The following is a 55,301-nucleotide window of genomic DNA, read 5'->3' on the forward strand; positions in this document are numbered from 1 at the left end:
CCTGGTTACCACACCAGGGCGGGAGGTCACCGCCACTCCCCCTTGATCCCGGTTCCAGACCCGGTCCCGCAGGAGCGATGGGGGGATTATGCGGGAAGTGTCTTGGGGTGTGGAAAGATTGGGCGAGAAAAAATGTGTGGGGTGAATGGAAACAATGGGTTGAGGGGAAATTTGCGGTGAATCTTTCCTCCACAGTTTCCGCTGGTTTCAGCTTCGGCAGTTCTGCACCGTGGCAGCCTTCACAGATGGTCCGGCATGGATCTGTCGCAAGAGCGACCCCCGCATGCGCTTCGCTCATGCTGCGCCCGGGATGACGAACTGCATGTTAGGTCTTCGCTAATCGTCAACGCTGGCGCGGCAGTTACGTCTCCGGCGCGGTAGCCGCGCCTGCTGTGCGGCAGTCAACAACGTTTGCGATTAGCGGCACCACCCCCTCTCTTCGTCATCCCGGGCGGAGCGAAGCGGAGACCCGGGATCCATGCCGGAATGCAAAAGAGCTTCAGCGGCGCAGAACGCGTCGACATCAGAACCGGGCCGTGCTTGACGACGATCAGGCCAATGGGTCCCGGATAACCTCCGCTTCGCTGCGGTTTCCGGGATGACGACTTCATGGCTGTCGCTGCTAATCGCCAAGGTTCCCGCTAAAGGCGCCGCCGTCTCTTCGTCATCCCGGGCGGAGCATGAGCGAAGCGATGCGCAGACCCGGGATCCATGCCGGAACGGAGAAGAGCCTCAACGGCGCAGAACGCGCGTCAACATCAGGACCGGCCACATAATGCTTTGGACGGTTGTGGCGTCCTCGCCTACCTTGCACCAGGAACCTTGGCAGCGTGGAATGCACACCCATGACGACACCCGACCTCTCCGATATCTACCGCGGCTACATTGCCTGCCTGAACAAGCAGGACTGGGCGAATCTGGGGCAGTTCGTTCACGAGGAGGCTCATTACAACGGCGAGCGGATCGGGCTGGCGGGTTATCGCGAGATGCTGGAGGGCGATTTTCGGGCGATTCCGGATCTCTATTTCGACATCAAGATGCTGATTGCGCAGCCGCCGCGTATAGCCAGCCGCCTGCAGTTCGACTGCACGCCGAAAGGCATCCTGTTCGGCCTCCCCGTAAACGGCAAGAAGGTCTCGTTTGCCGAGAACGTATTCTATGAGTTTCGGGAAAACCGCATCGAGAACGTATGGTCGATCATCGACAAGGCCGCCATCGAAGCGCAGCTTTCGGGTTCACAGTAAGGTGCGCGCCTAGTAGCCCGCTTCGCGGTTCACCACGTTCTGCAACGCCTCGCCGCGCTCGAAGGCGTCCATCTGCGCCAGCATGGGGGCTGCGAGATGGGCAGGGTCGGAGGTGGCGCCGGAATGCGGGGTCACGAACACCTTGGGATGCGACCACAGCGGGCTGGTCTTGGGCAGCGGTTCGACCTCGAACACGTCGAGGCTCGCTTCCTTCAGCGTTCCGTCTTCCAGCGCGCGGACGATATCCACGTCCTTTTGCAGCCGCCCGCGCCCGGCATTGATCAGCACAGTGCCGCCGAGCCCGTTGCGGCGGCGCAGCTGGCGCAGCACGCCGTAGTCGATGATGCCCTTGGTGGCCGGCGTCAGCGGCAGCAGCACGACGAGGATATCGGTGGCGTTGAGGAAGGGCACCAGGCCGGCATCGCCGTGATAGGTCTCCACGCCGGCCATCGGCCGATCGGTGCGGCCCCAGCCATTGACGCGGAAGCCGAGCCCGAGCAACACGCTCGCGGCCGCGCGCCCGAGTTCGCCGAGCCCCATGATGCCGACCGAAATGTCGCCGGCCAGCCGCTGTGGCGGCTCGCGCCAGATCTTCTTCTGCTGCTGGTTGCGGAAAAGCGCGCCCTGGCGGTGATGATCCATCACCCGCCACACGATGTATTCGACCATATGCTGGGTGAGATTGTCGGCCACCACGCGCACGATCGGCACATCGGGCAGGCCGGGATCGTTGAAGAGGTGATCGACGCCGGCGCCGATCGAGAAGACCGCGCGCAGATTGGGCAGTTTCGCCAGGATGTTGGCCGGCTGCTTCCACACCACCGCATAGGTGATGGAGGGATCTTCCGGCCCATCCGGTTTCAGCACCACCTCGCGGCTCGCTGATAAAAGCTCGTGCCATCGTTGCGGATTGAACCCGGTAACCGAAAGCAGGATGCGGCCCTTCTGCATGCCAGACGTTTCCCCGTTCTGTTGCTTTTCTTGTGTGTCTACTCGCTGACGATGCCGACCGGCGCGGTCTCGATCTTGAACGCGGCCGACATCAGGGCGCGAGTATAGTCCGACTGCGGCTGTTCGAAAATCTGGCGCGAAGGGCCGGATTCCACGATCTGGCCGTTGCGCATGACGATGACGTCGTTGGCGAGCGCCCGAATGACCTTCAGGTCGTGGCTGATGAAGAGGTAGGCGAGGTCGTGCTTGGCCTGCAATTCGCGCAACAGGTCGACCACCTGCGCCTGCACGCTCATGTCGAGCGCCGATGTCGGCTCGTCCAGCATGACGAAGCGCGGCTTCAGCACCATGGCCCGCGCAATGGCGATGCGCTGGCGCTGGCCGCCGGAAAATTCGTGCGGGTAGCGGAAGCGCGTTTCGGGATCGAGGCCGACTTCGTTGAGAACGTCGACCACGCGCTTGTCGCGCTCGGCGTCGGAGAGCTTCGGCTCATGGATTTTCAGCCCTTCCTCGATGATGTCGGAGACCGACATGCGCGGGCTGAGCGAGCCGAACGGGTCCTGGAAGACGATCTGCAATTCGCGCCGCAGCGGGCGCATGTCGTTGAAGGAGAGCTGGTTGATGTCGCGGCCGTTGAAATTGATCTTGCCGCTGGACGAGATCATGCGGGCCAGCGCCAAGCCGAGCGTTGTCTTGCCCGAACCGGATTCGCCGACGACGCCGAGCGTCTGGCCGGCGCGCACGGTGACGTCGATGCCATCGACCGCCTTCACATGATCGACCGTCTTGCGGAAGAAGCCTTCCTTGATCGGAAACCACACCTTGATGTCGCGGCCCGACATCACGGTCTTTGCCGTATCGTCGGCCAGCGGTGGCTTGCCCTTCGGCTCAGCCGCCAGAAGATGGCGGGTATATTCGTGCTGCGGGTTGGCGAAGATGTCCTTGGTCGGGCCCGTCTCGACGATCTTGCCCTTGGTCATGACGCAGACGCGGTCGGCGACCTTGCGCACGATGCCGAGATCATGGGTGATGAACAGCATCGACATGCCGTTCTTTTTCTTGAGGCCGTCGAGAAGCTCGAGGATCTGCGCCTGCACGGTGACATCGAGCGCGGTGGTCGGCTCGTCGGCGATCAGCAGTTGCGGCTCGTTGGCGAGCGCCATGGCGATCATGACGCGCTGGCGCTGGCCGCCGGAGAGCTGGTGCGGATAGGCGTCGAGGCGCTTCTGAGGGTCGCGGATGCCAACCTCGTTGAGCAGTTCCAGCGTTCGCACACGCGCCGGCTTGTCGGCCATGCCGCGATGCAGCTTGAGGATCTCGACGATCTGCTGCGAAATCGTGTGCAGCGGATTGAGCGAGGTCATCGGCTCCTGGAAGATCATGGTGATCTTGTTGCCGCGCACACGCCGCAAATCCTTCTCGCCGAGCGCCAGCAGGTCGGCGCCGTCGAACATTATCTGCCCGGACGGGTGGCTGGCGGCCGGGTAGGGCAGCAACTTCAGCACCGACAGCGCCGAGACCGACTTGCCCGAGCCCGACTCGCCGACAAGCGCCACGGTCTCGCCCTTGGCGATATCGAAGGAAATGCGGTCGACCGCGGTCTGCGTCTTGCCGCCTTGCGTGAAGGCGACGGAAAGATCGCGTACGGAGAGGAGGGGGGAGGTCAAATGGCGGCCTCGATGTCGGTGTTCCTGAAATCGTCGCCCTTGAACAGGAGCGGTTCGTTTCGCGCCTTGGCCAGCGCATAGGCGAAGCAATCGCCGAGATTGAGCTTGGCGGGGTGATTGCCCTTGCCGAACTTCTGGTAGGCTTCGCGGGCAAGATAAGCCTGTTCGGGCGTAACTGTCGTGATCTCGATGGCCAGGGCCTTGAAGAGCTCGTCCAGCTTCCGCGATTTCGCCTCTGATTTCATCTGATCGACGCGAACCGTTGCTTCGAGAAAATTGACCGGCGACATCACCGGACGCTGCTGCGATTCGATGAGCATGTTCTCCATGCGCTCGCCGTCAGGTTCGTCGAAAATGATCGCAAGAAGTGCCGACGCATCTACGATCACGTTGGCAGCCCCCATTCGTCATAGAGGTCGGAGTGATCGCTGGTTACGCCTTCGGGAACCGGTCCGAAGCTCTTGACGATCTCGCGAACGCGCCGTTTGCGCTCTGCAGTATCCCGTTGCAGATGCAGCCGCGCGATCTCAGCCTCCAGCGCCTGTTCGACGGCGGCCGTCATGCTCTGTCCGGTCTCGTCGGCCAACTGCCGTGCTAGGCGTTGTGCCTTTTCGCTCTTGATGTTCATGCCCATGATCGTCTCCATGGTAGAAAACTGGCGAAATTATACCATGAAAGAGAAATCATTTGAACGTCTTCCTCGGGTCGAAGGCGTCGCGGGTGGCTTCGCCGATGAAGATCAGCAGCGACAGCATCAGCGAAATCACGACGAAGCCCGACAGGGCCAGCCAGGGCGCATTGAGGTTGCGCTGGCCTTGTTTCAGCAGTTCGCCGAGCGAGGCCGAGCCGGGTGGCAGGCCGAAACCGAGGAAGTCGAGCGAGGTCAGCGTCGAGATCGAGCCGTTGAGGATGAAGGGCAGGAAGGTCAGCGTCGCCACCATGGCGTTGGGCAGCAGGTGGCGGAACATGATGGTGCGGTTGGGCACGCCGAGCGCGCGGGCCGCGTTCACATATTCGAAGTTGCGGGCGCGCAGGAACTCGGCCCGCACCACGCCGACGAAGGCGACCCATGAGAACAGTAGCATGATGCCGAGCAGGATGAAGAAACCGGGCGGCAGGATCGCCGAGATGATCAGCAGGAGGTAGAGCACCGGAATGGCCGACCAGATTTCGATGAAGCGCTGGAACAGAAGGTCGGTCCAGCCGCCGAAATAGCCCTGCATGGCGCCGGCCGAGACGCCGATGAGGGCGGAGCCGGCGGTGAGGATCAGGCCGAACAGCACCGAAATGCGGAAGCCGTAGATGGAGCGCGAAAGCACGTCGCGGGCCTGGTCGTCGGTGCCGAGCCAGTTCCAGTTGCCGATGTTGCAGTTCTCGTCATCGACCCCTTTCGGGTAGCGCTGGCAGCGCGTCTGCTTGTCGTACATCCAGGAAGGTTTTGCCGGTGCAGCTTCCGGGACTTCGTTGTTGACGGTCCGGTAGTGGTAGCGGATCGGCGGCCAGATCAGCCAGCCGTTCGAGGTGATCTCGTCGCTGATCACCGGGTCGCGATAGTCGGTGACGGCGTAGAAGCCACCGAATTTTTCTTCCGGGTAGTCGATCACTGCCGGAAACAGGATTTCGCCCTTGTAGGAGGCCAGAATCGGCCGGTCGTTGGCGATGAATTCGGCAAACAGCGACAGCACGAACAGGACCAGGAAAATCCACAGCGACCAGTAGCCCCGGCGGTTGGCCTTGAAGTTGGCCCAGCGCCGCTGGTTGAGCGGCGACAGCCACTGCTTTGAAACCGGGCGGGTGGTGACGTCCTCCACGGCGGCCATCAGACGTCCCTCCGCTCGAAATCGATGCGCGGGTCGATCCATGTATAGGTGAGATCGGAAAGCAGGCTGACGAACAGGCCGATCAGCGAGAAGATGTAGAGATTGGCGAAGACAACCGGGTAGTCGCGGTCGAGGATCGACTTATAGCCGAGCAGGCCGAGCCCATCGAGCGAGAAGATGTTTTCGATCAAAAGCGAGCCGGTGAAGAAGGCCGAGATGAAGGCGCCGGGGAAGCCGGCGACGACGATCAGCATGGCGTTGCGGAAGACGTGGCCGTAAAGCACGCTGCGCTCCGTCAGCCCCTTGGCGCGGGCGGTGACGACATATTGCTTGCGGATTTCATCGAGGAAAGAGTTCTTGGTGAGCAGCGTCAGCACCGCGAACTGCGACAGCACCATGGCCGTCATCGGCAGGGCCAGGTGCCAGAAATAGTCGACGATCTTGCCGCCCCAGGAGAGCTGGTCCCAATTGTCCGAGGTCAGGCCGCGCAGCGGGAACCAGTCGAAGAAGGAACCGCCGGCAAAGAGAACCATCAGCAGGATGGCGAACAGGAAGGCAGGGATCGCGTAGCCGATGATGATGATGCCGCTGGTCCAGGTGTCGAAGGTCGAGCCGTCCTTCACCGCCTTGCGGATGCCGAGCGGGATCGAGATCAGGTAGGAGATGAGCGTCAGCCATATCCCCAGCGAGATCGACACAGGCATTTTCTCGATGATGAGGTCGAGCACGCCGATATCACGGAAATAGCTCTGGCCGAAATCGAAGCGGGCGTAGTTCCACAGCATCAGGCCGAAGCGTTCGAGCGGCGGCTTGTCGAAGCCGAACTGCTTTTCGAGCTTGGCGATGAATTCGGGATCGAGCCCCTGCGCGCCGCGATATTTCGAGGAGGTCACTCCACTGGCGTCGAAATTGGTGACGCCGGCATCGGCACCGCTGCCGCCGGAGATGCGGTCGCTTGAATCGCCGCCCTGTCCGGTCAGCTTGGCAATCACCTGCTCGACCGGGCCGCCCGGCGCGAACTGCACCACCGCAAAGGAAATCGCCATGATGCCGAGCAGCGTCGGGATCATCAGCAGAATGCGCCGGAGGATATAGGCGCCCATCAGGCAAGCCCCATCGACGAGCTAGAAGGGATGCAGTCTATTCCCAAAACTATAAACCTAGGCCTTGCCAATCGCTGCCGCCTTGTCCTTGTCAAACCACCACATTGCTTCCACCGGAAAGCCGAAGTCGGGTTTTGGCTCCTTGTAGCCGAACATGTCCCAGAAGGCTGCCCGGTGATTCGCCAGGTACCAACTTGGAATCCAGTCTTGCCGCGCGCGCAAGACCCGGTCGAGTGCGCGCAGTGCAGTCGTCAGCGTTTCGCGGTCTGTCGCGGTGCCGGCAGCCTCGACCAAGGCATCGATGCCGGGGTCGGCCGTTCCAGGCAGATTGCGCGAGCCGGGAAGGGTGGCTGAGCGCGAATGGAAAATGCCTTCCAGGCTTTCACGCGTCGGCGTTGCATCGAAGGACAGCGCCATCACGATCAGGTCGAAATCGAATTCCGCCTGCCGCGCGCCATATTGCGCCGAATCGACGCTGCGGATCGAGGCATCGATGCCGATCGCCTTCATGTTCTCGATCCAGGGTGAAGCGATCCTGATCCAGCCTTCGTCATCGACGAGGAGTTCCACGCTGAGGCTCTCGCCCTTGTCGTTGGCGAGGAACTGCCCGGAGCGTTTCCAGCCGGCTTCAGTCAGAAGCTTCGAGGCCGCACCGAGCAGCTTGCGGTCGCGGCCTGAGCCGTCGGACACCGGCAGCACGACGGCCTCGCCGAAGGCCTCGTCCGGTATCTTCCCGCGCAGCGGCTCCAGCAGCGCCAGTTCCGCCGCCGAAGGCATGCCTTCGGCGCGATAGTCGGACTTCTCGAAACAGGACTGCGAACGGTCGTAGGAACCGTAGAACAGGTTGCGCTTCGTCCATTCGAAGTCGAAGCACATGTTGATCGCCAGCCGCACGCGCCTGTCGCGGAAGCGCTCGCGGCGCAGATTGATGGCGGTGGCCTGCATGGAAGGACGCTTCTCGGCCGGGAATTCGCGCTTGACCACCTTGCCCTGGTTGAGGGCGGGAAAATCATAGCCTGTCGCCCAGACGCGGGCGGTGAATTCCTGCCGATAGAGCACGTCGCCCTTCTTGAAGGCTTCGAAGCCGGCCTGCCGGTCCTGATAGAACTCGATGCGGATGCGGTCGAAATTGTAGAGGCCGCGATTGACCGGAAGGTCACGGCCCCAATAGTCGGCAACGCGCTCATATTCGATGGTTTGGCCGGGGGAGACACGGCCAACCTTGTAAGGCCCGGAGCCGAGCGGCGGCTTCATATTGGCGCTGTCGAAGGAATTGGCCTCGAAATAGGCCTTCGACACGATCGGGAAGCCGGCGACGTTGAGGATCGTGCGGGCGGATTGCTTGCCGTTAAAGCTGAGCCTCAAGGTGCGGGCATCGACGGCCACGGCTTGCGTCATCTGGGCCAGCGGCAGCAGCAGGTCGGGGTGGCCCTTGTCCTTGTAGAGGTTGAAGGTAAAGACGACGTCCTCGGCCGTCAGCGGCGTTCCGTCGTGGAATTTCGCCTCGGGGCGCAGCGCGAATTCGAATGTGTTGCGGTCGTCCGAAAGGGTCACGCTCTCGGCGAGCAGCCCGTAAACGGCGTCGGGCTCATCAAGCGCGCCTGTCATGCCGCCGGTCATGAGTGAATCGAAGCACATTTCCATGCGCGGCGGCGCATCGCCCTTGGCGGTGAACGAATTCAGCGTGTTGAAGGTTAGCGGGCTCTGATTGTAGAACCAGTTGGGCGGCGAGAAATTGAAGATGCCGCCCTTTGGCGCGTCGGCGTTGACGTAGTCGAAATGGGCGAAGTCGGCCGGATATTTCAGGTCGCCGAAGGCTGATAGCCCGTGCAGCCTGGTGCCGGTGGGCGTTTCAGCGAAGGCAAGGCCGGGCAGCAGGGGCGCTGCGACGGCCGAAGCGCCGAGGGCGAGGATTTGTCGTCGAGTGAGATTTGATGTTGTCACGTGTGCAGAGCCCTTTGTCTGCACTCGCATAGGGGAACCGTGATGAATGGCGCTCTATGAGAACCCCCACCCCTAACCCCTCCCCACAAGGGGGAGGGAAATTTTTGAACCGTCATGCCACACGAAACCTGCAATGATTGGCGCTGTGTCTGAATGCCATCGGAATCCCCCTCCCCCTTGTGGGGAGGGGTTAGGGGTGGGGGTGCTTCACAGGCAATTGCCCAGCCGTTTACTGGTAGAAGGTCATGGCGGCGGTGGGTTCGCAGCGTCATGCCGAGCCGTCCATCAATTGCCGCTCTTGTATTTTGCGGCCAGCGCCTTTTCCTTCTCGGGGTCGATCCACCAGGAATCGATGTCGGGACCGATATAGTCAGGCTGCTTGTCGGGGACGCCGAACTTGTTCCAGTAGGCCAGCCAGACGTCCGGCCGGCTGAACTGCGGCATGTAGTAATAGTTCCACAACAGCACCCGGTCGAGCGCATGGGTGGCGGCGACGAGGTCTTCGCGGTCGGTGGCGAAGATGACCCGGTCGACCAGCGCATCCACGGTTGGGTCCTTGATGCCGGAGTAGTTTCGCGAACCGGGAGAATCGGCTGCCTTGGTGCTCCAGTAATCGCGCTGTTCGTTGCCCGGCGAACTCGACTGCGGAAGAACCGTGGTTATCATGTCGAAATCGAAATCGTTGACGCGGTTTATGTACTGGCTGGTGTCGACGATGCGAAGCGAGGCGGTCACGCCGATCTTGCGCAGCATGGCGATGTAGGGGTTGATCGTCGGCTCGACGCCCTGCCGGCTGTCCATGATCTCGAAGGTAAACGGCTCGCCCTTCTCGTTGGTCATCTTGCCGTTCTGGATCTTCCACCCGGCTTCGGCAAACAGCGCGATCGCCTTGCGCAGGTTCTCGCGCTCGGACTGCGGCGTTTCATAGACCGGCAGCTTGAACTCCTGCGTGAACAGTTCGGGCGGCAGCTTGTCCTTGTACTGGTTGAGGATTTCCAGCTCCTTGCCCTGCGGCAGGCCGCTCGAGGCAAGCTCGCTGCCGATGAAGTAGCTGTTGGTGCGAACGTTCAGGCCAAAGGACTGGGTGCGGTTCATGGTCTCGAAATCGAAGGCGTAGGTAAGCGCCTCGCGCACGCGCTTGTCCTGGAACAGCGGCCGGCGCAGGTTCATCGCAAAAGCCTGCATGTTCTGCAGGCCGGTCGCCTTGAATTCCCGCTTGATGACATCGCCGGCGTTGAGCGCCGGGAAGTTGTAGACGGTCATCCAGCGGCGCGCGCTGGCTTCGCGCTCGATGTCCTCGATGCCGCCCTTGGTAAAGGCCTGCCATGCGGCGGTATCGTCAAGGAAGTAGACGTAGCGGCGGCGGTCGAAATTGTTGCGGCCGACATTGACGCCGACATTGGCCGACCAGTGGTCGGGCACGCGGCTCCAGATGATTTCGGAGCCCGGCTTGAAGCTCTCGATCTTGTAGGCGCCCGAACCGAGCGGTGCTTCCAGCGTCGGCTTGGTGATGTCGCGCTTCTTGCCGTTCTTGTCGGTGCCTTCCCACCAATGCTTGGGCAGAATGGCGAGGTCGCCCATGATCTTGGGCAGTTCGCGGTTGCCCTTCTGGTCGAAGCGGAATTCCACCTCGCGATCCGAGATAGCGACCGCCTCCTTCACATTGACGTAATAGCGGCTGTATTGCGGGCTGTTGGCCTTCAGCGTGTTGAACGACCAGACGACATCGTCGACTGTGATGGGCGTGCCATCGTGCCATTTGGCGCGCGGATCGAGCCGGTAGGTCGCCGAGGAATAGTCCTCCGGGTATTTGTAGGCGTCGGCGATCATCGGATGGCTGACGCCGGGCTCGTCAATCGACTGCTCCATCAGCATTTCATAGAGCAGGCCGCCGCCGAAGCCGGCAAAGCCGGCCGCAGGCGAACCTTGCACGATATAGGGGTTGAAGCTGTCGAACGTGCCCGTCGCGATGCTGTTCAGCGTGCCGCCCTTGGGGGCGTTCGGGTTGACGTAGTCGTACTGCTTGAATTCGCTGCCGTATTTGGTGTCGTCGCCGAGCGTCGACGATGTCCGCCATTCGTCGGCCGATGCCGAAAGAAGACTTGCCGCGAGCAGGGCCGGTAGAAGCCCGAGTTTGCCGATCGTTCGCGTCAATCCTGCCTTCATCGTCATCCTTTCTGTCAGGTCTTCAGTGTAGGGCGTCGCGCCGCAATGGAAACCATGTTTGTCCAGTATTCGCGACCATATGCGAAAACGCTAACAAAAAAGCCGGGCTGAACCCGGCTTTTTCATGATTGTGCGATGATTATTTCGTTACTGCGCGGGCGCTGGTGCCGGAGCAGCCGGTGCCGGTGCGGCGGGAGCAGCACCCTCAGCCGGGGCTGCAGGAGCCGCACCTTCCGCAGGCGCCGCACCTTCCGCAGGCGCCGCACCTTCGGCCGGAGCCGCACCCGCTTCAGGCAGCGGCTTCGGGCTGTCCGACAGCGTGCGCAGATAGGCGATCAGGTTGGCGCGCTCGTCATCCTTCTTGATACCGGCGAAACCCATGGCCGTTCCCTTCACGAAGCCCTTGGGCGAGGTGAGGAAGTGGTTGAGGTTGTCGTAGGTCCAGTGCGTGCCGCCGTTCTTCGAAAAATCCTTCATGCCGGCCGAGTAGGCAAAGCCTTCATGCTCGCCGACGGGGCGGTCGATGACATCCCAGAGATCGGGGCCGACCTTGTTGGGGCCGCCCTTTTCGCCGGAATGGCAGGCCTGGCACTTCTTGAAGACGGCCGCGCCGGCTTCGGCATTGGCGGTTGCAAGCAGCTCGGCGATCGGCTTGGCAGCCGGAGCGGCAGCGCCACCCTCGGCAGGCGCTTCCTCGGCCGCCTCGACGATGAAGCCGGGCTTTTCAGGAGCGGGCGAAGCGAAGATCGCATCGGACGCGAGGGCGATCGAAAAGACGACGAAAACGGTAGCCAAGAGGCCGCCGATCAATTTGTTGAATTCGAATGAGTCCATTCGCCCCAGTCTCCCTTGGCCGGCTTGCCAGCGGAAGTGTCGCTTCCGGTGCCGACGGCATTGCGTCCCCACCGGTCGGGACCGGCAGAATTGGGCGGAAACTAGGTCTTTTGCTCGACCGTTGCAACACCTATAAGGGCGGTTCCAGTGAGACCTTTTGCCACTTTAACCACTGCCCTTTCGGATCGATTTGTAGCTTCCATGTCACCACTCATCCTGATTCCCGCGCGAATGCGCGCCACGCGCCTGCCGGGCAAGCCTCTCGCCGACATCTGCGGCCGCCCGATGATCGTCCATGTCGCCGAGCGCGCCAGGGAAAGCGGACTGGGTCGCGTCGTGGTGGCGACGGATACGCCGGAGGTGGCGGATGCGGTCCGCGCCCATGGTTTCGAGGCCGTCATGACCCGCGTCGAGCACGAATCGGGCTCCGACCGGATTTTTGAGGCGCTGACGACTGTCGATCCCGACGGCGCGGTTGAGACCATCATCAATGTCCAGGGCGATCTTCCGACGATCGACCCGCAAACGATCCGGGCAGCCCTTGCCCCGTTCGAGAACCCGGCGGTCGATATCGCGACGCTGGGCGTCGAAATCACCCGCGACGACGAGAAGACCAATCCGAACGTGGTCAAGATCGTCGGTTCGCCGCTTTCGGAAAATCGCCTGCGCGCGCTCTATTTCACCCGCGCCACCGCGCCCTGGGGCGAGGGGCCGCTTTTTCATCACATCGGGCTCTATGCCTATCGCCGCTCGGCACTGGAGCGTTTCGTCAAGCTCAGGCCGTCGCCGCTGGAAAAGCGCGAAAAGCTGGAACAGCTGCGCGCGCTGGAAGCCGGCATGCGCATCGATGCCGAGATCGTGGCGACCGTGCCGCTGGGTGTCGATACGCCGGAAGACCTCGAACGTGCCCGCGAAATTCTGTCCAGATAAAGACAAGGCCTGACCATGCCCGACAAGACCAACCGCATTTCATTCCAGGGCGAGCCGGGCGCGAATTCCGACACGGCCTGCCGCAACGTCTATCCGGATATGGAGCCGTTGCCGTGCCCGACCTTCGAGGATGCGTTCAACGCGGTCGAAACCGGCAAGGCCGATCTCGCCATGATCCCGATCGAGAACACGATCGCCGGCCGCGTCGCCGACATCCACCATTTGCTGCCCGAATCGAAGCTGCACATCGTCGGCGAATATTTTCTGCCGATCCATTTCCAGCTGATGGTGCTGCCGGGCGTGAAGCGGCAGGAGATCAAGACGATCCACAGCCACATCCATGCGCTCGGCCAGTGCCGCAAATACATCCGCAAGAACGGCTGGAAGCCGGTGGTCGCCGGCGACACGGCGGGTGCCGCCAGGCTGGTGGCCGAGGTGAAGGACCGGACGATGGGCGCATTGGCGCCGCGGCTGGCCTCCAGCCTCTACGGCCTTGATATACTGGAAGAAAACGTCGAGGACACCGACAGCAACGTCACCCGCTTCGTCGTCCTGACCAAGAACAAGCAGTGGGTGGAGCGTCCTCGCCCCGACGCCAAGATGATGACGACCTTCGTCTTCCGCGTCCGCAACGTGCCGGCCGCTCTCTACAAGGCGATGGGCGGCTTCGCCACCAACGGCATCAACATGACCAAGCTGGAAAGCTACCAGCTCGGCGCCTTCACCGCGACGCAGTTCTACGCCGACGTCGAAGGCCACCCGGAAGACCAGGGTCTCAAGAACGCGCTGGAGGAACTGCGGTTCTTCTCGAAGGAAGTCCGCATTCTCGGCGTCTATCCGGCGAATGACGAGCGCCAGAGCTGGAATATGAGCGACTGAGCTTAAGGCGGGCTTGGGCTATCGTATAAGAATTCGACCCCCACTCCGTCTCGGCTTCGCCGAGCCACCTCTCCCCCGATCGACGGGGGAGAGGAAACGCACGGCCGCAAGGCTGGCTCCCTTCCTCTCCCCTTTTGAGGGGGAGAGGTGGCTCGGCGAAGCCGAGACGGAGTGGGGGTCTGTTGTGCCGTATGCGATTGCCCCGCCGAAGCGATGATCTACAGCCGCTTCGCGAACCAGTGATCGGCGTAGGGATTGTCGTTGTAGGGCTTGATTTCCGCATAGCCGTCGCGCCTGTACAGCGACTGCGCTTCCCTAAGCGCGCGGTTGGTGTCGAGATAGACCGTTTGCGCGCCCAGTTCGCGGGCTATCGCCTCCAGCCTGTGTAGCATGCGGCCGGCAACGCCGAGCCCGCGCGCGGAGGGCGCTACCCACATCCGCTTGATCTCCGCCGTCGTGGCATCAAGCATGCGCACCGCGCCGCAGCCGGCAGGGTTTCCGTCGAGCCGGGCGATCAGGAAGCTGCCGTGCGGGCGGATGAACTCGTCGCCGCTCACGCTGTTTCCCTTGCTGGTGTCGAAACCTTCTTCGAAGCGCGTTGCCAGCTCCTCGACATAGAGCGCCATGCATTGCTGGGCATCAGTGCTGTTGGCGTCTTCCTCGCCGATGGTGACGGCAGCGGCGGTGAGCAGGCGCTCGACCTCGGCCATCGCGGCCACGAGTCGGTCCTGCGCTGCCGGCGAAAGCGGCTCGAGGATGGAATTGGCCAGATCGTCCGACAGGGCGTCGTAAGCCGCGTGCTCGGCGCGGCCTTTTTCGGTCAAGGTCGCGTGGCGGCTGCGGGCGTCTCCGTCCAGTTTGTCGACGGAAACCAGGCCATGCGTCTCGAGCGAACGCAGCATGCGGCTGAGATAGCCGGAATCAAGCCCCAGCTGGGAGCGGAGCGCGCCCAGCCCCGCGCCTTCCGGTCCGATCTCGAAAAGCAGCCGCGCCTCGCCGAGCGGGCGACCGCGGCGCAGATAGCTGTCTTCCAGCGCGCCGATGCGGCGGGTCACCGTGCGGTTGAAGCTGCGGATCTGGTCGACTTGCGATTTGCTCATTACCTGACTTTAGTCAGGCAATGTATGGAGATCAAGATTTATCTGACATTGGTCAGGCAATCTGCCGGGCGCAAATTCCTGTTCGACGTTTGCAAAAACCGGTTGCATTTCACTATCAGTTTGCTACAAAGAAAACCGATTTGGTTTTGCAACCGGTTTTGGAGGAATAGAAAAATGGCAAAGCTTATCGTTTGGAACCTCGTCACGCTGGACGGCTATTTCGAGGGCGACAAGAAGTGGGATCTCGATTTCCACAACACGGCCTGGGGACCGGAACTTGAGAAGATGTCCTTGGAATTCGGAAGCAATGCCGAGGCCCTGATATTCGGCCGCGTGACCTATGAAGGCATGCGCGATTACTGGACGACCACGACGGACGAAGGGCCCGTCAAGGACTTCATGAACGCCCTGCCGAAGCTGGTGGCTTCGCGCACGCTCACATCGTCGAACTGGAACAACACGCGGGTGACCGCCGACATTGGCGGCGAGATCGCCAGGCTCAAGGCGGACGCCGAGCGTGATCTCTACGTCTTCGGCAGCGCCGACCTCATCCATTCGCTGCTGGAGCAGGGGCTGGTCGACGAGATCCTGTTGTGCGTGGTGCCGCGGCTTCTTGGATCAGGCACGCTTTTGTTCAAGAAGGGGGCTCGCCACGAGCTTACTCTCGCCGAATCGCGGCCACTTTCGAACGGCAGCCTCATCGTCCGGTATTCCGTGACGAAATAGGCCGGGGCGGCTCAGCTCTCGGCCCACGCCCTGATCAGGTGATGCGCGATGGCGGATTTCGGCGGCACGAGAATGCCGCCGGCATGGTTGCCGGCCAGCATGTCGCGGACCTCGTCGCGGGAAAACCAGCGGCAGTCCTCGAGCTCGGCATCGATGCGGATATCCTCGTTCAGCGCCTCGCCGAAGCACCCGATCATCAGCGAATAGGGAAACGGCCAGGGCTGGCTGGCGTGATAGATGACGCGGCCGAGGCTGATGCCGGCTTCCTCCAGCGTCTCGCGCCGCACCGCCGCCTCGATCGTCTCGCCGGGCTCGATGAAGCCGGCGAGAGCCGAATACATGCCGGGCGCAAAATGCTTGCTGCGCCCGAGCAGGCATTTGTCCGGCATCACCGTCAGCATGATGGCGACCGGGTCGGTGCGTGGAAAATGCTCGGCACTGCAGTTCGGGCAATGGCGCTTGTAGCCGCCGGCGCGCATTTCGGTCTCGTGGCCACAGCGCCCGCAGAACCGGTGCGTCGAATGCCAGGCAAGCAGGGCGGCAGCCTGCGCCATGGCGCCCACCGCCGACTGGTCGATGAGGCCTTGCATGTTGACCGAGCGGTAGTCGATCGCCTTGACCGTTTCGGGAAGCTGTTCGATGTCGAGCCCGGCGGGAGCCGCCAGCACCGGCCCGGCTTCCGAAAAGCCGAGCAGGATCGCCTGATCCAGCACCGGCTGAAAGGCGGGGATTTCGTCGGTGCTGAAATAACCGTCGAAGGCGCCCTCGGTCAGTTTCAGGAAAAGCCGCCCATCGCGCACCAGCATCAGCCGCGCGGCCGGATCGGCCAGCGCCTTGCTGGCCGAATCGTCGCTGCGGTTTTCCGACTGGCGATCTATGAGGTTGCCGGCAAAGCCGACGAATTGGCTCGCTTCGCGCTCAGGCGCGTCGAATAGACGAAAAGTCATGCAGGGTCCGATGATGGCTCAAAAGATTACTGTAGTGCCGACCGTATCTTCTCGCAAAAACCATGCAGGTCAGACCGTTTATAGGGTTCGCGCATGCCGTGGCCCCAGACAGGGCCGGGCCAGCCGGCGTCACCTTCGAATCGCGCGATGACGTGGATATGAAGCTGACGCACGATATTGCCCAAGGCGCCGGTGTTGATCTTGGTGCAGTCGGTGCTCTTCTTGAGGGCCTGCGCCACCGTGTTGCACTCGAAGGTCAGCATCGCCTGGTCGAGCGGCGTCAGGTCATGCACTTCTTCGATGCCGGGTCGTTGCGGCACGAGGATGAGCCAGGGCCAGCGGCTGTCATTCATGATGCGCAGCTCGCACAGACCGAGCCACATCAGGGGCTCGCTGTCCGCCTCCAGTCGGGCGTTCAGCTCAAATCCGGCCTTCAGGCCAGGCATCATTGGCGTTTCCTCGAATTTTGCGTGGAGGCTAGAGTGCTGGCCTGCGACCTGCAAGCGATTCATTGGCCGGGAAAGCTTTTGACGCATGCTTTTGCCTTCGCTCTTGCAATTAATTGCGCAATTGCCGATATGAGAGCCGGGAGGTTGGTGGTGGACGATCCACTCGCCAACCGGGTCAGGTCCGGAAGGAAGCAGCCCTAACGAGCCCGGAACGGGTCATGTTCCAGCCTCCCACCTTCTTCGCCCTTCTTCCGCGACATTGACGGCGTCAAGCCGTGCGGGCGAAACTCTGTCCGAGGAATCGGTCGCACCCGAGCGGCCAAGGGAGCAAGCCAGGCGGATGAGCGAAGCCGGAAACCAACCATCAGGCAAGACCGCCGCCTATCGCGTGCTCGCGCGCAAATACCGTCCTTCCGATTTTTCGAGCCTGATCGGCCAGGAGCCGATGGTCCGCACGCTGACCAACGCGTTTTCCTCCGGCCGCATCGCACAGGCCTGGATGCTGACCGGCGTTCGCGGCGTCGGCAAGACGACGACGGCGCGCATTCTGGCGCGCGCGCTCAACTACAAGACCGCCGAGGTGAACCAGCCTTCGGTCGATCTCACCATTCCCGGCGAACACTGCCAGGCGATCATGGAAGGCCGCCATGTCGACGTGATCGAGATGGACGCCGCCTCGCATACCGGCATCGACGACATCCGCGACATCATCGAACAGGTGCGCTACGCCCCGGTCTCGGCGCGCTACAAGGTCTACATCATCGACGAAGTGCACATGCTCTCCACGCAGGCCTTCAACGGCCTGCTGAAGACGCTTGAAGAGCCGCCGCCGCATGTGAAATTCATCTTCGCCACCACCGAAATCCGCAAAGTTCCGATTACGGTGCTGTCGCGCTGCCAGCGTTTTGACCTGCGCCGCATCGATGCGTCGATGATCAAGGCCGATCTCGCACGCATCGCCGGGCTGGAAAGCGTCGAGGTCGAAGACGACGCGCTTTCTATGATCGCCCGCGCTGCCGAGGGCTCGATGCGCGACGCCCAGTCGATCTTCGATCAGGCAATCGCCCATGGCGCCGGCAAAGTCACCGCCGAAGCGGTGCGCGCGATGCTTGGTTTGGCTGATCGGGCGCGCATCGTCGATCTGTTCGAGCATGTGATGAAGGGTGACGCGGCCTCTGCATTGCAGGCTCTGCGGGCGCAGTATGATGTCGGCGCCGATCCCGTCGCCGTGCTCAACGACCTTGCCGAATTCAACCATCTGGTCACACGGCTGCGCTTTGTGCCGTCTGCCGGCGACGATGCCGCCCTTTCCGAAGACGAGCGCGTGCGCGGTCGCGAATTTTCGCAGACGCTGTCGATACGGGTGCTTTCGCGCACCTGGCAGATGCTGCTCAAGGGCATTCCCGAGGTGCAGTCGTCCAACCGGCCGATCAGTGCCGCCGAAATGGTGCTGATCAGGCTCGCCCATGCCGCCGACCTGCCGACGCTGGACGAGGCGATCAAATCGCTCGGCGACGGCACAGCTTCCAATGGCGCCGCGCCGCGGCCCTCCACGTCTTCGGCACCTTCCGGCTCCGGCAATGGCGCAAGTGCCGTCTCGCAGGCGCGGATGCCGTCGAGCAATGGCGGCGGCCAGACCATGCGGCTGGTGGCGAGCGAGCCGGAAGCGGCCCCGGCCGCCTTCGTGCCTTCGCCGGTGGTCGAGGAAACGCCGAGCGTTCCGATCAAATCGCTGGCCGACGTCGCAAACCTTTGCGACGCCAACCGCGACATGGCGCTAAAAGTGCAGGTCAAGCGCTGCGTGCGGCTGGTCAAGGTCGAGCCGGGCCGGCTCGATGTCAGCCTGACGCCGGATGCGCCCAAGACGCTGCTGAACGACCTGACCGTGAAGCTGAAGGCCTGGACCGGCCGGCACTGGATGGTGTCGCTGTCGCGCGAGGAGGGTGGGCAGACTCTTTCCGAGATGGAAACGGAAAAGCGCGATAACGCCTTCTCGGATGCCAAGGCCGACCCGACGGTCGCCGCCATCCTCGCCCGTTTCCCGGGCGCAAAAATCATCGACGTGCGCATCCCCGATGCGCCGGATACGGAAGCCGATGCCGACATGCCGGCCGAGCCGCCGATCGAAGACGACGACGAGAACTGACGAACAAAGGATTGAGATCATGAAGGATCTTCTCGGCCTTATGGGCAAGGCGAAGGAAATGCAGGCCAAGTTCCAGGCCATGCAGGAGGAAATCGCCACGCTGGAGGCAACCGGCCAGGCCGGCGGCGGTCTGGTGCAGGTGACGATTTCGGGCAAGTTCGAGATGAAGTCGCTGAAGATCGACCCGTCGCTGTTCAAGGAGGACGATGTCGAGATCCTCGAAGACCTGATCCTCGCCGCGCACAACGACGCCAAGGTCAAGGTCGAGACGGTGATGCAGGAAAAGACCAAGGCGCTGACGGCGGGATTGCCGATACCGCCCGGCATGAAGCTGCCCTTTTAGTGAGTAGGGAATAGTGAATTAGTGAGTGGCGGATTCTCTTCGATCACTACTCACTCTATAACCCCCTCATGTCCAAGCGAATCGCCGGCCCTGAAATCGAACGCCTGATCCAGCTCCTGGCCAAGGTGCCGGGGCTTGGGCCGCGTTCGGCACGGCGGGCGGCACTCCATCTCATCAAGAAGAAGGAGCAGTTGCTGGTGCCGCTGGCCGACGCCATGGGCGAGGCGGTCGACAAGGTCCGCATCTGCTCCAATTGCGGCAATGTCGATACCGTCGATCCCTGCACCATCTGCACCGACCCGCGCCGCGACGGCGCGACGCTGATCGTGGTCGAGGATGTCGCCGACCTCTGGGCTCTGGAGCGCGCCGGCGCCATGAACGCGCTCTATCATGTGCTTGGCGGCACGCTGTCGCCGCTCGACGGCATCGGCCCGGACCAGCTCAACATCAAGCAGCTCGTCAGCCGTGTTTCCGAGGGCGAGATCAAGGAAATCATCATCGCCGTCAACGCCACCGTCGAAGGCCAGACGACGGCGCATTACCTGACCGACCAGCTCGCCGATTTCGGCGTCAAGATCACCCGGCTGGCGCATGGCGTGCCGGTGGGCGGCGAACTCGATTATCTCGACGAGGGCACGCTTGCGGCGGCGCTGAAATCGCGGACGGTGTTTTGACAAGATTTGGGGGCAGGAACCAATGATGAGATATCTCACCGCGATCTTGTTCTCCCTTGCCGTAGCCTTTGCTGCCTTTCCTGCCTCCGCCGCAAAAATCGACGACCAGTTCCAGGCATGGCTCAAAACCGACCTCTGGCCCGAAGCCAAGAGTCGCGGCATCTCGCAAAAGACCTTCGACGCCGCCTTTGCCGGCGTTTCGCCGAACCTGAAACTGCCCGATCTGGTCATGCCGGGCACCAAGCCGAAGACGCCGCAGAAGCAGCATCAGGCCGAGTTCGGCTCGCCGGGCAGCTATTTCGCGCCGATCGGCAATGTCACCGCCGGCGGGCGCTCGCGCGCCGGGCAATATGCCAAGACGCTTGGCGCGATCGAGAAGCGCTACGGCGTGCCGGGCGAGGTGGTGTTGGCGATATGGGGCCGCGAGTCGGGCTTCGGCACGGCGAAAATCCCCTACAACGCCTTCGAGGTGCTGGGCACCAAGGCGTTCATGGCGACCCGCAAGGACATGTTCCGCAAGGAGGTTCTGGCCGCCCTCGAGATCGTTCAGCGCGGGCTTGCCGATCCCGGCCAGATGAAATCGTCATGGGCCGGCGCGCTCGGCCAGCCGCAATTCCTGCCAACGTCTTTCCTTAAGCACGCGGTCGATTTCGACGGCGACGGCCATCCCGACATCTGGAACTCCGCGCCCGACACGCTGGCCTCCATCGCCAATTACCTCGTCCATTACGGCTGGGTGAAAGGCCGCGACTGGGGGTTCGAAGTCACCGTGCCGGACAGCGTCTCTTGCTCGCTCGAAGGGCCCGATCAGGGCAAGAAAATATCGCAATGGGCGGCGATGGGCATTGCCCGCATCGGCGGCAAGCCGTTTCCGGCCAGTGAGTTGAAGGCCGAAGGTTTCCTGCTGATGCCGGCGGGACGCAGCGGCCCGGCCTTCATCGTCACGCCGAATTTCTACGTGCTCAAGGAATACAATATGAGCGATCTCTATGCGCTGTTCATCGGCCATGGTGCTGATCGCATCGCGCATGGCGACAAGGGTTTTTCCGGTGCCTGGGGCAAGGTCGGTGGGCTTTACCGGTCGGATGTGGCGGCCATGCAGCGCGGGCTCGAAAAGGCCGGCTACGATGTCGGCAGCGCCGACGGCCTGCCCGGCTTCAAGACGCGCCGCTCGATCGGCGTCTGGCAGGCCAAGAACGGCCGCGCGGCGACGTGTTATCCGGACAAGGGGTTGGTTGAAGCGATGCGCTGAGTTCCCTCCCCCTTGGGGGGAGGGTGGCCCGAAGGGCCGGGTGGGGTCGTCGCGGCAGTGCTCGGCGCATAGGAACGTAGAGCACTGCCGCGACGACCCCACCCGCTTCCTTCGCTTCGCTCAGTCAGCGACCTCCCCTCAAGGGGGAGGTGAGCGCCGACCCTCAAGCCGCCTGCGACAGCTCCTTATGCGCTTCCGCAAGGATCTCGAACGACCTGATCCGCGCGGCATGGTCGAACATCTGCGCCGTCACCATCAGCTCGTCAGCGCCGGTGCGGCGGATGAAGGCATCCAGACCGGCTCTCACGGTCTGCGGGGAACCGACGATGGCGCAGGAAAGCGCCTGTGCCAGCATGGCCTTGGCCATCGGGTCGAGGTCGGCGTCGTAGTTCTCGACAGGCGCCGGCAGCGGGCCGGGGTGGCCGGTGCGCAGATTGACGAAGGCCTGCTGCAGCGAGGTGAACAGGAACTTTGCTTCCGCGTCAGTCTCGGCGGCAAACACGTTCAGCCCGAGCATGACGTAGGGCTTGTCCAGGAATTGCGACGGCTGGAAGCGCGAACGGTAGATGTCGATGGCATGTTCCAGTTCGGCCGGCGCGAAATGCGAGGCAAACGCATAGGGCAGGCCGAGCATGGCGGCGAGCTGCGCGCCATAGGTGGAGGAGCCGAGTATCCACACCGGCACGTTCTGGCCTTCTCCGGGCACGGCGCGCACGCGCTGGCCGGGTTCGGCAGGCGCGAAATAATTGATGAGCTCGACCACGTCCTGCGGGAAATTGTCGACGCCGGCCTCGAGATTGCGGCGCAGCGCGCGGGCCGTGTTCATGTCGGTGCCCGGCGCGCGGCCAAGGCCGAGATCGATGCGGCCGGGATGGAGGGCGGCAAGCGTGCCGAACTGCTCGGCAATCACCAGCGGGGCGTGGTTGGGCAGCATGATGCCGCCCGCACCGACGCGGATCGTCTTGGTGCCGCCGGCGACATGGGCAATCACCACGGAGGTTGCGGCACTGGCGATGCCCGCCATGTTGTGATGCTCGGCCAGCCAGTAGCGGTTATAGCCGAGCCGCTCGGCGTGGCGGGCCAGGTCGAGCGTGTTGGCGAGCGATTGCGAGGCGGTGCTGCCCTCGGTGATCGGCGACAGGTCTAGAACGGAAAGTGGAATCACGGGCAGGTCTCCGGGCGGCAGGAAGCTCGGATATAGGAACGCCCGGCCTGCTTCGCAAAGGGCATCAGGCCGCTTTTGCCGGTTCCTCTGCCTCTTCTTCCTCCGGCTCGGCGGTTTGCTGGGCGGCCAGAAAATTGCCGACGTGATGCAGGCTCTCGAAATGATCGCAGAAGACCTTGACGATGACGAGCAGCGGCACCGCGATAAGCGCGCCGACGAAGCCCCAGAGCCATGACCAGAAGGCCACCGCGACGAAGATCGCCACCGCGTTGATCTCCAGCCTTCGGCCGACCACGAGCGGGGTTATGAACTGGCCTTCGATGATGTTGCAACAGACCACGAAGAGCGGTGCGACCATCGCATAGGACAGGCTGTCGAAGCTGACGATGGCGATCACCGCGACAAGCAGGATGGTGATCAATGCGCCGATATAGGGCAGGAAATTCAGCAGCGTGGCGGCGACGCCCCAGACGAACGGGTTCGGCATGCCGATAGCCCACAGGCCAAGCCCGATAGCGACGCCGAGACCAAGATTGATGAGCGCGACGGTGAGCAGGTAGCGCGAAATCTCGCGCTCGACATCGTAGACCACGCGCAGCGCCCGCTTCTTCTCGCTGAGGCGGGTGAAGGACTGGATGATCTTCTCATAAAACATCGTGCCCGAGGCGAGCAGGAACAGCGACAGCACGAATGTGATCGCCGTCGTCGTGCCGGCGGACAGCAGGTTGCCGGCTGCCTGCGATATGATGCCGGGCTGCGCGACGACGACCTTCTGCACGCCCGGCTCCTGTGCGGTTTCGGTGACGCGTTCGACCTGATGGGAAATGCTTATCATCTGTTCGAAGGGATGGCGCAGATGAGCTAGGCGTTCGGTCAGCTGGCGTCCGATCGCCGGCGCATCATTGACCAGCGCGATCACCGGACCGCTGAGCAGATAGCCCGCCAGGCCGATGCCGAGCACGGAAACGACGACCAGTATGGTGGCAGACACGGCTTCGGGAATGCCACGCTTGCGCAGGAAGCGCACGATCGGCGTCAGCATCAGCGCCAGCAGGCAGGCCAGAATGACCGGCATGAAAAAATCGCGCCCGAAATAGAGCGCGTAGATTGCCATGAACATGAAGATGCCGATGAGCAGCGAGCGCATGAGCCTTGTGTCCGACGCTGTTCGTGCCGCAGCCGACGGATCGGCGGCAGGGCTGGCCGTTTCAGTTTTCATTGTCGATCCCCGATCTTCGCGGACGCCAGAACGATCTGCCGACGCGAAAATCCCTTCAGGCGCAACAATGCGCCTGAAGTCGGAAAGTTCCGCAGCCTCTAATATAGGCGGCTCAGCCTTCGGCCAGCGAAAGCTCCTTCACCGCCGTCTCGCGCCGCACGATAGGGGCGACCTTGGTGCCGAACAGTTCGATCGCCTTCATGATCTTGGCATGCGGCATGATGCCGATGGCCATCTGCAGCAAGAAGCGGTCGTTCTTGAACAGCTTGTGATTGGCGACGATCTTCTCGGCGACCTGCTCGGGATTGCCGACGAACAACGCGCCGCTCGGCGACCGCGACTGGTCGTAATGCGCCCGCGACGTCGGACCCCAGCCGCGCTCGCGGCCGATGCGGTTCATCACCTCGGCCTGCGGCTCGTAGAAGTCGTCTGCCGCCTGCGCGGTCGTCTCGCCGACGAAGCCGTGGACATTGATGCTGGTGGCAAGGGTCGCCGGATCGTGACCGGCACGCGATGCCGCCTGACGGTAGAGGTCGAACAAAGGTGCGAACCGCGCCGGCTCGCCGCCGATGATGGCAAGAGCCAGCGGCAGGCCGAGCGCACCGGCCCGCGCTACGGAGGTCGGCGTGCCGCCGACAGCGATCCAGATCGGCAGCTTGTCCTGGAAGGGGCGGGGGTAGACGCCGCGATCGTTGATCGGCGCGCGCATCTCGCCCGTCCAGGTCACGCGCTCGCTGTCGCGCAACGCCAGCAGCAGGTCGAGCTTCTCAGTGAAGAGCTGGTCGTAGTCTTCCAGATTGTAGCCGAACAGCGGGAAGGATTCGATGAAGGAGCCGCGTCCGGCCATGATTTCGGCGCGCCCGCCCGAAAGCAGGTCGAGCGTCGAGAATTGCTGGAAGACGCGCACCGGGTCGTCCGACGACAGCACCGTGACCGCACTTGTGAGCTTTATGCGCTTGGTGCGCTCGGCAGCGGCTGCCAGCGCCACGACGGGTGCGGAAGCCGCGTAGTCCGGGCGGTGATGCTCGCCCAGGCCGAACACGTCGAGACCGACCTGGTCGGCAAGTTCTATTTCCTCGATGAGGTTGCGCAGGCGCTGATGCGGTGAGATGGCGTCAGGGCCGGGTTTCAGGCTGACATCCGCGAAGGTATAGAGGCCGAGTTCCATGATCTGTCCTCGAAAATAGGGTTTGTTGGCCTACAGGTAGCGACGCCCCGGCTCGCTCGCCAGTGGCCGGGTTGTGAACAGTGAATATCGGAATTGGCGCCGTAAACCGTTCCCTCAGGGCAACATCTGGCGATTACATGGCAGACATGCCGAATTGGCGCTTGAACTCTTGGCTCTCGTGCGTATGTAAGCGGCGCGTACTGATAAGAAAAAATTGAAGGCGAAAATTGGCTATCTACAAGGAACAAGATTTCTCCGAGCGGCGCAATGCCGCAAACGAAGCAAGAAAAGCCCTGCTGGAACGCTTCAAGTCACGTCCGGCTGAAGACGATCCGGAGGTTCAGGCTCGCAAGGCCGAGCGTCAGGCGATCCTCGAGGCGCGCGAAAAGCGCAATGCCGAAAAGGAAAAGCTGAAGCAGGAGCGGCTGGCTCGCGAGGCGATCGAAAAGGCCGAGCGCGAAGCGGCGGCTGAAGCTGCCCGCATCGCAGCAGAGGAAGCTGCGGCTGCGGAAGCGAAAATCCGCGAAGCGGAAGAGACCGACCGCATCACGCGGTTGCTCGCCGACGAAGCCGAACGCAAGGCCAAGCGCGACGCGCGCTATGCCGCGCGCAAAGCACGCGGCGGCCGTATGCCGCTGCCGCCCAGGCCGTAAGGCTAAACTGATCCAGCCTTGACGTCATGTCGGGCAACAGCGCGACGGCCCGGGCCGCCGCGCTGCTTTCGTGCGCGTATTCCTTACTTCTTTTCTTTCAGCCGTATCGCCTGAACCGGTGCTGCCTTCAGCGCCGGCTCGGCTACGGGCTTTTTCGCATCCTTTTTCGGTTTGCGAGCTTCCTTGTTGCTGCGCATTTGACCCTTGGCCATGATTCGCTCCTCCTGTTGTCGGGTGACAGAGTGAAACAACAGATCGTGGCGAGGGCAAGGGGTTCTGATGCCCGCGTCTTGAGCAAAGCTGTGCATGCGCTACTCTCTCGTTAAACGAGGGACAGGCCATGGCTGCGCATTCCGGCTCCAAGAAGGTGATCTACGCGGCACTTGCCGGCAATCTCGCCATCGCGGTCACCAAATTCATAGCCGCTTTCTTCACCGGCAGTTCGGCCATGTTGTCGGAAGGCGTGCATTCGCTGGTCGATACCGGCAATGGCGGGTTGCTGCTTTATGGGCTGAGGCGTGCCAACAGGCCGCCGGATGCGACCCACCCCCTCGGCCACGGCCGGGAGCTCTATTTCTGGAGCTTCATCGTCGCCCTGCTGGTCTTCGCGCTCGGCGCCGGCGTCTCCTTCTACGAGGGCGTCATCCACATCCTCGACCCGGAGCCGGTGCGCAACCCGACCGTCAACTATGTCGTGCTCGGCCTGTCCTTCCTGTTCGAAAGCGCGTCGTGGTGGGTGGCGCTGAAGGAGTTCCGGCAGGCAAAGGGCCGGCTCGGCTATCTCGACGCGGTGCGCCAGAGCAAGGATCCGAGCGTGTTCACGGTGCTGTTCGAGGATAGCGCTGCCTTGCTCGGGCTGATCATCGCCTTTGTCGGCATTTTCTGCGCGCAGATATTCGCCATGCCGGAACTCGACGGCGTCGCCTCCATCGGCATCAGCATCATCCTCGCATCGACGGCGATCTTCCTCGCCCGCGAAAGCAAGGGCCTGCTGATGGGCGAGGCGGCCTTGCCGGAGGTCCAGAAGGCGGTGCTGGCGCTGGCTCAGGCCGACCCCGCCGTGCAGCGCGCCAACGGCATCCTGACCGTGCACCTCGGGCCGGAAGAGATCGTCGCCGCACTCAGCCTCGAATTCGAGGATCATATGACGGCGCCGGAGATCGAAACCTGCGTCGAGCGCCTCGAGGCGAAACTGCGCAAGGAGATGCCTCAGATCACCGCCCTGTTCGTCAAGCCGCAGACCACGGGAACCTGGGAGCGACGGCGCAAGGCGATTGTCGACGAAGCGAAGGAATAGCGGCGCGAGCGACTATCAAGGAGGAGCGACGATGCGAATAGACGGCGGATGCCATTGCGGCGCCATCACCTACCGGGCCGAGGTCGATCCCGAAAAGACGACGATCTGCCACTGCACGGATTGCCAGCAGCTCACCGGCACGGCCTTCCGGGTCAGCGTGCGGGCGCCGGAAGACAAATACGAGATCACCAAGGGAATGCCGAAGATATACGTCAAGATCGGCGCCAACGGCGCCCGGCGCGCTCAGGGTTTTTGCGAGAACTGCGGCTCGCATCTCTTCGCCACCTCTGCCGACGAGGGGCCGAAGGTCTACGGAATAAGGGTGGGCACGGTGAGGCAGCGTGAGGAGCTGGTGCCAAGAAGGCAGTTCTGGCACCGCTCGGCTCTGCACTGGCTGCCGGAATTCGAGGCCATGGAGACCGTGGAGACGCAGTAGGTTTCCCGGGGCCTGCCCTCTGCGCTTCGTTGGCGATGCCTTAGGGCAGCAGGCAGTTGTGGATGTCGGCGATGCGCGGGTCCATCGTGTCCTTGACCTTGCGGGCAGCGCATTTGTCGGCCGTCATGGCAATGGCATCGTCCTTCGCGCCGAAGAACCGGTCGGTGATGTGGAAGCCGAGCGCGCGGTAGACCTCGAACTGCTCTTCGGTGAAGAACTGGTCGCCGGTCGATTCATGCGGGAAGGTCGGGTTGCGCCGCGCATAGTCCAGCAGATAGTCATTCTCGTCGCCGGTCAGCGATGCCTTGATGTAGACGAGCGTGCCGGACTGGTTCTTGCCGTAATGAATCTGGCCGATCGCGATATGCGGCATCAATGGTTTGGCATGCCCGTTTTCTGCGGCCTTTTCCGGCGTCAGGGGTGCGGGAGCGGTGCCCGCGGCGTCGGCGGAGATAGTCTTCTGCGTGTCCAGCGTCGCCTTGCGGATCGCTTCCATGGGCAGGTCGATGCGTACGCCAAGATCGATCCGTGAATGAATTTGCAAGGCGATGAAGGAACCGAAGCGCATCTGCGGATCGGTCTCGGCGTCGACGACGACGATGACCTTGCAGCGCCGGCGCAGGAGTTCATAGATGCCGAGATTCTCGATATGGCCGCCATCGGTGAGGTAGACGTAGCTGCTCTCCTCGTCGAGGAAGCCGAACATTTCGAAGAACAGGAAGAAATGGCCGTTGGTGCCAAGGATTTCCTTGAGCTTTCGCAGGAAGGACCGGCTTTTGCGGGCCATGTCCGACATCGGCACCGTCTCTTCCAGCGGCTCGCCGCCGATAAGCTTCAGCACGCTGCTCGGATTGCGCAGCCAGTAGCCGAGCCGTACATTGAGCATGGCAAGCGTTGGCGACAGCGCCCTTATCGTCTGCGATCCCATGTTGGACGATGCCGATGCACCCGAAATCGCGACGGCGGTTGCCACGTCGAGCGGATTGTCGATCTTCTTGTGGGCATAGGCCCGCGTCGGGATATAGCCGGTGACGCGGCTGCCGACGAACAGCGGCGAGAACAGGAAGAAATCGGCATTGCGCCCGCGCCGGTTGGCCTCCGCCGACGACTGCACGTTTATGGCGGTGTTTATGAGGTGATAGGGCGTGTCTTCCGATGCCAGTTCCGTCAGTTGCGGAATATAGCCGTCGGGGTCCGGCTTGCCGGGACGAAACGACTGCGGGTCGAAATGGAAGGCGCGCGACAGCCGGTCGCGGTAGAGGTGGTGCAAGGAATTGGCATTCGATTTCAGCCAGAAAGAAAAGAAGAACAACAGCAGGCCGAGCACGAGATAGGGTACCCAGGCAATCCCGCCGAGATACTCCTTGAGCCACAGGAACCAGTTGGGACTGTGCGCGAAGCGTGTGGCCGGGTCGTCGCCGTCGGCGATCGCCCAGTAGCTGAGATGCAGGTAGAAGATCCAGATCAGCAGGGGCAGCGCCAGCGCACCGATCCACAGGATCAGGGTTGCCGTTCCGCGCGCCAGCAAGGCGGCGTAGGTCTTGCTGTAGTAGGTATCTGCCAGATAGGACTTCAGCGTCTGGCGAAAGAAGGTGATGACGGCCGTTATCGGCGCAAGCATCAGCCCAAGCCAGGTGAGAAAGCTCCTTCCGCCTTCGGCTACGGGCGCGCCGGGCATGGGTTTGGGCGGCGCCATGGCGTCGAACAGCACATTGACCGCCAGCGGCTGGAATTCGATGAAAGCCACCAGCGCCACCGCGATCAGAACCAGCGCGCCATAAAACGGCGCGCGCCCCACCGCGTCGGCGAGCATCTGCGCGCGCACTGCCGAGCGCAGCAGCGCCCAGACGAAGAAATAGATGAATGCGCTGGCGAGGAAGACCAGCGTGACCGCGAAATGCTGGACGGGAGGCCAGTAGAGCGTGAAGCCGAACAGGTCGGACTTGACGAGATCGGCGCGTGTCGGATTGGAAAAGACGGTCAGGGCCGCAAGCAAAAGCGGAATCCACAGGATCAGCGCTGCATTGGCGGTAAGGCCGCGCACCACGACTGCCGCCGCCGTCAGCACGTCGCCCAGGCCTTTCGGAATGAGGAAGTTCGAATAATTGCGCAGATGCCCGACGGCGTCGCTGTCGGCAAGCTCGGAGGCGCTGAGCATCTTGGAGGGCTTGGCGCCGAGCGAGGTGCCTTGCGGTGAAGAGCCGAAGGCGAACTCGCCGTTTCCCTTGACCAGCGTCGCGCTGAGCGAACTGCCGATATAGCCGCCGCCCGAGACGGTCGACAGATAATCGAGCCGGTTGATGATGCCATAGCGGTCCAGCGCCTGGAGGACGCCGAGCGAAAAGGTCGCCGCCCGGATGCCGCCGCCCGACAGCGCGAGGCCGGTGAGATCGTCGAGCAATTTGCGCTCGTCGCCCGGCTGGTCCTCTGCCGGCTTGCCGCCCACGGGGCTCTGGACCACGGGTTTGGGTTGGGATCCTTCGGCCGGGGCAGCGGAAGAACTGCCATTTTTATGCTTGGCGCGCCGCCGGCGAATGATCTGCTGTTCGTATTGGAGGATGGATTGGCGGTCGGTGCGCATCCGGTTCTTTTCGCCCCACCAATTGTCCGGATGTTCGGCATGGTAGGCGGCAATGCCCGGCCCTTCGGGCATCTCGATCTTGCCCGGTTTGCTGCCTTTGCCCGATTCACTGCTGCTCACTGCGTCGCTTCCCTCCAGAGGGACGAAATGCGGAAACGAGTATTGTCAGGTCGTTACTGGATTCGTGCAGAGAATTTGTATGCGATGCAATTCATATACTGGAATTGTTTCTTGCATGTCACTGCCGTCTTCAACAGCTTTACGTCGAAAAATTCATTCCCGTTCTTCAACGACGCGCAGCCGCAACTGCCCGGTCTTGGATTCGGCGGTTCGTGCGGGAGGCGGCGGCGGGGCGGCTGCTTCGTCGGCGTGGCCGTCGCCGAACTCCAGTGCCTCGATCTTCTGGCCGCGCCGGGTGACCTTGTTGGATGAGACGAGAATGTCGTCGACGTCCTTCGCCGTCTGGCCGAAATGGACCTGAAGCTTGCGCACGCGCTCGTCGAGCCGCGACACGTCCTCCATCAGGCGAATGACCTCGCCCTGGATGAGATGCGCCTGCTCGCGCATGCGCGCATCTTTCAGGATCGCCTGGATGACCTGGATGGAAAGCATCAGCAGCGACGGCGAGACGATGACGACGCGGGCACGGTGGGCGCGGTGAACCAGCGCCTCGAAATTCTCGTGGATTTCGCTGAACACCGATTCCGACGGCACGAACATGAAGGCCGTGTCCTGCGTTTCGCCATTGATCAGGTATTTTTCCGAAATGTCCCGGATGTGGATTTCGACGTCGCGACGGAAGGCCTGTGCCGCAAGCTTGCTCGCCTCAGTGCCTTCCGCCGCACGAATGGCGTTCCACGCTTCCAGCGGGAATTTCGCATCGATGACCAGCGACGGCGAGCCGTTCGGCATCTTCACCAGGCAGTCCGGCCGGTTGCCGTTGGAAAGCGTGGCCTGGAACTCAAAGGCGCCGTGCGGCAAGCCGTCGGCAACGATCGCCTCCATGCGCGACTGGCCGAAGGCGCCGCGCGTCTGCTTGTTGGAGAGAATGGCTTGCAGCTGCACCACCTGCCCGGCGAGCGACTGGATGTTGCCCTGCGCGGTATCGATGACGGCCAGCCGTTCCTGCAGCTTGGCCAGGCTTTCATGCGTCGACTTGGTCTGTTCGGTCATGGTCTGGCCGAGCCGGCCGGTCATCGCGTCGAGGCGCTGACTGAGCGACTGGGTGAGTTCGGCCTGGCGCGAGCCGAACACTTCTGCCATCGCGCCCATGCGGCCTTGCATCTCGGCCTGCGATTGCAGGATCGCGGTCATGCGAGCGTCGGCCTCGTGAGCACGATCGGCGGCTTCAAGTGCGGCCTCAGCCCGCGCCCTTGCCGAACGCCAGAGTGCCGCGACGAGCACAAGAAACAGGACGAGAAACAGCGCTCCGCCAAAGGCAAGCAACTGGCCGAGCGTGAACACGCTGGCGCCAAGACGCAGTATCGGCTCGGATAGCAGGTCTGTCATTGCCGCAGGATACGCGATTCGTTTGTAGAAACCAGATCAAAACGAGAACATCATGAAAGGCAAACAGTTGACGCTTTTCTTGCGACGTCTTAGGTGAGGCGACATGACGATAAAGCCGCTGATCATCCTTCCCGATCCCCTGTTGCGCCAGCTTTCCAAGCCGCTGGAGCGCGTCGACGATTCGCTGCGCAAGCTGGCCGACGATATGCTGGAAACAATGTATGACGCACCGGGCATCGGCCTGGCCGCGATCCAGATCGGCGAGCCGCTGCGCATGCTAGTGATCGATCTCGCCAAGGAAGACGAGAAGCCGGCGCCGCAGGTGTTCATCAACCCCGAAGTGCTGGAAAGCTCCGAAGATCGTTCTGTCTACGAGGAAGGCTGCCTGTCGATCCCGGATTATTACGCCGAGGTCGAGCGCCCGGCATCGGTGCGGGTGAAATTCCTCGACCGCGACGGCAAGGAACAGGAAGTCACCGCCGACGGCCTGCTGGCCACCTGCCTGCAGCACGAGATCGACCATCTCAACGGCGTGCTCTTTATCGACCACATCTCCAAGCTCAAGCGCGACATGGTGGTGAAGAAGTTCAAGAAACTCGCCAAGGACCGCCCGCCGAGCCGCATGGTGGGGTGAGGGCGGCCGTTTCTGGCTGCCTCCCGCGCTTGATTTCCACCCGGTTTGCGATTTTCGCAAAGTTTGATATCATTGATATCAAACGATGGAGGCTGTCATGGGCGACATGCTGATCAGGGGTATTCCCGAGCCACTTAAAAGAGAGATTACCCAGGCTGCACAACAAGGTGGCTTGAGCCTGTCCGCAAAGGCTATCGAGCTTTTGCACAAGGGCATCGTCGCTGAACGCAGTGCATCATCGTCTGGCCGTTCGGCGTGGGATGCGTTGCGTTCCGCGTTCGAGGAAGCAGGGGCCATTGGTGACGAGTTCCCAAAAATCATGGACGAGATCGAAGCGGAACGGAAACGTGACTTTGGCCGCCCGGTGGATTTCGGCAGGGACGATGACGATCAATGATCGTTCTCGATACGAATCTCGTTTCTGAGGCAAGCAAACCCAAGCCCGACGCGAATGTTCTGATCTGGTTCCAGAAACAGGACGTTCTCGATCTTTATCTTTGCGGGCCGGTGGTCATGGAACAAGCCTACGGCGCCGAGAAGTTCCTGAACAGGACGGGGTCTGACCGTTATATCCGCGTGCTCGACCATGTCGTTTCCCAGCAGTTCGCAGGCCGTATTATCGAGTTTAGCGGCTCGGTTCCGCGTCTTACCGGAAAGCTGAGGGCAGTAAGAGAAAAGTCCGGACGACCGATAAGCCTGCCCGACGCCATGATCGCTGCGATCTGCCTTGCGCATGACGCGACGCTGGCCACGCGCAATGTCCGTGACTTCGACGGGCTTGACCTGAAGCTCGTAAACCCGTTTGAAGCGGGGGCGTGACGGCACGGTCAAGGCCGCGCCGTCGCAACAGGAACAACCGGACGACAGAATGCCCCTTCGCGTCATCTTCATGGGAACGCCGGATTTTTCCGTGCCCACGCTTCGCGCCATCGCTGAAGCCGGGCACGAGATCGTCTGCGTCTACACACAGCCGCCGCGCCCGGCTGGCCGGCGCGGGCTGGAACTGACGCCGTCGCCGGTGCAGCGCGAGGCCGAAAGGCTGGGCGTGGAGGTGCGCTCGCCGGTGTCGCTGAAGGGCGAGGCCGAGCAGGAGGCGTTCAGGGCGCTGAATGCGGATGTCGCTGTCGTCGTCGCCTATGGGCTGCTGCTGCCGAGGCCGATCCTCGAGGGAACGAGGCTCGGCTGCTACAACGGCCACGCCTCGCTTCTGCCGCGCTGGCGCGGGGCGGCACCCATCCAGCGGGCGATCATGGCGGGTGATGCCGAGACCGGCATGATGGTCATGAAGATGGATATCGGCCTCGATACCGGCCCGGTGGCGCTGACCGAACGCGTGACGATCGGCCCGGACATGACGGCCGGTGAGTTGCACGACCGGCTGATGTCCGTCGGCGCGGAATTGATGGTCGCGGCGCTGGGCAGGCTGGAGCAGAATAACTTGCCGCTTACCGCACAGGCGGAAGACGGCGTGGTTTACGCGAAAAAGATCGACAAGGCCGAGACCCGCATCGACTGGCATCAGCCGGCGCGTGATGTGCACAACGGCATTCGCGGCCTGTCGCCCTTTCCGGGCGCGTGGTGCGAGATGGAGACCGGCGGCAAGGTGGAGCGGCTGAAGCTGCTGCGCACGACGCTGGCCAATGGTTCGGGCGCTCCGGGCGAAATCCTGGACGAGCGTCTGGCCATTGCCTGCGGAGACGGTGCCGTGCGACTGCTGGAAGTGCAGCGCGCAGGCGGCAAGGCGGTCGGCGCGGAAGAGTTTTTGCGCGGCGCAAAGCTCGGCAAGGGCGCGAGGCTCCTATGAATGATGTCGTCATCAGGCCGGCAGAAGAACGCGACCGCGCGGGGATTCACCAAGTCGAGGAACGCGCCTTCGGCCAGGCTGGCGAAGCGACGCTGGTCGACCGGCTCGTGGCGGATGGCGACGTGGTGCTGGAACTGGTCGCCGAAAAGGAAGACCGTATTGTCGGCCATGTCTTGTTTTCCCGGCTGACGGTTGAAGAGAATGGCGAGGGCTTTGCCGCCGTGGCGCTGGCCCCGCTTGCCGTCGATCCCGATCTGCACTGCCAGGGCATCGGCGGTGCGCTGGTTCGCGAAGCACATGAACGGCTGAAGCAGGCCGACGAAAAGCTTTCGATCGTGCTTGGCGATCCGGCCTATTACGGCCGGTTCGGTTATCACCGGTCCGGCGCCGAGAAATTCGACAGCGACTATCAGTGCGATGCGTTGCAGGCGCTTGCCTGGAGCGAAGCGCCATCGACCGGCAGGCTGATCTACGCGCCTGCCTTCAGCGCGTTGTGAGTTAAAAGTATGCCGCGCTACCGCCTCGACATCGAATATGATGGCACCGCCTATGCCGGCTGGCAGCGGCAGGACGGGCCTGCCACTGTGCAGGGCGCGATCGAACAGGCGATCAAGGGTTTTTCCGGCGAGGACGTGACGCTGCGCGGTGCGGGCCGCACCGACGCCGGCGTTCATGCGACCGGGCAGGTCGGCCATGTCGATCTCGCCAAGACATGGCGCGACGATACGGTGCGCGATGCCATCAACGCACATCTGCAGATGGCGGGCGCCGCCGTGGCGATCCTCGCTGCATATGCCGTGCCGGACGATTTCGATGCCCGCTTTTCGGCGACCGGCCGGCAATATCTTTACCGCATCCTGAACCGCCGCGCGCCGGCAGCGCTCGAGCGCAACCGGGTCTGGGTGGTGCAGAAGAAGATCGATGCCGACGCCATGCATGAGGCAGCACAGGTTCTGGTCGGGCGGCACGATTTCACGACATTCCGCTCGCTGCAGTGCCAGGCGTCGAGCCCGCTGCGCACGCTGGAGCGCTTCGATGTCGTGCGCAAGGGCGACGAGATCGAAATCCACGCGGCTGCGCGTTCCTTCCTGCACAATCAGGTGCGCTCGATGGTCGGCACCATCAAGCGGGTCGGCGAGGGCGCGTGGTCGGCTGCCGATGTTAAAGCCGCGCTCGAGGCGAAGGACCGAGCCGCCTGCGGCTCGGTCGCGCCGCCTTTTGGGCTTTATCTGACCAAGGTCGATTACTGAGGGAACGATATCCCGAGTAGCGATTGAAGTGCGATGAGCACGACGACCGAGGCGACGAACATGCCGGCAAAGACAGCACTGCCGACCGCCGGTCCCTTGGCGATGATGGCATTGGTAAGCCGCCAGGTCAGCACCATGGAAAGCACGAAGACGGCGAAGGATGCTGCGACCACCAATTGTGAGTCCGCTGTCGTGAACAGCCGCAGGAGTGCCGCCGGCAGCACCAGCCAGGACAGGATCACCGAGGCCCAGTTGGTGGCGACGACATAATGCACGAAGCGGTCGCGAATGCCGGCCATCGGCGCGATGAAGGCCAGCGCGACCAGCGGCAGAACCCAGGCGCCCAGATCGACTGCAGCCAGGCGCAGGAAATAGGAAAACCGGCTGGACGACGCCATTGGATCGGCGCCGAGCTCGCTTGCGGTTCCGGCCCAGCCGACGAAAAGCGGCGGCAGCGCGATGACGATGGCGAAGAAGGAATTCCAGAAGCCGTCAGCCGAAAGATCGAGCAAGGCGACGCCGTCGCGCTTGCCCATCATCAGCCGCCAGGCCCCGGCCAGATATCGCTGGATGTCGTCGCCGGGCGGCATCGCGTCAGCCCCGCTCGAACCAGTCTTGAATGAACCTGCCATATATCTCGGTCAGGGTTTCGAGGTCGGCAAGCGGTACGCGCTCGTCCACCATGTGCATGGTCTTGCCGACGAGGCCGAACTCGACGACGGGGCAGTAGTCCTTGATGAAGCGCGCATCGGAGGTGCCGCCGGATGCGGAAAGCGCCGGCTTGGCTCCGGTGACGGCATGAACCGAGCCGCTCAGCGTTTCGATCAGCTTGTCGTCGCGCGTCAGGAAGACATGGCTTGGTCGGTCGCGCCAGGTGATGTCGAACTCGATCGGCTCCTTGCGCCCCTTGCGGTATTTCTTGCGGCCGCTGGCGACATCGAGCCGGTTGTGGATTTCGGCCTGCAGCGTCTCGGCGGTCCAGGTGTCGTTGAAGCGGATGTTGAAGGCAGCCGTCGCCTTGGCCGCAATGACATTGGCGGCAGGGTTGCCAACGTCGATCGAGGTTATTTCGAGATTGGTCGGCTGGAAATCCTTGGTGCCCTTGTCGAAAGCCGGATTGGTCAGCGCATCGACCAGCGTCATCAGCCCGCGCACCGGGTTGTCGGCAAGATGCGGATAGGCGACATGGCCCTGGCGGCCCTGCACGGTGACGATGCCGGAGATCGAGCCGCGGCGTCCGATCTTGATCATGTCGCCGAGCTTGTCAGGGTTGGTCGGCTCGCCGACGATCGCCGCGTCCCACTGCTCGCCCTTGCCGGCGGCCCAGTCCAGCAGCTTGATCGTGCCGTTGACCGCCGGGCCTTCCTCGTCGCCGGTGATCAGCAGCGACACCGAGCCCTTCGGATTGCCGTGCTTCTCGACATAGCGGGCAAGGGCGGCGACGAAGCAGGCGATGCCGCCCTTCATGTCGACCGCGCCGCGGCCATACATCTCGCCATTGTGGATGGCGGCTGAAAAGGGCGGCTGCGTCCAGGCGGCCTCGTCGCCGACCGGCACCACGTCGGTATGGCCGGCAAACATCAGATGCGGGCCGTTGCCGGAAAGCCGGGCGTAGAGATTTTCGATGTCGGGGGTGCCGTCCTCGGAAAATGTCGGCCGCTCGACCGTGAAGCCGAGCGGCTTCAGCAAGGTTTCAACCGCGCTCAGCGCGCCGCCCTCGGCGGGCGTCACCGACGGGCAGCGGATAAGGGCGGCGAGGTTTTCGGCGGGATCTTTGGGCATGCTCATGAACAAGGCAGATAATGCAAAGCGCGCGTTCTGTCACGGACGATGAGGCGCCGGCATTGGTCCATCAGGGGCTTGTCACGGGGTCAGGTTAACGAAGTGTGGGGTTCGCGGCGATTTCGGCTGTCAAAGTGATCGGCGGCGGCGCGCACCGGCTTGATCACGCATTCGGCGATTCGGTCCAGTTCATTCAGTTCGGCAGCATGTCGCTGGCCCCACTCGCAGAGCGCGAGCAGCACGGGCTGCAGACTAAGTCCAAGGGCCGTCGCGGAATAATCGACGCGAGGCGGAACCTGGCGGAAGATCTCGCGATGGACGAGACCGTGCTCTTCCATTTCGCGAAGCTGCTGGATCAGGACCTTCTGGCTGATATCCGGGATCAGCCGCTTGAGCTCCGACAGCCGTTTGGGCGTTTCGAACAGATGATAAAGGATCACCGGCTTCCAACGCCCGGAAATCACCCTCAATGCCCGCTCTGCCGGAAGCGCCGGCAGCCTTTTGATGATCTCGGCCATGGTTACCTTCTGGTCTGTATGGAACGAAAGGGTGTGTAGAACCGGCTATGCCTGTACACATAGGTAAGGGCAAACACCAAGCCAATATCGTGAGGTCGATTTGCCATGAAAGCTGTTCAGCTAAGCCGCTTCGGTGGCCCGGATGTCCTTGAAATCATTGAAGTCCCAGCACCGGTTCCTGCTTCTGGCGAGGTGCTGGTCCGGGTGTGCGCCTCCGGCGTCAATTTCTTCGAAGTGCTGATGCGCCAGGATCGTTACGCCGTGACGCCGGACCTGCCGATGATCTTCGGCGTCGAGGTCGCCGGTGTCGTCGAGGCGCTCGGGGCAGATGTCGGTTCCGTCGAGATCGGCGCGCGCGTCGCGGTCCCGATGTTCGCTATCGGCAGAGGCTCCGGCGGATATGCGGAATATGTCGCCGTCGACGCCGCTTCCGTGGTGAGACTGCCCGACAGTCTGTCCTTCGAAGACGCGGCCGCCCTGATGATCCAGGGGCTGACGGCACTGCATCTCATCCGGCAGAGCCCGCCGAAGGACAAGACGGTGCTGGTGAATGCCGCAGCCGGCGGCGTCGGTTCGCTGCTCGTGCAACTGGCAACACGCGCCGGCGCGAAATGCGTCATCGCTGCGGCGAGCACGCAGGAGAAACGCGATCTGGCACGCTCGCTGGGCGCGGATATCCCGATCGACTACACCGCATCCGATTGGGCCGGCCGTGTCCGCGATGCGACCGGCGGCATCGGTGCCGATATCGTCTACGAATTTGTCGGCGGTGCGCTCACCAGGGCTTCTCTTGAGGCTCTGGCGCCGTGCGGCGAACTTGTCTTCGGGGCGCTGGGCAGGTTCGATCTCGATGCCGCCGATCTGGAGGGGATGTTCAACAATAACCAGTCTCTGCGCGGCTTCGCCCTGCTTCCTCTGCTGACGCCGGCGAACGTGAAATCCGATCTCGCGGAGCTCTTCGAGGAGGCCGCGAGCGGCAGGCTCAAAGTCCTGCAAGGCGGAAGCTACCCGCTTGACCGGGCGGCTGAGGCACACAAGACAATCGAGGAACGGCGCACGACCGGCAAGGTTGTTCTGATCCCCTGACGGCTTGCTCCGGCGGATCGTTCAGACCTCGCGTTGCATCTGGGATGGTGTTTAAAAGTCCTTGCGCCCTATAGTCTTCGGCGCAGCAGGATTTTCCGATGGTCTCAAACAGTGCTTCGATCGTCATTGCCGGTGCCGGCAGCATTGGCTGCTATGCCGGCGCCTGCCTGGCGCTGGCCGGGCGCAAGGTCACGCTGCTGGCGCGGTCGCGGGTCGTCTCGGCGATCGAGGACGGCGGATTGCAGGTGTCCGATCTCGACGGGCTGGACCGGCTTCTGCCGGCCGGCAGTTTAACCGTCACAGACGATCCAAAGGCGGCGCTTGCCGGTGCCGATGTCGTGCTGGTGACGGTCAAGAGCGGGGCGACGGAGGAAATGGCCGGGCTGATCGCGGCTCATGCGCCGGAGCAGGCCGTGGTTGTCAGCCTGCAGAACGGCGTCGACAATGTCGACAGGCTGCGCTTAGCGCTTGGCGGGCGCATTGTTCTGGCGGGCATGGTGCCGTTCAACGTGATCCAGTCCGGTGAGAGCGAGCGTCCCCTGCGCGTCCACCGCGCCACCAGCGGAACGGTGCTGATCGAGCCGGGAGCCGAGGGTCTCGCCGAACTGCTGAATGTCGAAGGCTTTGCCATCGCCGAGCATGGTGACATTAAAGCCGTGCAATGGGGCAAGCTGCTGTTCAACCTCGGCAACGCGCTCGTCGCCCTCTCGGACCTGCCGCTTGCGACCATGCTGTCCGACAGGCGCTGGCGCCGGTTGCTGGCGGCGCAGATGGCCGAGGGCCTTGCGACGATGCGGGCTGCCGGCATTGAGCCGGGGCGGGTTACTGGACCGCCGCCTGCGCTTATACCCACGCTGTTGCGGCTGCCGAACTGGCTGTTTCTGCGGCTGGCGCGGCGAATGCTGGCAGTGGACCCCTCCGCGCGCTCTTCCATGTGGGAGGATTTGGCGCGAGGACGGCCGACCGAGATCGAGTACCTGCAAGGCAAGGTGCTGGCGCTGGCGCGCAACACCGGAACGCCTGCGCCGGTCAATGCGCGGGTTGCCGCCCTGATCCATGACGCCGAAGCGAAAAAGGCCGGCCCGCCGGGGCTGTCACCGGAAGCTGTTTCCGGCGGCTAGCGCTTTGCGCCTTCACGCCGGCCGCAGGGCCGTTGCACGGCGACTGCCACTGGCGCCAGGGCGACGGCAAACATATGTTGCGCCGATGACGATTCTGCCCTCGAAACAACCGCTGACCACAATCGGTTTTGATGCCGACGACACGCTGTGGCAGAACGAACAGTTCTTCCGCACGACCGAGCAGCATTTTGCTTCCCTTCTGGCCGAGCATGCCGAGGGTCACGATATCCATGCAAGGCTGCTCGAGGCGGAAAAGCGCAATCTCGCCCTCTACGGTTTCGGCATCAAGGGTTTTACGCTGTCGATGATCGAAACGGCCGTGGAGATCAGCGAGGGCCGCGTGCCGGCCAGCGTCATCCGCGAGATCCTGGCCGCCGGCCGGGATATGCTGAGCCATCCGGTCGAGACCTTGCCCAATGTGCGCGAGACGCTGGAGGAACTGGCGGGAGCCTACCGCCTGGTGCTGATCACCAAGGGCGATCTGTTTGATCAGGAACGCAAGCTGGCGCAGTCGGGTCTGGGCGAACTGTTCGACGCCGTCGAGATCGTCAGCGACAAGACCGCCTCGACTTACGAGCGCATCTTTACCCGCCATGGCGACGGACCGGACCGTGCGATGATGATCGGCAATTCGCTGAAATCCGATGTCGTTCCGGCGATCGAGGCCGGAAGCTGGGGTGTTTATGTCCCGCACGACCTGACCTGGGTGCTGGAACATGTCGACGAGCCGACCGATGCGCCACGGTTCCGGCGACTGGAGCATCTTGGAGAGCTCGCGGGGCTGATCGAAGCGCTGAAAGCCGGTTGATTAGCCGGCTTTTGTCCGGGCCGTATCCTCGATCATCATGATCTTCTGCCAGATCTTTCGCGACAGGTTGGAGCCAAGGCTTTCGATGTCGTTGACGGCATCGACGACCACGTCGTCATTGACCGACTGTGCGAAGAGGGCAGCGAGCTTGCCGGTGATCGACAGCATTTCCGAGCAGTAGTCGAGATAGCGGGCGAGATCGGCCTTGTTGGTGATGCGCGCCGGCGAGTTTGCCGTGGGCTTGAAATTGGCCGACAGGACAACCGGGTCCTTGGTCAACTGGTGCATATCGATGACATGGATCAGCGAGCGCAGCCCATGCAGGGCGCGAAAGACGCGTTTGCGCTTGATGCGCTCCTCGGCCCGCACGAGCGCCAGGAAGCCGAGGGCGGCCAGGATCAGCGTGTTGAGCGAGGCCTCGATGCCCTGGACGAAATCGAAGGCGCCGGTCGAGATGCGGTCGAAGGACAGGAAGGTGCCGACGAACAGGAAGACCGAACCGCCGGCGAGAATGGCGAAACCGATAAGCGCGCGCAGCCACCAGATCGGCGCTTCGAGCGCTTTCGCCGTGCCGGTCAGGTCGCGCGACAGCGAAACGAGTTCGGCGGCGACCTTTCGCAGGCCCGAATCCGGGAAACGCTCGGCAACGCGCAGTTCCAGCGCTTCTGCGGTGGCGATGATCTTTGCCGGATCGAGCGTGCGGTAGCCTGTCATGCGCTGTGCCCGATGGATGACTGTCTGTTGGTTCTAGCTCGCCGAGTCGGTGCGTTGTCCATAGCGGTTTGCTCCAGCGGTTCCCGGGGGAAAGCAGAGGAGGATGAAGGCAATGATGTCTCCGATCGGGAAGAGCAGGCTCCACCAGCCGGAGCGATCGAAGTCATGCAGCCGCTTCATGGCGAGCGCGATATGGGAAACGATAAGCACGGCGAACATGGCGATGAACACGCTTGCCCAGTGATTTATCACTGTTTCGTCCCCTTCCGCCGCGATCATGCGATAGACCGGATAGAGCCTGATCACATAGAGAAGCAGCCCGGCAAGCGCGAAGGCCTGCCGGCTGATCCGGCCGGAAAAGCCGAAGAAGACCCAGAGAATCTGCTGGCGGTTCACCCTTATGCCCCGCTCAATCGCGCAACAGCTCGTTGATCGAGGTTTTGGAACGGGTCTGGGCGTCGACGCGCTTGACGATGACGGCGCAGTAGAGGCCCGGTCCCGGTTCGCCGTTGGGGAAAGGCTTGCCCGGCAGCGAGCCGGCTACGACGACGGAATTGGCCGGCACTTCGCCATAGGTGATCTCGCCGGTGGCGCGGTCGACGATCTTGGTCGACTTGCCGATGAACACGCCCATGCCGAGAACGGAGCCCTCGCGCACGATGCAGCCTTCGACGACCTCGGAGCGAGCGCCGATGAAACAGTTGTCCTCGATGATCGTCGGGCCGGCCTGCATCGGTTCCAGAACGCCGCCGATGCCGACGCCGCCTGACAGGTGCACATTCTTGCCGATCTGCGCGCAGGAGCCGACCGAAGCCCAGGTGTCGACCATGGTGCCGGAATCGACATAGGCGCCGAGATTGACGAAGGACGGCATCAGGATGGCATTCGGCGCGATATAGGCCGAGCGGCGCACGACGCAGTTGGGCACGGCGCGGAAGCCGGCCTTCTCGAAATCGATCGCGCCCCAGCCGGAAAACTTCGACGGAACCTTGTCCCACCAGACCGAATCGGCCGGACCGCCCTTGACGATCTCCATCGGGTTAAGGCGGAAGGATAAAAGCACCGCCTTTTTCAGCCATTGATTGACCTTCCAAGCGCCGTCATCCTGACGCTCGGCAACACGGGCTGCACCCCGGTCGAGAAGATCCAGTGCGCTCTCGATCGCCTCGCGCACTTCGCCGCGCGTGGCGGTGGTGATCGCCTCGCGTTCCTCGAACGCCTTTTCGATTGTCGCTTCGAGGCTGGCAAGGTCGGTTTTCGACATGAAAGGCTCCGTGATACGTGCTGTTAAGGCGCAGGCCGTTAGACTGTTTTTAAGGTCGCGCGGACCCTATGTCAGGGCTTACAAAGGGTCAATCATCGCATTGTCGCGGGGACCGCCTCGCGGGCAGGAATTGGACGGAAAAAGCATATGAATCCTATGGAAAAGGCGGGATGGACACCGCTTCCGCATTCAGATGAGGATCTGGAGCGGTCAAAGGCGGTTCCCGATACGCCGCAGACGCGCGCCGCGACCTATCGTCTTGCCTGGAACGACGAGGAGTTTATGACGCGCCGCGAGCTGCGCGCCGTGCGCCTGCAACTCGAACTGCTCAAGCCGGAAATGATCCTGGCCGAACGCGGCATCCGCTCGACAGTCATCCTGTTCGGCGGCGCGCGCATTCCCGAACCGGGCGGCGAGGCCTGGGCGGCCAAGGACGAGACGCAGAAGAAGAACCTCGAAAAGAACAGCAAATATTACGACGAGGCGCGCAAATTCGCGCAGATCTGCTCGCGCCATTCGGAGGCATCCCACTACCGCGAATATGTCGTGGTGACTGGCGGCGGGCCGGGCGTCATGGAAGCCGGCAACCGGGGTGCGGCCGATGTCGGCGCGCCGTCGATCGGCCTCAACATCGTGCTGCCGCATGAGCAGGCGCCGAACATCTACGTCACGCCGGAACTGTGCTTCAACTTCCACTATTTCGCCATCCGCAAGATGCATTTCGTCATGCGCGCCAAGGCGGTGGCGGTGTTCCCAGGCGGCTTCGGCACCATGGACGAGTTCTTCGAGACGCTGACGCTGATCCAGACCGGCCGGATGGAACGGGTGCCGGTGATCCTGTTCGGCAAGGAGTTCTGGAAGCGCGCCATCGATCTCGATTACCTCGCCGAACAAGGCACGATCTCGCCCGGCGACCAGGACATCATCGACTTCGTCGACACGGCAGACGAGGCGTGGGAGATTATCGCCGAGTTTTATAAGCTGTAGGGACGGTTTTGGCGGGCTGAGTTGCCTGACCTGAACCACCCCCACCCCTAACCCCTCCCCACAAGGGGGAGGGGGACGATTTCATCGCCTTCGCCACCAGGAACGTTGAAGATTGGGCTGGGCGAGCGTGCAGCAAAGTTCCCCTCCCCCTTGTGGGGAGGGGTTAGGGGTGGGGGTGGTTCAAGCGCTATGACCTACCCGGCAACAGCGAGGGCAATTTCTGCCCAGCACTGCCCTCCGAAACCGGCCGCGCGGCGATGCCGCATCGGAAACGCTGGAAAGCGGCTGCCCGTTCGGCTAGAGATTTTCGTCATGGGATTGAAGCAAGCATCGACGGGATGGTTTGCCGCGCTTCGGCGCGACCGCCGGCTGTTTGCACTTGCAGCAACGCTGGTTCTGGTGGCGCATGTGTTCCAGCCGCTCGCCGAGGCGAGGGCTGCCAATACCGCCAACGCCTGGATCATCTGTACCACCTTCGGCATGCAGGCGGCGACGCCAGACGGCAAGCAATTGCCGCCTATCGGTGCCGCTGACGACTGCCCGACCTGCATCGGCGGGCCGTGCGCCGGCATGGCAGCACCGCTCAAGATCGAGCCGTCCTTTGAGGCGGCGTTTCCGGCGCTGGTCGAAAGTCGCGGCCAGCTGTTCGCCTCGTTCGAAGCGAAAATTCCGCCGGACCGGCTGAATGAGCCGCCGCCGGCAATCCGCGCACCGCCATCCATTCTCGCCTGAAACAAGCCTGCTTCCGCAGAATGCGGGAGAAACTGTTTTTGGACGCGAGAGGAAAACCCAATGCGCCGACTTATCTTGCCATTTGCCGCAGCCTGCGCGCTGACGGCCGCTTCGATCATCACCGCCCACGCCCATGCGTCGCTCGAAAAGAGCGAGGCCACGCCCGGCTCCTATAAGGCCGTGCTGAAAATCCCGCATGGCTGTGACGGCCAGGCCACCACCACGGTGCGCATCGACATCCCGGAAGGTTTTATAGACGCCAAGCCGATGCCGAAAGCAAACTGGACGCTCGCCACCGAGAAGGGTGATTTCGCCAAGACCTACAAGCTTCACGGCCAGGAGGTGAAGTCCGGCGTCAAATCCGTGACCTGGAGCGGCGGCTTCCTGCCGGACGAGTATTACGACGAGTTCGTCGTCAGCGGCACGCTGGCCGGCGTCGAGGAAGGGCAGACACTGTTCTTCAAGGCCAAGCAGATTTGCGACAAGGGCCAGGTGACATGGGACCAGGAGCCGGCTGAGGGACAGGATCCGCATTCGCTCGAACATCCGGCTCCGTCTGTGACCATCCTGGCCGCGGAGAGCGGGCATGGCGGCCATGCCGGTCATGATATGGCGGCTCCCGTCAAAGCGGGCGATCTGGAAATCGACGGCGCCTGGGCGCGCGCCATGCTGCCGGGCCAGCCGACCGGTGGCGCCTATCTGACGGTCGTCAACAAGGGTGCTGCCGCCGATAGACTGATCGGCGCTTCCTCGCCTGCCGCCGGCAAGGTCGAGGTTCACACCATGTCGATGAAGGACAATGTCATGGTGATGCGCCCGGTCGAGGGCGGGCTGGAGATTCCGGCCGGCAGCAGCGTCGAGCTGAAGCAGGGCGGGGAGCATCTGATGTTCATGGCCGTCAAGGAGCCGTTCAAGCAAGGCGCCTCGGTTCCCGTCACGCTGGAATTCGAGAAGGCCGGCAAGGTCGAGGTGACGCTGCCGGTCAAGGCCGCGTCCGGCGGCGACGATCACTCCGAGCACTAAGTTTGCGCGCTACTCGGCGGCCGCTGGTTTCAAGGTGGCCGCCGGTATCTCGTAACGCTGCGGTCTGTGAACCAGCGTCACCAGCACGAACGAGATGATCATCAGGAGATACCAGGCGCCGAGTTTCTGGATGGAGACCGGCGTCCAGCCCTCATGCTGGCCGGGATAGATCCAGGCGCGCGACCAGGTGCCGATGTTTTCGGCAAACCAGATGAACAGCGCCACCAGCAGGAAACCTAGCAGCAGCGGCATGCGATGGCGGAAGCGGAAGACGCGGTAATGCACCGTCGTGCGCAGATAGAGCAGCGCCGTGACGGCGAACAGGCCGTAGCGCATGTCGGCGATGAAATGGTGGGCGAAGAAGTTGGCATAGATCGCGGCGGCCAGCAGCGCGGTTGCCCATAATGGCGGATAGGTGCTGTAGCGCATGTCGAAAATGCGCGAGACGCGCGCCAGATAGGAGCCGACGGCGGCATACATGAAGCCGGAGAACAACGGCACGCCGCCAAGCCGGAAGAAGCTTTCCTCGGGATAAATCCATGAGCCCGCCGACGTCTTGAATATCTCCATCAGTGTGCCGACGATGTGGAAGATCAGGATGACCTTGGCTTCCGAAACGGTCTCGAGCCTGAAGATGAGCATCGAAAGCTGGATGGCGAGTGCTGCCAGAAACAGGAAATCGTAGCGCGCGAGCGCGATGCCATCGGGCCAGAAAAGTTTTGTCGCGATGATCAGCGCCAGCATCGCGCCGCCGAACAGGCAGGCCCAGGCCTGCTTCAGCCCAAAGACGAGAAACTCGACCAGCCCGCCATAAAGCCCGCTGGCCGGCAGCCGGTCGAGCACGGCATGGGCGCCGGCGTCGATGCGGGCTTCCAGCGATGTGAAGCGTCTCAAAAGAAATGCAGCGATCGAGCCACTCGATTCGTCCCCGTTCTGACGCTCAGAAACAGGGCCAATATGGCTGAATCAGGGTTGCGCAGGATTGACGATCGTCCGCAGGAAGGCGGCGAGATCGTCGGTGACGAAGTCGACCGCGTCATCGAAGGCCGGGTCGCGTTCCCAGATTTCGGAAAAAGTCGGCTCGAAATTGTTGGGCACGATCAGCACAGTCTTCATGCCCAGCGCCTTGGGCACGATCAGGTTGCGGGCGAGGTCTTCGAACATCACCGCGTTCGGCCCGGCGATGCCGTGAAGCGCCAGGAACCGGTCATAGGTTTCGGGCGCGGGCTTGGGCGTCAGCCCCGCCGCGACGATGTCGAATATGTCGTCGAAATTGTCGAGGATGCCGAGCTCGCCCGCCGTGCGCTCGGCGTGACCGCGGTCACCATTGGTGAAGATGAACTTGCGGCCGGGCAGCGCCTTGATCGCTTCGCCCAGTGCCGGGTCGGGCTTCAGCCAGGAATAATCGATGTCGTGGACCTTGTTGAGGAAGTCGTCGGAATCGATCTGATGGCGCTCCATCAGGCCCTTAAGCGTCGTGCCATATTCGAGATAGAGCTCCTTCTGCAGCTTGCGCGCCTCCTCGCGCGGCAATTGCAGCAGCTCCGATACATAGGCCGTCATCTTCACGTCGATCTGCGAAAACAGGTTGGTGTGATGCGGATAGAGCGTGTTGTCGAGGTCGAACACCCAGTCGGTGACATGGGCAAAGAGGGCGGGCTCGGGAGACTGTGTCATGAAGGCCTTATGGCACGGTTCCGCGCGGCTGTGCCGGGGCTCGGGACAAAAATTTGTGAGCCAGGAAGACCCGATCGCGCAATGGTTCAAATTTTAGCCAAGGCTGAAACGAGACCTTCAACGCTTCCTGTCAAACGAGGCCCGCAGCAGGGGGAAAGCAATGAAGAGCCTAATTCTCAGATCGGCACTTGTTGCCGTCTCCGCCGCCATTGCATCCGTCCTCATTGTGCTCGCAGTCGTTCCCGCGCTGGGCGGGGTGATCGACGGCAATGCCTGGATGATGTGCATCCTGTGCCCGCTGGCGACGGCCTGGCCGGCCAGCGCCTACACCTTCTGGCAGAGCGATCGTCTCAAGCTGGCGCACCGCGAACTCGCAAGAACCCACGCCCAGCTTGCCGCCGCGCATCGGCGTCTCGAGGAAAAGGCAAGCCGCGATGACATGACCGGCATGCTCAACCGCGAAAGCTTCTTTGCCACACTTGATGCAACGCGGCGCCAGTCCGACCGGGGCGCGCTGCTGATCATCGATGCCGACCATTTCAAGAAGATCAATGACAGCTTCGGCCATCTCACCGGAGACGACGCGCTGATGGAAATCGCCGCGGCGATCACGCGCGGCGTGCGTTCGGGCGATATTGTCGGCCGCATCGGCGGCGAGGAATTCGGCGCCTTCCTGATCGGCGCCAGCGACAAGGAGGCGGTCCATGTCGCGGAGCGGATCCGGCGCGAGGTCGAGCTGACGAGTTTCCGTCCTGTCGACGAGCGGACGATCCCGCTGACGGTCAGCATCGGCGGAACGCTCTGTCCGGCCAATGCCAATGTTTCGGAGTTGATGCGCGTGGCCGACCGCCGCCTCTACGAGGCGAAAAACCGTGGCCGCAACCTGGCGATCGTAGAGCAGGACTTGCCGAGGGCGGCTTAACGCCGCTCGCTAGCGCCGAGACTAGTATCGATCGGCGCTCACTTCACTGGAATTTCACCGGGAGGGAAATCGGGTTTCTGGCAAAGGCTGGTTCCGGCGGTGCCGGCACTGGAGAGGAGCGCCATATCAGGTCGACCGCCGCCTGATCGAGTTCGCTGCTGCCGGACGAACGGGCAAGCCTCGCCGAAACGACATTGCCGCTGACGTCGATCCTGAACGTCACCTGTGCTGTGCCGGTGTCCTTGGCCGAGCTTCTTCGCGCACGCCGCGCGATCCACGCCTGCACCTTCGATGACCACTTCGCCGGGCTGACGCTTGGGGCCGTGGAAGCCTGTCTCTGAACCACGCGCTTTTCAGTCGGCTTCGTTTCCTTTTCGGCAACGTCGGCCTGTCTCTTCGGCGCGGGCTTCTCCTTCTTGACGACTTCCTTTTTCTTCTCGACCGGCTTCTTTGGTTCTTCGCGGACCACAGGGCGAGGCTGCGGCAAGGGGATCGCCACTTCCGGGGTAATCGCCTCTACGACCTCCGGCTCGATTTCCTCAACAGGTTCGGCCTCGGTCACCGTTTCCGGCTCAGGCGTTTCAATGGGCTCCATCTCGTCGGGCTGGACAGGTTCTTCGACCGGCGTTTCGGCCACTTCCTCCTGCTGCTCGTCGACCGGTTCGATCGTCTGGTTGGGCGCTTCCTCGACCAGATTCTCCGGCTCGACTTCCTCCGGAACAGAAACGGGCAGCGGGGCGAGCTCGATCATCATCGCCGGCTCGGCTGCTTCGGTGCTGAGCTCTGGCGGCCGGGTGGACAGATAATAGGCCACGGAGGCGTGCGTGGTCAGCACCACCAGCCCGGCTGCGGCCCACAGGCTGAATTCCCGCAGGCTCGGCAGCGCCGGAAAGGCGATATGCGTATCGGCCCGCGCCGTCATTGCGCGGCTGCCGGTGCCTCGCCGGCCGGCAAGGTTTCCAGGCCGACCAGTGCGATCTTGAGGTAGCCGCTGTTGCGCAGGAGGTTCATCACCTCCATCAGCTCGCCATAGCCGACGACCTTGTCGGCGCGCAGGAAGATGCGGGTTTCCTTGTCGCCCTTCGTCAGCCGGTCGAGCGTCTGCCCGAAGGCGGGGCGGTCGACAATTTCATTGCCGACTGCGAGGCTGAGATCGTCCTTCAGCGTCAGGAACAGCGGCTCCTCCGGGCGGGGCGCCGGCGTGGCCGTCGAGCCCGGCAGGTCGACATTGATGTCGACGGTGGCGAGCGGTGCCGCCACCATGAAGATGATCAGGAGGACGAGCATCACGTCGATGAAGGGCGTGACGTTGATCTCGTGATTTTCCTCGAGATCGTCGCCAAAACTCTCGCGGATTTTTCCGGCCATGGTCTTAGCCTTTCCTACGCCGCTGCTCTTACGGGCAGGTGACGGAAATCGAGATCGCGGCTGACCAGCCGCTCAACGCCCGCCGAGGCATCAGCCAGCACCTGCCGATAGCCGGTGATCGAACGGGCAAAGACGTTGTAGATGACGACCGCCGGGATAGCGGCGACCAGCCCGAGCGCGGTCGCGAGCAGCGCCTCGGCAATGCCGGGCGCGACGACGGCGAGGTTGGTGGTCTGCGATTCGCTGATGCCGATGAAGGCGTTCATGATGCCCCAGACGGTGCCGAACAGACCGACGAAGGGTGCCGTCGAGCCGATGGTGGCGAGCACGCCGGTGCCGCGCGACATGCGCCGGCCCGCCTGCGCCTCGATCCGCGACAGGCGCGACGAGACGCGCTCCTTCAACCCATCGCCCTTGGCGTGGTCGATGGCTGCGGCCGACATCTCCACTTCCTGCTCGGCGGCGCGCAACAGCAGCGCGCCTGCGCCGCCACGTCCGTTCAGCTGGCGGCTGGCTTCGCTCAGGCTGCGCGCGCCAACGATGATGGCAACGGCACGGCGCGCGCGCATGACGGCGCCTGCCAGTTCCAGCGACTTTGCCAGCCATACGGTCCAGGTGACCAGCGAGGCGAAAGCCAGGCCGATCATCACGCCTTTGACCACGATGTCGGCGGCCATGAACATGCCCCAGGGCGAAAGGTCATGCGGGAGGTTCAATTCCACTGCCGACGGTTCCGCTGCCGGAGCCGCGGCTTCCGCGCCGGGGGTGCTGGAGGCCTCGGGCGCGGCCTGTGGCTGCGCAGGGGTTGCCGGCGCTGTCGTTGCGCCTGGAGCGGTCATGGCGGGCGGTGCGGGCTCTGCCGAAGGGGCTGGCGTTGCCGGCTGGGCCGACGGGGCCGGATTGACTGGTTCCTGCTGGGCGAGGCCGGCAGCGGGGAGGCACACGGCCGCAGAGGAGATGATGGCAGCGGCAAAAATCAGACGTCTCAACACAAGCTTTTCCTGTCGATCAGGTGTTCGTTCCTGCGGCGCAAGGCGGCTGGTGTCGAATCGGGAGCTTATCCCTCCGTCGGCTCTCGATCCCGAAACCGCTCGTCGCATTTCGGGATCATGCTCTAATGCGCCTTGCCCGATACGACAAGAAAAATCTGGATAAAACCAGTCATATTTATGCGAACTTTACGAAAGCGGCATTGGAGAACGCCGCTCGCTAAAGTCTCAGTTTCCGTGCTGGGCCTTGTGCAGGCGGCTGTAGAGCCCCCGCTTTGCCACCAGCTCCTCATGCGGGCCCTGTTCGGCAATGCCGGTATCGTCGACGACAACGATGCGATCGGCGTTGCGGATGGTCGCCAGACGGTGGGCGATGACCAGTGTCGTGCGGCCTTGCGAAAGCTCCGACAGCGATTGCTGGATTTCGCGTTCGGTCTGGGTGTCGAGCGCCGAGGTCGCCTCGTCGAGGATCAGGATCGGCGGGTTCTTCAGGAACATGCGGGCAATCGCCAGCCTCTGCTTCTGGCCGCCGGAAAGCTTTACGCCGCGTTCGCCGATGATCGTATCGAAGCCGAGCGGCATCGCCTCGATCATCTCGCCGAGGCGTGCGCGCCGCGCCGCCTCGATGATCTCGGCTTCGCTGGCATCGAGGCGGCCATAGGCGATGTTTTCGCGGATGGTGCCGCCGAACAGGAACACGTCCTGCTGGACGATGCCGATCTGGCCGCGCAGCGAGGCCAGCGTCATCGAGCGGATGTCGATGCCGTCGATGGTGATCATGCCGCCATCGACCTCATAGAAGCGCGGCAGCAAAGAGCAGATGGTGGTCTTGCCGGCGCCCGAGGGGCCGACGAAGGCGACGGTCTTGCCGGCTTCGATGGTGAGGTCGATACCTCTGAGGATAGGCCGCTCGCCGCTGTAGCCGAAGGTGACGCCCTGATAGCGGATTTCGCCGGTCAATTGCGGTGCCGCGATGGCGTCGGGTGCATCGGCAATGTCCGGCTCGGTGTCGAGCAGGGCGGTGTAGCGCTGGAACCCGGCGATGCCCTTCGGATAGGTCTCGATCACCGAATTGATCTTGTCGATCGGGCGGAAGAACACATTGACCAGCAGCAGGAAGCCGACGAAGCCGCCATTGCTGAGCTCGCCGGTGAGCACGAGATAGCTGCCGGCGATCATGACGACGAGCTGGATCAGCCGCATGCTCATGTAGCTGAGCGAGGTCGACGCAGCCATGATCTTGTAGGCGTCGAGCTTGGTGCGGCGGTAATTGGCGTTGTCGCGGGCAAACAGGCTGCGCTCATGGTCCTCGTTAGCGAAGGCCTGGACGACGCGCATGCCGCCGACATTCTCCTCAATGCGGACGTTGAAATCGCCGACGCGGCCGTAGAGCGCCTGCCAGTTGCGCGTCATGCGGGCGCCGTAGCGGCTGGTCACCCAGGCGACCACCGGCACGATCGCCGCCGTGATCAGGGCAAGCTTCGCATTGACCGTGAACATCAGCGCGAAGGCGCCGAAGAAGGTCATGACTGCGATGAACAGGTCTTCCGGTCCGTGATGGGCGACCTCGCCGATCTCCTCCAGATCCTTGGTGACGCGGGCGACCAGATGGCCGGTCTTGTGGTTGTCATAGAAGCGGAAGGAGAGCTTTTGCAGATGGTCGAAGCTTTTTCGGCGCATCTCCGTTTCGATGTTGATGCCGAGCATGTGGCCCCAATAGACCACCACCGCCATCAAGCCGGTGTTGACGAAATAGATCACCAGGAGTGCTGCCGAGGCGGCGATGATCCACGTCCATTCCTGCGATGGCAGAAGCTCGTCGACGAAGAGCTTTACCGCCATCGGAAAGCCGAGCTCCAGCAGGCCCGAAAGGACCGCGCAGCAGAAGTCGAGGATGAACAGCCCTTTATAGGGCTTGTAGTAGGAGAAAAATCGGCGAAGCATGATGTGGTTTCGGCAGTCCGGATTGGCTGGAATGTGGCGGCGTCCGTGACGCTGACGGACAGGCCTTATTCTTCATTCCTCGCATTGTCACCATCGAAACCGCGCCGCCAATAGGCCACGACGAGGTGATCTTCCCGGGCAAGCTTGCGCTCGCTGCGCAGATATTTGCGGATGGCGCGGAAGGCCTTGTGCTCGCAGCCGACCCAGGCGTAGACGCGCTTGCCGTCCTCGGCAGCCGGCCATTCCACCGCGCGGATGGCGTCTTCCAGCAGCGTGGTCGTGCCGGCTTGCGCGCCATTGCGGTGCAGCCAGCGCAGGTCGAGCTTCGCGGATGTCGGCAGTGGCTGTTCCTCGGAGGCGTCGGCGACCTCGATCAGCGCGGTGACCCTGGCAGTCTCCGGCAGATGCTCGAGAATGCGGGCAATGGCCGGAAGTGCGGTCTCGTCGCCGGCCAGCAGATGCCAGTCAGCCTCCTCGATCCAGCCGCCGCCCGGACCGGTCATGCCGACGATATCGCCGGCAACGGCGTTAGCGGCGAATGTCGCGCCGGGCGTGTCCGCGCCCTCATGAAGGACCATGTCGATCTCAACTTCGCCCTTCGCTGCATCGATGGCGCGTATCGTGTAGACGCGCGCCTGCGGGCGCTCCGTGCCCTTGGGCCAGCTTGGGCGGCCGTCTTTGCCGGTCACCGGCCATTGCGGCGTCTCGACGTCCTTGGGCGGAAACAGCAGCCGAATATGCAGGCCGCCGGTCTCGAAGCGGGCGAGATTTTCGCCGGCAAGGGTAACGCGGCGCATATGCGGGGTGACGCTGTGTGCGCCGACGACGCGCATCTCGCGGAAATAGGGCAGGGGCGCACCGGCAAAGCTGTCGCCGGACCATATGATGCTGGGATTTTCGCCCGGTGCGAATTCCAGCAGGTGCTCGGCCAGTGACAGCTTCACATAGGCGAAGTTGACCTCGTCGTCGCCCTCGGCATGAAGGGTCAGCGCATCGTCATGCGCCTCGAGCGCGGCAGAGCCGTAGAACGTGTCGATGCGCGCCTTGCGGTCGCTGAAAGAAACGTCGCCATGCTCGGCCATGTGGTCGCAAAGCTTTTTCATGACGTCGCCCGGTGCCGTCAGGAGGACGCGGGCGGAGGCCTTGAAGGTTGGTTCGTTTTTCATGGCAATGCTTTCATGTCAGTTCTGGCTGTGGCCTCTGCCGAGAAGCCAGACGAGGTAGGGACCGCCGAGCAGCGAGGCGAACAGGCCGAGCGGCAGCTGGTAGGGGAAGGCCGCCATGCGCGACAGCCAGTCGGAAAGGATCATCAGTGCTGCCCCGATCAGGATCGCGCCGGCCAGATGCGGCAGCACGCGGACAAGGCCGATCAGCCGCGCCAGATGCGGCGCGATCAGCCCGATGAAGCTGAGTGGGCCGACGAACAGCGAGGCGGTTGCCGTCAGCAGGCCGGCAGCGAGCGTCAGCGCGATCTGGCTGCCGCGCGCGGGCAGGCCAAGCGCATGCGTCGTGGTGGAGCCGAGCGGCAGTATCTCCAGCCAGCGCGCCATCAGCGGCAGCGGAGCCAGCAGGACCACGGTGGCAAGCACGGCGAACCATGCCTGTTCCGGGGTCGCCTGGTTGGTCGAGCCGCTGAGCCAGCGCAGCAGGCTGAACGCCTGCATGTTGCCGGTGGCGATGATGGCGGTGAGCACGGCGCTGCACAGCGCGCCCATGGCGACACCGGCAAGCAGCAGGCGCTCCGGGCCGAAGCCGCTGCGGCCGGCGATGACCAGCATCGCCGCCAGCACGGCGATTGCGCCAATGGCAGACCCGGCCAGCTGAGTGCCGAGGTCGGGCGCTGCAAAAAGGAAAAGCACGGCCGCCAGGCCGACGCCCGCACCGGTGCCGACGCCAAGGATTTCGGGGCTGGCAAGTGGATTTCCGGTGACACGCTGCAGGATCGTGCCGGCTGCGGCCAGCATCATGCCGGCGACGGCAGCTATCACCACGCGCGGCGCACGCCATGGCAGAAGGTCGGCGAAGAGATCGCCGGTGGCGAGGCTCCAGCCGGCCGGATCGCGGCCGATAGCGAGCGCGATGCCGGCAATGGCCAATGTGCACAGAGCGAGAGCTGCGATCAGGATGAATGGCCGATGTGTCCGGCGCGATATCTGCTGCCGTGCATTGATCGCCGGCCATTCGAACATCCGGAGGCGCGGCAGCAGCCACAACAGCAGCGGTCCGCCAAGAAGGGCTGTCGCCGCACCCGTCGGCACGCGCTCGCCGCCACCGCCTGCGAAAAGCTGCACCAGCCCGTCGGCCAGCCACAGCAGGATCGCGCCGATGAGGGGAGCGGCGATCAGCTTCTCGCGCGGCGAACGCGCGCCGCTGAGATGGGCAAGCGCCGGCGCGGCAAGCCCGACGAAACCGATGACGCCGACCTCCGCCGTCACCGTCGTTGCCAGCCAAACGGCAATGGCGATGACAAGCAGACGCGTCCCGTGCAGGGCGACGCCGAGGCTGCGGGCATTGGCGTCGTCCAGCCCGAGAATGGTCAGCGGGCGCAGCAGCAGCACTGCCGCAATTGCAGCGAGCACAAGCCGCATAGTGATGTCGATCGTCGGTCCCCAGCTTTGCTGGGCAAGCGCGCCGCCACCCCAGATGAACAGCGAAAACATGTATTCGCCATTGGCGAGGATGAGTGCGGCACTGGCAGCCGTGGCCGTCAGCGCCACCATCATGCCGGCCAGCACCACGGAGACGGGCTCCAGCCCGCGCCGCCATGTCAGGGCCAGGATGAGCGCGACAGCCGTGATGCCGCCTGCCAATGCGACGCCTTCACGGGCGTTCTCCATCAGCACCGGCGCATAGAGGGTCGCAGCCGCCATGGCCAGTTGCGCGCCGGCTGCGACGCCGAGCGTCGAAGGCTCGGCCAGCGGGTTGCGCAACACGCGCTGCAACAGCAGGCCGGAAAGGCCGAGTGCAGCCCCAGCTATGAGAGCGACGGCGGCGCGTGGCAGCACGCTGTAGAACAGGATGACGTTGTCGAGGGCGGCAATGTCGGGCGCGGAGATGCGGGCTGTCGCAAGATGGCTTGAAACCTGCACGCCGAGCAGACCGGCTGCCAGCACGGCGAGAGCGCCCCAGAGCAATGGCGGCCGCAAGGCGATCGTCGCGCGCTCAGCCATTTGCAGTCGCCTTGCGTTCGAACATCGCTTCGCCGAACAACCGGGCAAAACGCCGCGCCGACGGCAGGCCGCCGAAATGGTTGACCGGCTCGATCGTCGCGACGCGGCCTTCGCGGACCATCGGCAGCGCCTTCCACAGCGCGCTTTCGCCGAGCGTCCAGCGCGCCTCGGGCGGGACGGGCGAGACGATGACGAGCGATGCCTCGGCCACCCGCGCCAGTGCTTCGATGCCGACCGGGGCGGCGGCGGAATAGCTGGTGGCGTCCTGCCAGGCGTTTTCGAAGCCGAGCCGCGCAAGCACGTCG

57 protein-coding genes and 1 other RNA gene (1 of these 58 running past the window's edge) are annotated in these 55,301 nt (G+C 63.1%); 25 read left to right on the plus strand and 33 right to left on the minus strand.

The features are described 5' to 3' along the window. Positions 1-845 precede the first annotated feature (845 nt). Positions 846-1,244 carry an ester cyclase gene (locus tag BM413_RS23810; RefSeq protein ID WP_091917349.1) on the plus strand — a complete coding sequence of 133 codons (399 nt, stop codon included), beginning with the start codon at positions 846-848 and terminating at the stop codon, positions 1,242-1,244. A gap of 9 nt (positions 1,245-1,253) precedes the next feature. On the opposite strand, the gene BM413_RS23815 is transcribed toward BM413_RS23810, so the two are convergent. From BM413_RS23815 to BM413_RS23855, 9 genes are all read right to left on the minus strand, one after another. Beyond that, complete coding sequence (locus tag BM413_RS23815) at positions 1,254-2,195, minus strand: 2-hydroxyacid dehydrogenase (protein WP_091917350.1); 942 nt, start codon at positions 2,193-2,195, stop codon at positions 1,254-1,256. 38 nt (positions 2,196-2,233) lie between these two features. Beyond that, positions 2,234-3,862 carry an ABC transporter ATP-binding protein gene (locus tag BM413_RS23820; RefSeq protein WP_091917351.1) on the minus strand — a complete coding sequence of 543 codons (1,629 nt, stop codon included), beginning with the start codon at positions 3,860-3,862 and terminating at the stop codon, positions 2,234-2,236. Further along, on the minus strand, positions 3,859-4,251 hold the full coding sequence (locus BM413_RS23825) for a type II toxin-antitoxin system VapC family toxin (RefSeq protein ID WP_091917448.1): 393 nt from the start codon (positions 4,249-4,251) through the stop codon (positions 3,859-3,861). Before BM413_RS23825 ends, BM413_RS23820 begins: the two co-directional genes overlap by 4 nt. Further along, complete coding sequence (locus BM413_RS23830) at positions 4,248-4,496, minus strand: type II toxin-antitoxin system VapB family antitoxin (protein WP_175544418.1); 249 nt, start codon at positions 4,494-4,496, stop codon at positions 4,248-4,250. The genes BM413_RS23825 and BM413_RS23830 overlap by 4 nt, the downstream gene beginning before the upstream one ends. 49 nt (positions 4,497-4,545) lie before the next feature. Continuing rightward, positions 4,546-5,682: an ABC transporter permease gene (locus BM413_RS23835; protein ID WP_091917353.1), complete on the minus strand. Its 1,137-nt coding sequence runs from the start codon at positions 5,680-5,682 to the stop codon at positions 4,546-4,548. Then, positions 5,682-6,785: a microcin C ABC transporter permease YejB gene (locus BM413_RS23840; RefSeq protein WP_091917354.1), complete on the minus strand. Its 1,104-nt coding sequence runs from the start codon at positions 6,783-6,785 to the stop codon at positions 5,682-5,684. Before BM413_RS23840 ends, BM413_RS23835 begins: the two co-directional genes overlap by 1 nt. 57 nt (positions 6,786-6,842) lie before the next feature. Next, positions 6,843-8,729 (minus strand): extracellular solute-binding protein, encoded by a 1,887-nt coding sequence (locus BM413_RS23845; RefSeq protein ID WP_244537996.1) that lies wholly within the window; start codon positions 8,727-8,729, stop codon positions 6,843-6,845. Between the two features lie 285 nt (positions 8,730-9,014). Next, positions 9,015-10,895: an extracellular solute-binding protein gene (locus BM413_RS23850; protein ID WP_091917449.1), complete on the minus strand. Its 1,881-nt coding sequence runs from the start codon at positions 10,893-10,895 to the stop codon at positions 9,015-9,017. Positions 10,896-11,042: 147 nt separating this feature from the next. After that, positions 11,043-11,729, minus strand: a complete 687-nt coding sequence (locus tag BM413_RS23855) for a c-type cytochrome (protein WP_091917356.1) — start codon at positions 11,727-11,729, stop codon at positions 11,043-11,045. 201 nt (positions 11,730-11,930) lie between these two features. On the opposite strand from BM413_RS23855, the gene BM413_RS23860 reads away from it, so the two are divergent. Then, a complete protein-coding gene (locus BM413_RS23860; protein ID WP_091917357.1) occupies positions 11,931-12,659 on the plus strand; it encodes a 3-deoxy-manno-octulosonate cytidylyltransferase in 729 nt (242 codons plus the stop codon). Positions 12,660-12,674: 15 nt separating this feature from the next. Further along, complete coding sequence (locus BM413_RS23865) at positions 12,675-13,538, plus strand: prephenate dehydratase (protein ID WP_091917358.1); 864 nt, start codon at positions 12,675-12,677, stop codon at positions 13,536-13,538. Between the two features lie 218 nt (positions 13,539-13,756). Here the strand turns inward: BM413_RS23865 and BM413_RS23870 are convergent, their stop codons facing one another. Next, positions 13,757-14,638 (minus strand): bifunctional helix-turn-helix transcriptional regulator/GNAT family N-acetyltransferase, encoded by an 882-nt coding sequence (locus tag BM413_RS23870; protein WP_091917359.1) that lies wholly within the window; start codon positions 14,636-14,638, stop codon positions 13,757-13,759. A 174-nt stretch (positions 14,639-14,812) separates the two neighbouring features. Between BM413_RS23870 and BM413_RS23875 the strand changes: the two genes are divergently transcribed. Continuing rightward, positions 14,813-15,364, plus strand: a complete 552-nt coding sequence (locus BM413_RS23875; protein WP_091917360.1) for a dihydrofolate reductase family protein — start codon at positions 14,813-14,815, stop codon at positions 15,362-15,364. Positions 15,365-15,375: 11 nt separating this feature from the next. On the opposite strand, the gene nudC is transcribed toward BM413_RS23875, so the two are convergent. Together nudC and BM413_RS23885 are read right to left on the minus strand one after the other, a co-directional pair. Continuing rightward, on the minus strand, positions 15,376-16,311 hold the full coding sequence (nudC, locus tag BM413_RS23880) for an NAD(+) diphosphatase (protein ID WP_091917361.1): 936 nt from the start codon (positions 16,309-16,311) through the stop codon (positions 15,376-15,378). 26 nt (positions 16,312-16,337) lie between these two features. Continuing rightward, positions 16,338-16,760, minus strand: coding sequence for an HIT domain-containing protein (locus BM413_RS23885; protein ID WP_091917362.1), 423 nt, complete (start codon positions 16,758-16,760; stop codon positions 16,338-16,340). 138 nt (positions 16,761-16,898) lie between these two features. Here BM413_RS23885 and ffs point away from each other — a divergent pair. From ffs to BM413_RS23910, 5 genes are all read left to right on the plus strand, one after another. Next, positions 16,899-16,996, plus strand: an RNA gene (gene ffs, locus BM413_RS23890) — signal recognition particle sRNA small type. Positions 16,997-17,100: 104 nt separating this feature from the next. Further along, positions 17,101-18,906 carry a DNA polymerase III subunit gamma/tau gene (locus BM413_RS23895; RefSeq protein WP_091917363.1) on the plus strand — a complete coding sequence of 602 codons (1,806 nt, stop codon included), beginning with the start codon at positions 17,101-17,103 and terminating at the stop codon, positions 18,904-18,906. Between the two features lie 19 nt (positions 18,907-18,925). Then, the gene (locus tag BM413_RS23900; protein ID WP_091917364.1) at positions 18,926-19,249 is read left to right on the plus strand and encodes a YbaB/EbfC family nucleoid-associated protein; all 324 of its coding nucleotides are present in this window, start codon (positions 18,926-18,928) and stop codon (positions 19,247-19,249) included. 68 nt (positions 19,250-19,317) lie between these two features. Next, positions 19,318-19,923, plus strand: a complete 606-nt coding sequence (gene recR / locus BM413_RS23905; RefSeq protein WP_091917365.1) for a recombination mediator RecR — start codon at positions 19,318-19,320, stop codon at positions 19,921-19,923. A gap of 25 nt (positions 19,924-19,948) precedes the next feature. Then, positions 19,949-21,175 carry a lytic murein transglycosylase gene (locus BM413_RS23910; RefSeq protein ID WP_175544422.1) on the plus strand — a complete coding sequence of 409 codons (1,227 nt, stop codon included), beginning with the start codon at positions 19,949-19,951 and terminating at the stop codon, positions 21,173-21,175. Between the two features lie 163 nt (positions 21,176-21,338). Here the strand turns inward: BM413_RS23910 and BM413_RS23915 are convergent, their stop codons facing one another. From BM413_RS23915 to BM413_RS23925, 3 genes are all read right to left on the minus strand, one after another. Beyond that, positions 21,339-22,340, minus strand: a complete 1,002-nt coding sequence (locus tag BM413_RS23915) for an LLM class flavin-dependent oxidoreductase (RefSeq protein WP_091917367.1) — start codon at positions 22,338-22,340, stop codon at positions 21,339-21,341. 64 nt (positions 22,341-22,404) lie between these two features. Next, on the minus strand, positions 22,405-23,559 hold the full coding sequence (locus tag BM413_RS23920; protein WP_091917368.1) for an AI-2E family transporter: 1,155 nt from the start codon (positions 23,557-23,559) through the stop codon (positions 22,405-22,407). 112 nt (positions 23,560-23,671) lie between these two features. Next, a complete protein-coding gene (locus tag BM413_RS23925) occupies positions 23,672-24,727 on the minus strand; it encodes an LLM class flavin-dependent oxidoreductase (RefSeq protein ID WP_091917369.1) in 1,056 nt (351 codons plus the stop codon). A gap of 227 nt (positions 24,728-24,954) precedes the next feature. Here BM413_RS23925 and BM413_RS23930 point away from each other — a divergent pair, with 227 nt between their 5' ends. Next, positions 24,955-25,380, plus strand: a complete 426-nt coding sequence (locus BM413_RS23930) for a DUF6481 family protein (protein ID WP_091917370.1) — start codon at positions 24,955-24,957, stop codon at positions 25,378-25,380. An 83-nt stretch (positions 25,381-25,463) separates the two neighbouring features. Here BM413_RS23930 and BM413_RS34040 read toward each other — a convergent pair whose 3' ends face one another. Next, positions 25,464-25,592, minus strand: a complete 129-nt coding sequence (locus BM413_RS34040) for a hypothetical protein (protein WP_091917371.1) — start codon at positions 25,590-25,592, stop codon at positions 25,464-25,466. Positions 25,593-25,720: 128 nt separating this feature from the next. On the opposite strand from BM413_RS34040, the gene BM413_RS23940 reads away from it, so the two are divergent. Both BM413_RS23940 and BM413_RS23945 read left to right on the plus strand, forming a co-directional pair. Then, entirely contained in the window at positions 25,721-26,677 is a 957-nt protein-coding gene (locus tag BM413_RS23940) for a cation diffusion facilitator family transporter (RefSeq protein WP_091917372.1), read from the plus strand. A 31-nt stretch (positions 26,678-26,708) separates the two neighbouring features. Continuing rightward, positions 26,709-27,113, plus strand: coding sequence for a GFA family protein (locus tag BM413_RS23945; RefSeq protein ID WP_091917373.1), 405 nt, complete (start codon positions 26,709-26,711; stop codon positions 27,111-27,113). Positions 27,114-27,153: 40 nt separating this feature from the next. Here BM413_RS23945 and BM413_RS33720 read toward each other — a convergent pair whose 3' ends face one another. Together BM413_RS33720 and BM413_RS23955 are read right to left on the minus strand one after the other, a co-directional pair. Beyond that, positions 27,154-29,814 (minus strand): patatin-like phospholipase family protein, encoded by a 2,661-nt coding sequence (locus tag BM413_RS33720; RefSeq protein WP_244537997.1) that lies wholly within the window; start codon positions 29,812-29,814, stop codon positions 27,154-27,156. Positions 29,815-29,967: 153 nt separating this feature from the next. Next, entirely contained in the window at positions 29,968-31,203 is a 1,236-nt protein-coding gene (locus BM413_RS23955; protein ID WP_091917374.1) for a DNA recombination protein RmuC, read from the minus strand. Between the two features lie 103 nt (positions 31,204-31,306). Between BM413_RS23955 and def the strand changes: the two genes are divergently transcribed. The 6 genes from def (at position 31,307) to truA (ending at position 34,891) form a co-directional block, all read left to right on the plus strand. Beyond that, on the plus strand, positions 31,307-31,837 hold the full coding sequence (def, locus tag BM413_RS23960) for a peptide deformylase (protein ID WP_091917375.1): 531 nt from the start codon (positions 31,307-31,309) through the stop codon (positions 31,835-31,837). Positions 31,838-31,934: 97 nt separating this feature from the next. Further along, complete coding sequence (locus BM413_RS23965) at positions 31,935-32,234, plus strand: plasmid stabilization protein (protein WP_162931524.1); 300 nt, start codon at positions 31,935-31,937, stop codon at positions 32,232-32,234. Then, the gene (locus tag BM413_RS23970) at positions 32,231-32,656 is read left to right on the plus strand and encodes a type II toxin-antitoxin system VapC family toxin (protein ID WP_091917377.1); all 426 of its coding nucleotides are present in this window, start codon (positions 32,231-32,233) and stop codon (positions 32,654-32,656) included. Before BM413_RS23965 ends, BM413_RS23970 begins: the two co-directional genes overlap by 4 nt. Positions 32,657-32,705: 49 nt before the next feature. After that, positions 32,706-33,641, plus strand: a complete 936-nt coding sequence (gene fmt / locus BM413_RS23975; RefSeq protein WP_091917378.1) for a methionyl-tRNA formyltransferase — start codon at positions 32,706-32,708, stop codon at positions 33,639-33,641. Further along, entirely contained in the window at positions 33,638-34,138 is a 501-nt protein-coding gene (locus BM413_RS23980) for a GNAT family N-acetyltransferase (protein WP_091917379.1), read from the plus strand. The genes fmt and BM413_RS23980 overlap by 4 nt, the downstream gene beginning before the upstream one ends. Before the next feature lie 9 nt (positions 34,139-34,147). After that, positions 34,148-34,891, plus strand: a complete 744-nt coding sequence (gene truA / locus BM413_RS23985) for a tRNA pseudouridine(38-40) synthase TruA (protein WP_091917380.1) — start codon at positions 34,148-34,150, stop codon at positions 34,889-34,891. Here the strand turns inward: truA and BM413_RS23990 are convergent. The 3 genes from BM413_RS23990 to BM413_RS24000 all read right to left on the minus strand — a co-directional run bounded on the left by BM413_RS23990 (position 34,885) and on the right by BM413_RS24000 (position 37,191). Next, positions 34,885-35,481 carry a transporter gene (locus tag BM413_RS23990; RefSeq protein WP_091917381.1) on the minus strand — a complete coding sequence of 199 codons (597 nt, stop codon included), beginning with the start codon at positions 35,479-35,481 and terminating at the stop codon, positions 34,885-34,887. The genes truA and BM413_RS23990 overlap by 7 nt on opposite strands. A gap of 4 nt (positions 35,482-35,485) precedes the next feature. After that, on the minus strand, positions 35,486-36,679 hold the full coding sequence (gene dapE, locus BM413_RS23995) for a succinyl-diaminopimelate desuccinylase (RefSeq protein WP_091917382.1): 1,194 nt from the start codon (positions 36,677-36,679) through the stop codon (positions 35,486-35,488). A gap of 83 nt (positions 36,680-36,762) precedes the next feature. Next, on the minus strand, positions 36,763-37,191 hold the full coding sequence (locus BM413_RS24000; protein ID WP_091917383.1) for a winged helix-turn-helix transcriptional regulator: 429 nt from the start codon (positions 37,189-37,191) through the stop codon (positions 36,763-36,765). Between the two features lie 105 nt (positions 37,192-37,296). Between BM413_RS24000 and BM413_RS24005 the strand changes: the two genes are divergently transcribed. The 3 genes from BM413_RS24005 to BM413_RS24015 all read left to right on the plus strand — a co-directional run bounded on the left by BM413_RS24005 (position 37,297) and on the right by BM413_RS24015 (position 40,206). Further along, positions 37,297-38,277 carry a quinone oxidoreductase family protein gene (locus BM413_RS24005; protein WP_091917384.1) on the plus strand — a complete coding sequence of 327 codons (981 nt, stop codon included), beginning with the start codon at positions 37,297-37,299 and terminating at the stop codon, positions 38,275-38,277. Positions 38,278-38,375: 98 nt separating this feature from the next. Next, complete coding sequence (locus BM413_RS24010; protein ID WP_091917385.1) at positions 38,376-39,398, plus strand: 2-dehydropantoate 2-reductase; 1,023 nt, start codon at positions 38,376-38,378, stop codon at positions 39,396-39,398. A gap of 85 nt (positions 39,399-39,483) precedes the next feature. Continuing rightward, positions 39,484-40,206: an HAD family hydrolase gene (locus BM413_RS24015; protein ID WP_091917386.1), complete on the plus strand. Its 723-nt coding sequence runs from the start codon at positions 39,484-39,486 to the stop codon at positions 40,204-40,206. Here BM413_RS24015 and BM413_RS24020 read toward each other — a convergent pair whose 3' ends face one another. The 3 genes from BM413_RS24020 to dapD are packed head-to-tail and all read right to left on the minus strand — an operon-like array spanning position 40,207 to position 42,184. Further along, positions 40,207-40,920 (minus strand): hypothetical protein, encoded by a 714-nt coding sequence (locus BM413_RS24020; protein ID WP_091917387.1) that lies wholly within the window; start codon positions 40,918-40,920, stop codon positions 40,207-40,209. It lies immediately after the preceding gene. 33 nt (positions 40,921-40,953) lie between these two features. Beyond that, entirely contained in the window at positions 40,954-41,316 is a 363-nt protein-coding gene (locus tag BM413_RS24025) for a DUF805 domain-containing protein (protein ID WP_175544419.1), read from the minus strand. Between the two features lie 13 nt (positions 41,317-41,329). After that, complete coding sequence (gene dapD, locus BM413_RS24030) at positions 41,330-42,184, minus strand: 2,3,4,5-tetrahydropyridine-2,6-dicarboxylate N-succinyltransferase (protein ID WP_091917389.1); 855 nt, start codon at positions 42,182-42,184, stop codon at positions 41,330-41,332. A 147-nt stretch (positions 42,185-42,331) separates the two neighbouring features. Between dapD and BM413_RS24035 the strand changes: the two genes are divergently transcribed. The 3 genes from BM413_RS24035 to BM413_RS24045 all read left to right on the plus strand — a co-directional run bounded on the left by BM413_RS24035 (position 42,332) and on the right by BM413_RS24045 (position 44,926). Next, positions 42,332-43,171: an LOG family protein gene (locus BM413_RS24035; protein ID WP_091917390.1), complete on the plus strand. Its 840-nt coding sequence runs from the start codon at positions 42,332-42,334 to the stop codon at positions 43,169-43,171. A gap of 312 nt (positions 43,172-43,483) precedes the next feature. Continuing rightward, positions 43,484-43,903: a hypothetical protein gene (locus tag BM413_RS24040; RefSeq protein ID WP_091917391.1), complete on the plus strand. Its 420-nt coding sequence runs from the start codon at positions 43,484-43,486 to the stop codon at positions 43,901-43,903. Positions 43,904-43,963: 60 nt separating this feature from the next. Then, on the plus strand, positions 43,964-44,926 hold the full coding sequence (locus BM413_RS24045) for a DUF1775 domain-containing protein (RefSeq protein WP_091917392.1): 963 nt from the start codon (positions 43,964-43,966) through the stop codon (positions 44,924-44,926). 9 nt (positions 44,927-44,935) lie between these two features. On the opposite strand, the gene BM413_RS24050 is transcribed toward BM413_RS24045, so the two are convergent. Next, positions 44,936-45,820: a DUF817 domain-containing protein gene (locus BM413_RS24050; protein ID WP_091917393.1), complete on the minus strand. Its 885-nt coding sequence runs from the start codon at positions 45,818-45,820 to the stop codon at positions 44,936-44,938. 72 nt (positions 45,821-45,892) lie between these two features. Next, positions 45,893-46,603, minus strand: a complete 711-nt coding sequence (locus BM413_RS24055) for a pyrimidine 5'-nucleotidase (protein WP_091917394.1) — start codon at positions 46,601-46,603, stop codon at positions 45,893-45,895. A gap of 160 nt (positions 46,604-46,763) precedes the next feature. On the opposite strand from BM413_RS24055, the gene BM413_RS24060 reads away from it, so the two are divergent. Next, on the plus strand, positions 46,764-47,525 hold the full coding sequence (locus tag BM413_RS24060) for a GGDEF domain-containing protein (protein WP_091917395.1): 762 nt from the start codon (positions 46,764-46,766) through the stop codon (positions 47,523-47,525). Between the two features lie 43 nt (positions 47,526-47,568). On the opposite strand, the gene BM413_RS24065 is transcribed toward BM413_RS24060, so the two are convergent. From BM413_RS24065 to BM413_RS24095, 7 genes are all read right to left on the minus strand, one after another. Next, positions 47,569-48,447 (minus strand): energy transducer TonB family protein, encoded by an 879-nt coding sequence (locus tag BM413_RS24065; RefSeq protein WP_091917396.1) that lies wholly within the window; start codon positions 48,445-48,447, stop codon positions 47,569-47,571. Further along, complete coding sequence (exbD, locus tag BM413_RS24070) at positions 48,444-48,893, minus strand: TonB system transport protein ExbD (protein WP_091917397.1); 450 nt, start codon at positions 48,891-48,893, stop codon at positions 48,444-48,446. Before exbD ends, BM413_RS24065 begins: the two co-directional genes overlap by 4 nt. A 14-nt stretch (positions 48,894-48,907) precedes the next feature. Further along, positions 48,908-49,885 (minus strand): tonB-system energizer ExbB, encoded by a 978-nt coding sequence (exbB, locus tag BM413_RS24075; RefSeq protein WP_244537998.1) that lies wholly within the window; start codon positions 49,883-49,885, stop codon positions 48,908-48,910. Between the two features lie 225 nt (positions 49,886-50,110). After that, positions 50,111-51,826: an ABC transporter ATP-binding protein gene (locus BM413_RS24080; RefSeq protein ID WP_091917399.1), complete on the minus strand. Its 1,716-nt coding sequence runs from the start codon at positions 51,824-51,826 to the stop codon at positions 50,111-50,113. 65 nt (positions 51,827-51,891) lie between these two features. Then, positions 51,892-52,992: a siderophore-interacting protein gene (locus BM413_RS24085; protein ID WP_091917400.1), complete on the minus strand. Its 1,101-nt coding sequence runs from the start codon at positions 52,990-52,992 to the stop codon at positions 51,892-51,894. A gap of 15 nt (positions 52,993-53,007) precedes the next feature. Then, positions 53,008-54,996: a Fe(3+)-hydroxamate ABC transporter permease FhuB gene (gene fhuB, locus BM413_RS24090; protein ID WP_091917401.1), complete on the minus strand. Its 1,989-nt coding sequence runs from the start codon at positions 54,994-54,996 to the stop codon at positions 53,008-53,010. Then, positions 54,989-55,301 carry the 3' portion of an iron-siderophore ABC transporter substrate-binding protein gene (locus BM413_RS24095; RefSeq protein ID WP_244537999.1) on the minus strand. Its footprint extends 533 nt past the window's final position, so the window shows 313 of its 846 coding nt (coding positions 534-846); its start codon lies beyond the right edge, outside the window; its stop codon occupies positions 54,989-54,991. The genes fhuB and BM413_RS24095 overlap by 8 nt, the downstream gene beginning before the upstream one ends.

This window comes from Mesorhizobium sp. YR577 (assembly GCF_900116595.1).
In the GTDB taxonomy this organism is placed as follows: domain Bacteria; phylum Pseudomonadota; class Alphaproteobacteria; order Rhizobiales; family Rhizobiaceae; genus Mesorhizobium_M.

Coding starts and splice junctions, on each gene's coding strand:
- BM413_RS34040 (WP_091917371.1), bottom strand. CDS start 25,592: ATGGCCAAGGGTCAAATGCGCAGCAACAAGGAAGCTCGCAAACCGAAA.
- BM413_RS24000 (WP_091917383.1), bottom strand. CDS start 37,191: ATGGCCGAGATCATCAAAAGGCTGCCGGCGCTTCCGGCAGAGCGGGCA.
- dapD (WP_091917389.1), bottom strand. CDS start 42,184: ATGTCGAAAACCGACCTTGCCAGCCTCGAAGCGACAATCGAAAAGGCG.
- BM413_RS24045 (WP_091917392.1), top strand. CDS start 43,964: ATGCGCCGACTTATCTTGCCATTTGCCGCAGCCTGCGCGCTGACGGCC.
- BM413_RS23980 (WP_091917379.1), top strand. CDS start 33,638: ATGAATGATGTCGTCATCAGGCCGGCAGAAGAACGCGACCGCGCGGGG.
- BM413_RS24080 (WP_091917399.1), bottom strand. CDS start 51,826: ATGCTTCGCCGATTTTTCTCCTACTACAAGCCCTATAAAGGGCTGTTC.
- BM413_RS24085 (WP_091917400.1), bottom strand. CDS start 52,992: ATGAAAAACGAACCAACCTTCAAGGCCTCCGCCCGCGTCCTCCTGACG.
- BM413_RS23910 (WP_175544422.1), top strand. CDS start 19,949: ATGAGATATCTCACCGCGATCTTGTTCTCCCTTGCCGTAGCCTTTGCT.
- BM413_RS23840 (WP_091917354.1), bottom strand. CDS start 6,785: ATGGGCGCCTATATCCTCCGGCGCATTCTGCTGATGATCCCGACGCTG.
- BM413_RS23860 (WP_091917357.1), top strand. CDS start 11,931: ATGTCACCACTCATCCTGATTCCCGCGCGAATGCGCGCCACGCGCCTG.
- BM413_RS24015 (WP_091917386.1), top strand. CDS start 39,484: ATGACGATTCTGCCCTCGAAACAACCGCTGACCACAATCGGTTTTGAT.
- BM413_RS23955 (WP_091917374.1), bottom strand. CDS start 31,203: ATGACAGACCTGCTATCCGAGCCGATACTGCGTCTTGGCGCCAGCGTG.
- BM413_RS24005 (WP_091917384.1), top strand. CDS start 37,297: ATGAAAGCTGTTCAGCTAAGCCGCTTCGGTGGCCCGGATGTCCTTGAA.
- BM413_RS23900 (WP_091917364.1), top strand. CDS start 18,926: ATGAAGGATCTTCTCGGCCTTATGGGCAAGGCGAAGGAAATGCAGGCC.
- BM413_RS23965 (WP_162931524.1), top strand. CDS start 31,935: ATGGGCGACATGCTGATCAGGGGTATTCCCGAGCCACTTAAAAGAGAG.
- BM413_RS23940 (WP_091917372.1), top strand. CDS start 25,721: ATGGCTGCGCATTCCGGCTCCAAGAAGGTGATCTACGCGGCACTTGCC.
- BM413_RS23815 (WP_091917350.1), bottom strand. CDS start 2,195: ATGCAGAAGGGCCGCATCCTGCTTTCGGTTACCGGGTTCAATCCGCAA.
- BM413_RS23870 (WP_091917359.1), bottom strand. CDS start 14,638: ATGAGCAAATCGCAAGTCGACCAGATCCGCAGCTTCAACCGCACGGTG.
- BM413_RS23875 (WP_091917360.1), top strand. CDS start 14,813: ATGGCAAAGCTTATCGTTTGGAACCTCGTCACGCTGGACGGCTATTTC.
- BM413_RS23920 (WP_091917368.1), bottom strand. CDS start 23,559: ATGAAAACTGAAACGGCCAGCCCTGCCGCCGATCCGTCGGCTGCGGCA.
- nudC (WP_091917361.1), bottom strand. CDS start 16,311: ATGACTTTTCGTCTATTCGACGCGCCTGAGCGCGAAGCGAGCCAATTC.
- truA (WP_091917380.1), top strand. CDS start 34,148: ATGCCGCGCTACCGCCTCGACATCGAATATGATGGCACCGCCTATGCC.
- BM413_RS23895 (WP_091917363.1), top strand. CDS start 17,101: ATGAGCGAAGCCGGAAACCAACCATCAGGCAAGACCGCCGCCTATCGC.
- BM413_RS24010 (WP_091917385.1), top strand. CDS start 38,376: ATGGTCTCAAACAGTGCTTCGATCGTCATTGCCGGTGCCGGCAGCATT.
- BM413_RS23990 (WP_091917381.1), bottom strand. CDS start 35,481: ATGCCGCCCGGCGACGACATCCAGCGATATCTGGCCGGGGCCTGGCGG.
- BM413_RS24040 (WP_091917391.1), top strand. CDS start 43,484: ATGGGATTGAAGCAAGCATCGACGGGATGGTTTGCCGCGCTTCGGCGC.
- BM413_RS24065 (WP_091917396.1), bottom strand. CDS start 48,447: ATGACGGCGCGGGCCGATACGCATATCGCCTTTCCGGCGCTGCCGAGC.
- BM413_RS23925 (WP_091917369.1), bottom strand. CDS start 24,727: ATGGAACTCGGCCTCTATACCTTCGCGGATGTCAGCCTGAAACCCGGC.
- BM413_RS23830 (WP_175544418.1), bottom strand. CDS start 4,496: ATGGGCATGAACATCAAGAGCGAAAAGGCACAACGCCTAGCACGGCAG.
- BM413_RS23855 (WP_091917356.1), bottom strand. CDS start 11,729: ATGGACTCATTCGAATTCAACAAATTGATCGGCGGCCTCTTGGCTACC.
- def (WP_091917375.1), top strand. CDS start 31,307: ATGACGATAAAGCCGCTGATCATCCTTCCCGATCCCCTGTTGCGCCAG.
- BM413_RS23850 (WP_091917449.1), bottom strand. CDS start 10,895: ATGAAGGCAGGATTGACGCGAACGATCGGCAAACTCGGGCTTCTACCG.
- BM413_RS23885 (WP_091917362.1), bottom strand. CDS start 16,760: ATGATGCCTGGCCTGAAGGCCGGATTTGAGCTGAACGCCCGACTGGAG.
- BM413_RS24060 (WP_091917395.1), top strand. CDS start 46,764: ATGAAGAGCCTAATTCTCAGATCGGCACTTGTTGCCGTCTCCGCCGCC.
- BM413_RS23835 (WP_091917353.1), bottom strand. CDS start 5,682: ATGGCCGCCGTGGAGGACGTCACCACCCGCCCGGTTTCAAAGCAGTGG.
- fmt (WP_091917378.1), top strand. CDS start 32,706: ATGCCCCTTCGCGTCATCTTCATGGGAACGCCGGATTTTTCCGTGCCC.
- BM413_RS24035 (WP_091917390.1), top strand. CDS start 42,332: ATGAATCCTATGGAAAAGGCGGGATGGACACCGCTTCCGCATTCAGAT.
- BM413_RS23865 (WP_091917358.1), top strand. CDS start 12,675: ATGCCCGACAAGACCAACCGCATTTCATTCCAGGGCGAGCCGGGCGCG.
- dapE (WP_091917382.1), bottom strand. CDS start 36,679: ATGAGCATGCCCAAAGATCCCGCCGAAAACCTCGCCGCCCTTATCCGC.
- recR (WP_091917365.1), top strand. CDS start 19,318: ATGTCCAAGCGAATCGCCGGCCCTGAAATCGAACGCCTGATCCAGCTC.
- exbD (WP_091917397.1), bottom strand. CDS start 48,893: ATGGCCGGAAAAATCCGCGAGAGTTTTGGCGACGATCTCGAGGAAAAT.
- BM413_RS23945 (WP_091917373.1), top strand. CDS start 26,709: ATGCGAATAGACGGCGGATGCCATTGCGGCGCCATCACCTACCGGGCC.
- BM413_RS24020 (WP_091917387.1), bottom strand. CDS start 40,920: ATGACAGGCTACCGCACGCTCGATCCGGCAAAGATCATCGCCACCGCA.
- BM413_RS24055 (WP_091917394.1), bottom strand. CDS start 46,603: ATGACACAGTCTCCCGAGCCCGCCCTCTTTGCCCATGTCACCGACTGG.
- BM413_RS23970 (WP_091917377.1), top strand. CDS start 32,231: ATGATCGTTCTCGATACGAATCTCGTTTCTGAGGCAAGCAAACCCAAG.
- fhuB (WP_091917401.1), bottom strand. CDS start 54,996: ATGGCTGAGCGCGCGACGATCGCCTTGCGGCCGCCATTGCTCTGGGGC.
- BM413_RS23810 (WP_091917349.1), top strand. CDS start 846: ATGACGACACCCGACCTCTCCGATATCTACCGCGGCTACATTGCCTGC.